Genomic DNA, 44863 nt, shown 5'->3' with positions numbered 1-44863 from the left:
AGATAAAATAAAAAACTAGAATTATTACTTGAATAACTTCTAGTTCTATAATACGAAAGCTGTAATTGAAAATATGTTAGTATCATAATCAAACTTCAAAATAGACCTTTTCAAGGTGCTTAAAAGTTCAGTTTTACCTTTGGCTGTAATAGTGTAAATAGTTTTATCTGGCATATTACCCTCTTTCTCGATTGTTCCGGAAATAAAATCTCTTTTTTCTAATGTTTTGATTGTCGCATAAACAGTAGAATCAGCTATATTGAACCACCACTTTACATTCATATAATTTAATTCTTTTATAATTTCATAGGCATTAACTGGTTTCTGATTAATCAAACCGAGAAGCATTGTTGCAGTTTTTGATAACATTATTTTCACTCTCCTTGATTATTTGATTTATTTATGATACTCTATATATAGAGCAGTCTATATAAACACTACTTCTAATTCAGATTATAACACATGCTAAAATTAAAAGAAAGGAGAAATTGTCAGTAAGTAGTTTCTTTTGCATAACCTTTTGCATAATAGAAACAAATAAAATTTTAGAAGAAAGTAAAAAGAGAGGTTAATATGACAGACTATAAAAATTTATCAAAATCTGCTTTTAATGTTCAAGCAAACACATATGATGTAGATAAAAACGGGAAACACGCAAGAGGGCAATATAAATATGTTCTAAATGAATTACAGCAGTTAGATTTTCAAAAAATCTTAGATGTTGGATGTGGTACAGGGGAAATATTAAAAAGCATTACAGAAAGATATTCTTTTGCGCAACTTTATGGACTTGATATTTCGGAAGAAATGTTAAAACAAGCAAATGATAAATTAAAAGGAACTGCTACATTGATACTTGGAGATGCGGAAAATATAACCCTTGAAACGAATAGTTTTGATTTGCTTTTATGTACAGATTCTTTTCATCATTATCCAAATCCTCAGCAGGCAATCAGTGAGTTTTATAGAGTTCTAAAGCATGGAAAATTTTTGTTGATAGCGGACTACTGGAAACCTTTTCCCATTCGACAAATAATGAATCTTTTTATTTCTTACAGTAATGAGGGAGATGTAAAGATATATTCTAAAAAAGAAATTATAGAATTTTTAAAGCGAGGTGGATTTCAAGAAATCACTTACAAAAAAATTCAAAACTCTGGTTATTTGGTTATAGCAAAGAAAGCATGAATAATTATGTTTTTTTCAAAGGCACGTGATATTATGGGAAAATAATAGTTATTTCACTTTCAGAAAATGAAGAACAAATTCTTACTCAAACAGTCAGATGGTTGTCGGATAAATTTAATTGCTCTGCGGTTGTTCTCGAACCACAACAACAAGAATTTTCCATTGACCCTTGACCGCTATGCCGGATATATTGCCCATATGGAGACGAATAATATTGATTCACACAGAAACAGCTATCAAGTTAATTTTTTATTCCCATAAATGCAAAATAATCAAAAGTTTTGGGATTACAATCCAAAACTTTTTCTTTTGCAAAAGAGGAAAAATATAGTGAATCCCGAAGTTATACAGTATGTCATGTGTTATTCAGATGCACAGATCACAATGAATGTCTACAATCATATTGCAGAAAAGTCTTATGTGGAGAATGAAATGTCTAAAATGAACTTGCAAGAAACCGTGCCTGCTGCAGTATAAAACATAGGTCGCTATCGTAAAAATGTGATCAAATCAAGAAAACGAAATAATTAGCACACACCTCTTGTTATTGTGACGTTGGTTTTGTCTAGTTTCATATAGTCCCGTAACGCCCTATTTACAAGGACTTCACGGATTTTGAAAATTTGTAGCTGTTCATCAAAAATCGTCATTTTTCAGAAATTTGGGGTCAAAATTGGCGTCAGATAGCACACCAGAGAGAAAAATTAAATATTTTATAGACTATGGAACGTACACTTTTGGCGTTCCTTTTCTATTTCCAGTCGTTCAGAAATGGACGGCTTTTTTCATACCCAAAATCGAAAGGAGAAAGAGAAAATATGAATAAGCTAGTAAAGCGATTGCTGACAGGAACACTTGCTTTTGCAACCATTCTCACGGCATTACCAGTGACGGCGGTTCATGCTTCCGGCAATCAATATTGGACAGAATCATCAGAACGTGTCGGCTACATTGAACACGTTATGAATGATGGTTCTATCAAATCTACATTCAATGAGGGACACATGAAAGTTGAGGGCGAAACTGCCTACTGCGTGGACATCAATACCAGTTTCAAGAATGGATATAAAACACGTTCTGACGCAAGCTCCCGTATGAGTAGCGATCAGATTGCGGACGTTGCTCTATCCTTAGAGTACGTCAAGCAATATACCGCTTCTCATACGAACTTGAATTACAAACAGGGATACTTGCTGGAACAGTGTGTTGTCTGGCAGAGGTTGAGTGAACAGCTCGGCTGGCAGTGCGATAACGTCAGAGCTTCCTATAATGAAATCTCACAGGCAGTACAGAATGAAGTTTACGCTGGTGCGAAAGCATTTGTGAAAGCAAATAAGGGACGCTATGAATGTGGCGGTTACATTTATACTGGCGAAGGACAGGACATCGGTCAGTTCTGGGCGAAGTTAAATGTAGGAAATGCAAAGGTCAAAAAAACTTCTTCCAATCCAACGGTCACAGATGGCAATGCCAACTATTCCTTTGAGGGTGCGACATTTGGTGTCTATTCTGATAAGGGCTGTAACAGCCAGCTTGCCACACTTACTGCCGATGGAAACGGCGATACCAAAGAAGTTGAGGTAAAAGCCGGAACAGTTTACATCAAAGAACTTTCCGCACCAAAAGGTTACAAGCTGGATTCTACTGTCCATGCCTTAAATGTGGAAGTTGGAAAAACAGCGACATTAACTGTTGCTGACACTCCAAAGGTCACAGAGACTTTGATTGATTTATTCAAAATTGACATGGAAACAGGAAAATCTACTCCACAGGGAACTGCTTCTTTAGAGGGTGCAGAGTTCACATGGAGCTATTATGACGGATACTACAATGCAGATAATCTACCTGCAAAAGCTACCCGTACATGGACAACCAAAACCGTTGCCGAAAAAGACAGTGACGGAACTATCCATTATGTATCTAGACTTGCCGACAGCTACAAAGTATCCGGCGACAGCTTCTATACACAGGACGGTAAAAATGTATTGCCACTTGGTACACTCACTGTCACAGAAACAAAAGCACCAAACGGCTACTTATTAGATGGTGCATATATGCAGGCTGACGGAAGTTCCGAACAGATTAAGGGAACGTACCTTACACAGATTTCCGAAGATGGCGAACTTGCCGTACTTTCTGGAAGCAACCAGTATTCCGTATCTGACAAGGTTATCCGTGGCGGTGTAAAAATCCAGAAACGTGACCTTGAAACAAAGGATACCAAAGCACAGGGAAGTGCGACCTTACAGTACACAGAGTTTAACATCATTTCCTTAAATGATAATCCTGTACTGGTTGAGGGGAAATTATATAACAAGAATGAAACCGTAAAGAAAATTCAGACAGGCATTGACGGAATTGCTTCTACTTCTGCTGATTTACTCCCTTACGGAAATTACAGATTAGAAGAAAGCAAAGCACCAGAGGGCTATTTGACAGACGGTGCAAAAGCAATCGACTTTTCTATCACAAAAGATGGAAAAATCGTGGACTTGACCGATAAATCCCACTCTGTCTACAACCAGATTAAGCGTGGCGATATTGAGGGTGTAAAAATCGGTGCAGGTACACACAAACGTCTTGCAGGTGTTCCGTTTAGAATTATAAGCAAGACAACGGGAGAATCCCATATTGTAGTTACTGACAAAAACGGTCAGTTCTCCACTGCTTCAAGCTGGGCTTCCCACAAGGTCAATACCAATGCCGGAAAATCCAGTGAGGACGGTGTATGGTTTGGAACTTCTGAACCAGACGACAGCAAAGGTGCATTACTTTATGATACTTATGTGATTGAGGAATTAAAGTGTGATTCCAACGCCGGATTTAAGTTGATTCCAGCTTTTGAGATAGTCGTATCCAGAAATAAAGTGACCATTGATTTAGGTACGCTTACCGATGAATACGAAAAAGAAATCACAATCCATACCACAGCTACCGACAAGAAAACAGGCGAAAAGATGATTGTTGCCGGAAAAGACATCAAGATCGTGGACGAAGTCACACTTGATGGATTGGAAACAGGCAGAAAATATAAACTTTCCGGCTGGCAGATGGTAAAGGAAGAAAACGCCGAACTTCTGATTGACGGGAAACGTGTAGACAGTGATTACACTTTCACTGCTGACAGCGAAAAAATGACTGTTGAGATTACTTACAGTTTTGATGGTTCAGCTCTTGGCGGTCAGAACCTTGTTACCTTTGAGGAATTGTACGATATGAGCAATCCAAAAGAGCCTGTCAAGGTTGCCGAACATAAAGACATCAACGATGATGGACAGACTGTTCTTATCACAGAACGTATCATCAAAATCCATACGACCGCTACGGACAAGAACGGCAAGAAAGAAATCGAAGCCGGAAAAGATGTAACGATTGTGGATAAAGTCACATTAGATGGGCTGGAAGTTGGAACAAAATATAAACTTTCCGGCTGGCAGATGTTAAAGGAAGAAAGCGCCGAACTTCTGATTGATGGAAAGAAAGTATCCAATGATTATGAGTTTACAGCCGACAATGAAAAAATGACGGTTGAGATTGCATTTACCTTTGATGGTTCTTCTCTTGGTGGAAAGAGCCTTGTTACATTTGAGGAATTATACGATATGACTAATCCAGACGAACCAAAGAAAGTGACAGAACATAAGGACATCACAGACGATGGACAGACTGTGACAATCAAGGAAGTGCCGGAAGTCCCAGACACACCAAAGGATACTGACACGCCGGATACACCATCTACGGTTAAGACAAGTGACAGCCCAAAAACAGGCGACAATACCAATATCTATGCTTACCTTGCCATGCTCGGTCTTTCCTGCGTAGGGCTTGGCGGTATGCTTTACTTCAAACGCCGTAGAAAGAAATCATAAGGTGGTAATGTAGCGGTTGGTAGAGTGTTCAAGGTCGCCACCCTTTTTGCAACTTCACGCTCCCGTGAAGCTCTGATTTACGGGAGCGTGAAGTCCACTAGGGGCGTGGGGAGTGTAGCTCCCCACAAAGTACAGCAGGAAAGAAAATAAAACAGAAAGAAAAGAGGTCAATCATTTATGGAATTAAGATTTGTCGTACCAAACATGGAAAAGACATTCGGGAACTTGGAGTTTGCCGGAGAAAATACTACGGAACAACAGAGAATCAACGGGCGTATGGCTGTTATTACCAGAAGCTACAACCTGTATTCCGATGTGCAGAGAGCCGATGATGTAGTTGTGACACTTCCTGCCAAAGCTGGCGAAAAGCATTTCTCGCCAGAGCAGAAAGTAAAACTTATCAACCCACGAATCACTACTGATGGCTATAAAATCGGAGAACGTGGATTTGTCAATTACATCTTACTTGCAGACGATATGTTACCAGCAGAAAATAAATGAGGGGGTATTCAGATTATGAGATTAGCAAATGGAATTGTCATTGATAAAGAAAAGACTTTCGGAGTGTTGAAGTTCTCCGCATTACGCCGTGAAGTTCATGTGCAGAATGAAGATGGGACGGTCAGTGAAGAAATCAAGGAACGTACTTACGATTTAAAATGCAATACACAGGGACGCATGATACAGGTATCCGTTCCGGCGACTGTTCCATTAAAGGACTATGACTACAATGCCGAAGTGGAACTTATCAACCCTGTTGCGGATACGGTAGCCAATGCAAATTACCGTGGTGCAGATGTGGACTGGTATGTAAAAGCAGACGATATTGTTTTGAAGAACAAAGGCACTCATGCCGGAAATCCACAGAACAATGTTTCACAGCAACCGCCGAAGAAATAAGTTTGTAACTAATGGATTTTCATTGTATTGTTCAAATGGGGTTGATATAATATAAAAAAATCAAATCGGAATTTGAGGTGATGAAACTATGGCTGAAATACAAATTGCATGGTTAGAATTGATGACAGTTGGAGGTCTTGGTGTAATATTAGTTCTACTAGGAGTTACTTTCAATATCATTGTAAAAAGACAGAATAAATTGTGTACAAAAAAGACAGACGGTATTGTTAAACAATATGGGTTTCCTGGAAATGGAAGAGTGTACCCAATCGTTGAGTACTTTGTGAATGGAACTTGTTATAAAGCAAAGAAAAAATTTTGAGGAATTATAACAACGCAACTATCAGGAGTACCTGTACCGATGAAATCAGAAGTCTATGAAGATGAAAAAGGATGGCTACATGTAAAAACTGGAGCTATTGCAAATTTACGTCAATTTGCGGAGCAGTTGTGGCCTATCAACAGTAAGATGACAGTTTATTATAATCCAAACAATCCTAAAAAGTGTTATGTTGATAGACCAATTTCAAAAAGTTTTACTTCCATGATGTTTATCATAATGGGGACAGTAACAATACTCTCGAGTGTACTGGTATTCTTTTTGATGCAGTTATAAATTGCAAAAGATAATTGCTAATCAGACAACTTCAAGTTTTATAAGTTAGCTTATATGTTCCAAACAATTAAACCAACATTTAAGGAGATGGGAAAATGAATTTTACCGATGAAAAAGATTACATCATGCGAATGATAAAAGAAATGGTGAGAGTATTATTTTCATTAGCCTTTGGGAAAAAGTATGTTTCTGTTGAACTTGAAAAAGAAAACAAGTATGAAGTATCGGGAAAAAATTTGAAAATTTTTCTTAATATGATTGATTTAGGACAGATTAACGAAGCAGAGAACATACTTTTAGATAGCATTGACTATACAAACAAAAACGAAGTAATGGCAGTGGCTCTTTTTTATCAGTACCTTAGTGAAAAAGATAATCAGTTTTTGGAAAACAACAATTATACAAAAGAAGAAGTGCTTTCTGGTTTCAAACAATTACTTATGAAATCGGGATATAGCGATTTGCTTTATTTGCTCAAATATGATGAGTAACACAGAATTAAAAAATCAGCCTTTATAATTTTATATTTATATTCACAAAGCAGTTAGTCTACATGATTAACTGCTTTTCTTACGTCCAAAGAAAGGAGTTTATATGAAAGTATGGAAAAACTCTAAAGGTAACAGGATTCGTGCCAGTGACAAATCACTGGTCTATCATTTCTGTATCGGCTGGTTGTTGCTCCTGTTCGTTGCGGTATTCCTGCTACTGAACCTGCGACAGCTCCTTGTTACCAACTGGAAAGATTTTAACCTGCTCCATGCCGGAATCACATGGACTGCCTACAATTCCATTACGGTTCTGATAGCGACTGGTGTTTGTGCATTGGTCGTTTTTCTCTACTACCGTTACGGATATGACCGTATCAAGCGGTTGTTACACCGACAAAAGCTGGCTCGTATGGTGCTGGAAAATAAATGGTATGAAGCGGAAAACACCAAAGACAGCGGTTTTTTCACTGACCTGCAAAGCAGATCAAGAGAAAAAATCGTGTGGTTTCCGAAAGTCTATTATCAGATGGACAATGGATTGTTGCATATTTTGTGTGAAATCACAATGGGAAAATATCAAGAACAGCTCCTGTCCTTAGAGGATAAGCTGGAATCGGGGCTGTACTGTGAACTTACTGACAAAACACTGCATGACGGATACATCGAATACACCCTGCTCTATGATATGATAGCGAACCGTATTTCGATTGATGAAGTGATTGCCGAAAATGGTGGTCTGCGGTTAATGAAAAATTTGGTGTGGGAATATGATTCACTTCCCCATGCCCTTATTTGCGGTGGTACAGGTGGTGGAAAGACATATTTTCTATTGACCATCATTGAAGCCCTGCTTAGAACCAATGCGGATTTATACATTCTTGACCCGAAGAACGCTGACCTTGCAGACTTGGGAACGGTCATGGGAAATGTCTACCACACGAAAGACGATATGATTGACTGCGTCAATGCCTTTTATGAGAGCATGGTCACACGCTCGGAAGAAATGAAACTGCACCCGAACTACCGTACAGGGGAAAACTATGCCTATCTGGGGCTTGCTCCACAGTTCCTTATCTTTGATGAATATGTGGCGTTCTTGGAAATGCTCACGACAAAGGAAAGCACTGCCCTGTTAAGCCAGTTAAAGAAAATCGTCATGCTTGGCAGACAGGCTGGATACTTTCTGATTGTAGCTTGCCAGCGTCCAGACGCAAAGTATTTCGGGGACGGTATCAGAGATAACTTTAACTTCCGTGTGGGGCTTGGTCGCATGAGTGAACTCGGCTACGGTATGCTCTTTGGAAGTGATGTGAAAAAGCAGTTTTTCCAGAAGCAAATCAAAGGGCGTGGATACTGTGATGTGGGAACAAGCGTCATATCGGAATTTTACACTCCCCTTGTACCCAAAGGCTATGATTTCTTGGGTACGATTGGGGAACTTGCAGAAAGGAGAACAGAAAAAAAGGCTCTGGAACAATCCGAAGCCTTACTTTAATTTCAAGATGTCATTAGGTGTGCAGTCCAGATATTCACACAACTTTGCTAAGATGGAGAAGTCGATTCTGGTTACTTTATTTTTGCAGTAGTTGTTGAGCTGTGTCCTTTGTAAATTACAGGCTTCACAGACTTTGTTTTTACTGATATTCTTTTCTTTGAGAAGATTTTCTAAATCCATGTATACTGTCATTTTTGTTTACCTCGTCTTTTAATCAAATTATAAATATAGCTGTATTGAAAAATAAGCTGTTTTGCTCTACACTTGTACTGTAATACAGGTGTACGGAGGAAATTAAAATGATAAGAAAACGGACAATAATTATAGTAATCACTATACTTCTGCTCTTGGCAGGAAGCCTGTCTTACCTGCAATGGGGACGGCAGATGGACGTATCTTCTTCGTCCGGCTCTGGCTCTGATAACCATTATGAGCTACGGGCGTCGGTCATACTCAACACTCTGGTCGTGACCGATCAACAGAAATGTGCGGAACAAATATTTGAAAAATGCAGGGACAATTCTTTTCACAGTGTCCGTTTCAGTTATGATATTCAGATTCCCCACGCACTTTCTGTTACGGTCTACAAGAACCAGAAAGACGCTGAATCCGGCAACTCGGCATTTCGCTTTTCCTATCAGCAGGAGAACCAGATAGACGGTTCATACAATATTGTGGACAATCCAGAAAAATTTACTCTGGAAATGGAATAATTGCACACATAAGGCAGGACGGACAGGTGGCGTGCGGAGCGAAAGCCACAGGTACGGACTAGCCTTGCTGGTGTGGCGGTAGCCACGCCAGCATATATTAAGCCCCTCGGTATCTAACAGAGGGGCACAAATCACAAGGAAACATACACAAAAGTTACCGATTCTTGGCTGAAATCAAGCGTTTGGTAGCTTTTTTTACTGCTGTGACATCGGATAAAAAATGTCACAGTTTTTTCGTAAAGGGGGTATCGCACTGAATGATACAGAGTGGATACAGGATTTTGCAGACAGGCGTTTGCAGTACGGTGTATCCCAGACGAAACTTGCGGTCATGGCTGGAATCAGCCGTGAACATTTAAGCCGTATCGAATCCGGCAAGGTGGCGGTCACAGAAGAAATGAAAGTAAAACTTTTGGAAGCTCTGGAAAAATTCAATCCAGAAGCACCGCTTACCATGCTGTTTGATTATGTGAGGATACGGTTTCCGACACTGGATATTGGACACATCATTAAGGACATCTTACAGCTCAATATCCAGTACATGATACATGAGGACTTCGGGCATTACAGCTACACGGAACACTACTACATTGGAGATATTTTCGTATATACTTCCCCCGATGAAGAAAAAGGTGTCCTGCTGGAACTGAAAGGAAAAGGCTGTCGCCAGTTTGAAAGTTATCTGCTGGCACAGGAACGGAGCTGGTATGACTTCCTTATGGACGCTCTGGTGGACGGCGGTGTGATGAAACGTCTTGACCTTGCCATCAATGACCATACGGGAATGTTAGATATTCCAGAACTGACCGAAAAATGCCGGAATGAGGAATGTGTATCGGTGTTCCGTTCCTTTAAGTCCTATGCTTCCGGCGAACTGGTCAAGCATGAGGAACAGGACAAGGCTGGTATGGGGTATACGCTTTATATCGGCTCATTGAAAAGTGAGGTGTACTTCTGTGTTTATGAAAAAAGCTATGAGCAGTACATCAAACTTGGGATTCCCATTGAGGAAGCACCGATAAAAAACAGATTTGAAATACGGTTAAAAAATGAACGTGCTTATTATGCTGTCCGTGACCTGCTGACTTACTATGACGCTGAACGGACGGCATTTTCTATTATCAACCGTTATGTACGCTTTGTGGATAAGGAAGCAGACAAGAAACGGAGCGACTGGAAATTATCTGTCCGCTGGGCGTGGTTCATCGGGGAAAACAGAGAGCCGTTAAAGCTCACGACCAAACCCGAACCCTACACACTGGACAGAACCCTACGCTGGATTCAACGGCAGGTTGACCCGACACTCAAAATGCTGGAAACAATCACAGCGAAAACAGGGATTGATTATCTGAAAGAAATCCGTAAATCCACGAAACTGACGGAAAAGCACTACAAGATAATCGAACAACAGACCACATCAACCGAAGATGTAATTTTAGAAAAGGAGAATTGAAAAATGCAACGATTATTATTTGACTTCCTGTTCTTCTCTTTAGGTGGAACAGTTGGCGTGATTGCCATGTGTATTTTACAGGCTGGCAGACAGTCTGACCGAAAAATGATGGAACTGAAAGGAGAAAAGAAAGCATGAATTTTGGACAGAACCTTTATAACTGGTTTTTAAGCAACGCACAGAGCCTTGTGCTGATGGCGATTGTTGTTATCGGAATCTACTTGGGATTCAAGCGTGAGTTTTCCAAACTTATCGGATTCTTGGTAGTTGCCTTAGTCGCCGTTGGTCTTGTATTCAATGCGTCCGGCGTAAAAGACGTATTGTTACAGTTATTTAATAAGATTATTGGAGCGTAAAATTAAGAATTCCACATTTTGAACACAAACTTGTGGTAATATACTAATATCATTAAAATGTTTAAAGGAGATTCTTATTATGGTTAGATACAGTATTGAAATCGGACAGCAAGAACAAGATATTTTAAAAGAAATCGTTTTAGCCAGTGATAAAAATGTAAAGAAACGTAAATTTGCAACAGGGTTATCGTCTGTGATGGCTGTCATAATGTTAATATATACGATTCTTTGTTTTATGAATAGTCGTATTGGGTATGGTATTATTGGATTATTATTTTCGGTTTTCTTTATCTGGATTATCATAAACGGAGCTAACACATTTCAGAAAAAAGTAATAAATATTGTTCATTCAAAGATGGATAATAAATTGACTTCGGGAAAACGTGAATATTGTTTTGATACCGATGGTATTACAGTTAGTTCTGATATCGGTAACGGGACTAATCATTGGAACGCCTTTAAATGTTGGGGGATTTTCAGAAATTACATATATATCAGAACAATAAAAAATGAAATGGTTCTTGTTAATCAAAATGATTTGTCTGAAAATGATGTAAAAGAGTTAAAATCCCTTTTGAGTCAGAATTTAAAAGAAGAAACGCTTTAATATTGTTTTAGAGTTAAGCAGTCTTTCAGTTATGATCGACTGCTTTTTTCATACTCAAAATTAGAAGAAAGGACTGAATTACGATGGAAGAATGTAGCGTATTGATTGAAACGACCAAATCAGCAGAGGATAAAACCTCTCGCTGGTTTGATTTACCCATTGATTATGAGCTGTTCCGTGACCTGCTCGGCGTGAAAGCTGACAGCAATGATTATCAGATTATAGATATGAAGCTCCCCTTTGCTGGCGACATTGTAAGGACAACTTCTGTCAGACGATTAAACAAGCTATACTTTGCTTACACGGATTTATCGCCAGAAGTTCAGCAGGCATACAAAGAGTTGATTCCGTATTGTGGCGGTGTAGAGGATTTATTGCAGAAATCAGAAGAATTTCTGTTTTATCCAGAGTGTCACAACATCATGGACGTTGCCCGCTACCGCTTGGAGCATAACATTGAATTTTCTGCTCTCTCCGAAAAGGGAAAGAAATATTTTAATCTGGAAGCCTACGCCCATGAACTGGACGAAAAAGGACGTTATGCTGTCTGCAATAATGGAATGTTTAAACTTTGACAGGTGGTATTGCTTATGGCAGAAATGAAAGTATTTGTTATCAATCTTGATGAACAGGAAAAAGATACAGGCTGTGCATGGTTTACACTTCCCTGCAACATAGAAGCATTAAAACAATCCATTGGCTTACCGCCGGACAGTGACCGTTATCTTATCAGTGATTATGATTTTCCTTTTGAAATCCTGCAAGATACAGACCTTGACCTGTTAAACAATGTCTGCCTTGCAATTTCGGAGAGTGAAATTCCACCCGAAGATATACCTGCAATTCAAAGAGAATGGTTTTCAAATCTGCAAGAGCTGGAAGCCGGACTTGGCAGTATTACATACCATCGGAACTGTTCAGATATGAAAAAAACATCAGAACATTTCTTATGTGTGCATGGCAGATTTTATGAATACAATGAGTGAAAGGAAGTGAACCGCTTATGATTGATGATATGCAAGTCTATATAGCCAATCTTGGCAAGTACAATGAGGGAGAACTGGTCGGGGACTGGTTCTCTTTTCCGTTGGACGAAGAAGTGATTGCAGAACGTATCGGCTTAAATGCAGAGTACGAAGAATACGCAATCCACGATACGGACAACTTCCCTATGGAGATTAGCGAATATACTTCCATCGAAGAACTGAACCGTATCTATGAGCAGTTGGAAGAATTACCAGACTACCTGCTGGACGACTTGGACAGTTTTGTATCCTATTATGGCAGTCTGGAAGAACTGGTGGAGCATAAAGACGACATCATTCTGTATTCCGGCTGTGAAACGATGACCGATTTAGCCTACTATCTGATTGATGAAGAACAGGTACTCGGAGAAATCCCGTCCTCTTTACAGAACTATATCGACTACGAAGCCTACGGGCGTGACCTCGATATAGAGGGGACATTTATTGCAACAAACGCTGGTATCTGTGAGGTACTGCGTTAAGGGCTGGCAGATCAGCACCGCCACTGGTGCTACTGTCAGCTTTTCTCTTGGGGGCAGTCTGGGAAATCCGGCTGTCCCTGTTGTTAGGAAAATGAAGAAAGGAGCATTTACAAGTGAAGAAAATCCGAAGTTATACAAGTATCTGGAACGTGGAAAAGGTACTGTATGCCATCAATGATGTAAACCTGCCATTCCCTGTAACCTTTACCCAGATTACATGGTTTGTGCTGACGGAATTTATTATCATTCTGTTTGCAGATGTACCGCCACTTTCCATGATAGAGGGTGCATTTTTAAAATATTTCGGGATTCCCGTTGCCCTCACATGGTTCATGTCACAGAAAACCTTTGACGGGAAAAAGCCATACAGTTACATCAAGACGATGGTTCTGTATGCCCTGCGTCCCAAAGTGACTTATGCCGGAAAAGCCGTGAACCTGCATAAGCAGAAATTTGAGGAAACTATCACGGCAGTAAGGAGTGTGACCTATGTTCCCGATTAAATATATCGACAACAACCTTGTCTGGAATAAGGACAATGAGGTGTTCGCCTACTATGAGCTGATACCGTACAATTATTCGTTCTTATCCCCAGAACAGAAATACCTTGTGCATGACAGTTTTCGTCAGCTTATCGCACAGTCCCGTGAGGGAAAGATTCATGCGTTACAGATTGCAACCGAAAGTTCAATCCGAAGCATACAGGAACAGTCAAAGAAACTGGTAACGGGAAAATTAAAGGAAATCGCCTATCAGAAAATAGACGACCAGACCGAAGCCCTTGTATCCATGATAGGCGACAATCAAGTGGATTACCGTTTCTTTCTGGGATTCAAGCTCATGGTCACAGAGGACAAAGTCAATCTGAAGAACATCAAAAAATCGGTATTTCTGACATTCCGTGAGTTTTTGAATGAGGTAAGGCACACGCTGATGAATGACTTTGTTTCCATGAGCAATGATGAAATCAACCGTTATGTGAAGATGGAAAAACTGCTGGAAAATAAAATCTCCCGTAGGTTCAAAATCCGCCGACTGGAAGCCAAAGACTTTGCGTATCTGATGGAACACCTCTACGGCAGGGACGGGATAGCCTATGAAGATTATGTGTATCCTCTACCCAAAAGAAAATTAAAAAGAGAAACTCTGATTAAGTATTATGACCTTATCCGTCCTACCCGTTGTGTGGTGGAAGAAAGCCAGCGATATTTGCGTCTGGAACATGAGGACAGCGAAAGCTATGTATCCTATTTTACAGTCAATGCCATTGTCGGAGAACTGGACTTCCCATCATCGGAAATCTTTTATTTCCAGCAACAGCAGTTCACATTCCCTGTGGATATGTCCATGAATGTTGAGATTGTCGGGAATAAGAAAGCCTTAACCACTGTCCGTAACAAGAAAAAGGAATTAAAGGACTTGGACAATCACGCCTATCAAGCCGGAAATGAAACAAGTTCAAATGTAGTGGAAGCCTTGGACAGTGTCGATGAACTGGAAACAGATTTAGACCAGAGCAAGGAAAGTATGTACAAGTTAAGTTACGTCATACGGGTGTCTGCACCCGATCTTGACGAACTGAAACGCCGTTGCGATGAAGTCAAGGACTTTTACGATGATTTGAATGTGAAGCTGGTTCGCCCTGCCGGAGATATGATGGGACTGCATGGAGAATTTCTTCCAGCCAGCAAGCGTTATATCAATGATTATATCCAGTATGTGAAATCCGACTTTTTAGCCGGACTTGGTTTCGGTGCTACTCAGATGTTGGGAGAAAACATAGGAATCTATATCGGCTATTCCGTGGATACGGGAAGAAATGTCTACCTGCAACCGTCCCTTGCCAGTCAAGGGGTAAAAGGTACGGTCACAAATGCGTTAGCTTCTGCCTTTGTGGGTTCGCTTGGCGGTGGAAAATCATTCTGTAATAACCTGCTGGTATATTATTCCGTCCTGTTCGGTGGACAGGCGGTTATCCTAGACCCGAAAAGTGAGCGTGGGAACTGGAAAGAAACTCTGTCGGAGATTGCAGAAGAAATCAACATTCTAAACATTACCAGTGATTCCAGCAATCAAGGACTGTTAGACCCGTATGTGATTATGAAAGATGTCAAGGACGCTGAAAGTCTTGCCATCGACATTCTTACATTCCTTACAGGAATTTCTTCAAGGGACGGCGAAAAGTTCCCTGTCCTTAGAAAAGCTGTCCGCACGGTATCCCAGAACACAAACCACGGGCTGTTGCAGGTCATTGAGGAACTGCGAAAAGAGGATACCGCCGTATCCCGTAACATTGCAGACCATATCGAAAGTTTTACGGACTATGATTTTGCACAGCTTTTGTTCTCGGACGGTTCGGTGGAAAATGCAATCAGTCTGGATAACCAGCTCAACATCATACAGGTTGCAGATTTGGTTCTGCCGGATAAGGATACTACCTTTGAGGAATACACGACCATTGAACTGTTGTCGGTATCCATCTTAATTGTTATCAGTACCTTTGCCCTTGACTTTATTCACAGTGACCGAAGCATTTTTAAAATCGTGGACTTGGACGAAGCATGGGCGTTCTTAAATGTGGCACAGGGCGAAACCCTCTCAAACAAGCTGGTGCGTGCTGGTAGAGCCATGAACGCCGGAGTATATTTCGTGACACAATCCTCTGGGGACGTATCGAAAGAAAGTCTGAAAAATAACATCGGCTTAAAGTTTGCGTTCCGCTCCACAGATACCAATGAAATCAAGCAGACCTTAGAGTTTTTTGGGCTGGACAGCGAAGATGAAAACAACCAGAAACGGTTGAGGGACTTGGAGAACGGACAATGTTTAATGCAGGATTTATATGGGCGTGTCGGTGTAGTACAGATACACCCTGTCTTTGTAGAACTGCTCCATGCTTTTGATACCAGACCGCCGATAAAAAGTGAGGTGGATTTGGAATGATGAAATCTGTCACAAAAGAAAAGGTATTCCATGTGCTGAAAATGATTCTGCTTGCCATAACGGTAACGCTGGTACTGCTGTCCCTGCTTGGGACGGTGGCTCATGCGTCTGGACTGGTCGATGATACAGTCAATGCAGACAATCTTTATTCCAAATATCCGCTTTCCAATTACCAGCTTGATTTCTATGTGGATAATAGCTGGTCTTGGCTTCCGTGGAACTGGCTGGACGGCATTGGAAAATCCGTACAGTATGGTCTTTACTGTATCACGAACTTTGTCTGGACAATCAGCCTGTATCTTAGCAATGCCACAGGATATGTGGTGCAACAGGCGTATAAGCTGGACTTTATCAATGACATGGCAGACAGTATCGGGAAAAGTATCCAGACACTTGCCGGAGTGAGCGAAAACGGATTTTCCAGCAGTGGATTCTATGTGGGATTCCTGCTCATCATCATTCTGATTGTTGGAGTTTATACCGCCTATACAGGACTTCTCAAACGGGAAACCAGCAAGGCACTTCATGCTGTTATCAATTTTGTGGTGGTATTTATCGTATCCGCTTCCTTTATCGCTTATGCTCCTAATTATATACAGAAAATCAATGATTTCAGTTCGGACATCAGCACCGCTTCTCTGGACTTGGGGACAAAAATCATGCTCCCCGATTCACAAAGCAAAGGCAAGGACAGCGTAGACCTTATCCGTGACAGCCTGTTTGCGATACAGGTACAGAAACCGTGGCTGTTATTGCAGTTCGGAAACAGTGATACCGAAGAAATTGGAGCTGACCGTGTGGAAGCTCTGGTATCTGCCAGCCCATCAGACGAAGATGGAGAAACAAGGGAAAATGTTGTAAAAACAGAGATTGAGGATAACGACAATGACAATCTAACGATTCCGCAGGTCGTCAACCGTCTTGGCATGGTGTTCTTCCTGCTCATCTTCAATCTTGGCATTACTATTTTTATCTTTCTGCTTACCGGCATGATGTTGTTTTCCCAGATACTATTTATCATATATGCCATGTTTTTACCTATCAGTTTTTTACTGTCCATGATACCGACCTATGAGAACATGGCGAAACAGGCAGTTGTCCGTGTGTTCAATGCCATTATGACAAGAGCTGGAATTACATTGGTTGTGACGGTGGCATTTTCGATTTCCAGTATGTTCTACAACATTTCCACAGACTATCCGTTCTTCATGGTGGCGTTTTTGCAGATAATCTGTTTTGCCGGAATCTACATGAAGCTCGGAGAGCTAATGAGTATGTTCAGCCTTAATGCCAATGACAGCCAGCAGATAGGTCGCCGGATTTTCCGTAGACCGATGGTGTTCATGCGACACAGGGTAAGACGTATGGAACGCCGAATTGCAAGGGCTGTCGGTGCTGGAAGTGTTGCAGGTGCGGTGGCTGGTGCTGGTGCAGTTGCTGATTCTGCTTATAATCACGCTCGTACTACATCTAAAACTACGCCTGCCAGACCACAAAGGAACAATGATGTTTCAATGGGAAGCCGTGTTGGTTCTGCGGTAGGTGCTGTGATGGATACGAAAAATAAAGTCCGTGACGGTGCGTCCACTCTGAAAGAAAATGTGAAAGACTTGCCGACACAGGCTGGTTATGCTGTCCACTCTGCAAAGCAGAAAGCAAAGGACAATGTATCAGACTTTAAGCGTGGCGTTGTAGAAGAACGGGAAAACCGACAGGAACAGCGTACACAGAAACGCAACCTGCACAGGGAAAATATCTCACAGAAAAAACAGGAATTACAGAAAGCACAGGAAGCAAGACAGACAGTTCATGCGAATGGATCAGCGACAGCCGGAGCTACCAGATGCCATGAACGCCCTGTTGCCACACCTGTTCCAAAACCCGCACAGACCGATACGGTAACGAAGCCGGATATGAAACGTCCTGCTACTTCTCCTGTGATAAAAAATGCAGAAGTCAAGGCTGGAAAAGAAACTGTCCGAACCAATATCAGACAGGAACAGCAGGTTAAATCTGTTGCCAGAACAAACCAGCCAAACGTAGCGGAATCCAGAAGTAATCGAAAGAAAACAACCGTACAGAAACAGGTCAACCAAAAACAAAATCGTAAGACTGTTACGAAGCAACCAGAGAAAGGACGGAAGAAATGAGATTAAAGCGTATCCTTATCATAGGTACGATATTTCCTGTCCTTTTCTCCATTGTCCTCTTTTTCGGGATATTGATTTCCGGCGAAGATGACGACAGTTCAAACAGCCATTCGCCTGTCTATTCCGGCATGAACCTGTCAGCCGATGTCCTCAAACATCAGCCGATGGTAGAAAAATACGCCAGAGAAAACGGTATCTCGGAGTATGTGAACGTCCTGCTTGCCATCATACAGGTGGAAAGTGGCGGTACGGCTACCGATGTCATGCAGTCCAGTGAAAGTTTGGGACTACCGCCAAACTCATTAAGTACAGAAGAATCCATTAAGCAGGGGTGTAAATATTTTGCGTCCCTGCTTTCTTCCAGTAAAGCCAAAGGTATGAATGACATTAACGTGGTCATTCAATCTTATAACTATGGTGGTGGCTATGCAGACTATGTGGCGAAGAACGGGAAAAAGCACAGCTTCAACCTTGCAGAGAATTTCGCAAAGAATAAATCCGGCGGTGCAAAAGTAACTTATACGAACCCAATATCGGTCAGTAAAAATGGTGGCTGGCGTTATAACTACGGGAATATGTTCTATGTGGAGCTGGTCAACCAATATCTGAATATAAAACAGTTCAGTAACGAAACGGTACAGGCGGTTATGAATGAAGCGTTGAAGTATCAAGGCTGGAAATATGTCTATGGTGGCAGTAACCCAAACACCTCTTTTGACTGTTCTGGTCTTACCCAGTGGTGCTACGGAAAAGCCGGAATCAGCCTGCCACGAACCGCACAGGCACAGTATGACGCAACCCAGCATATCCCGTTGTCACAGGCACAGGCTGGCGATTTGGTCTTTTTCCATTCCACCTACAATACCAGCGACTATGTAACCCATGTAGGAATCTATGTGGGAAACAATCAGATGTATCATGCCGGAAATCCAATCGGCTATACCGATTTGACCTCTGCCTACTGGCAACAGCACATCATTTGTGCCGGAAGAATCAAACAATAGAAAGGACTTGAAATATGTTTAAGAAGAAAGAAAAAACAGAGAAAGCACCTAAGAATAAGAAAGTGCGTACCATGAAAGTCGGGACACATAAGAAATCTGTCCTGCTGTTGTGGGCGGTGCTTTTGGCAAGCACCAGTTTTGGTGTGTATAAGAACTTTACCGCCATTGACACCCACACGATACATGAAAAAGAAATCATTCAGCTAAGATTGAACGATACTAATGGTATTGAGAATTTCGTCAAGAACTTTGCGAAAGCCTACTATACATGGGATACCAGCAAGGAAGCCATTGAAGCAAGGACAACGGAAATCAGTAAATACCTTACAAAAGAATTACAGGACTTGAACGCCGATACCATCCGAACCGATATACCAACCAGTGCCACTGTTACAAATGTGCTGGTCTGGAATGTAGAACAGTCTGGAACGGACAATTTTACCGTTGCCTACGAAGTAGATCAGCAGGTAAAAGAGGGAGAACAGACACAGGCAGTCACAGAAAACTACACCGTGACCGTTCATGTGGATAAGGATGGTGCAATGGTCATTACCCAGAATCCTACCCTTGCTCCGGCAGTACAGAAATCAGAGTATGAACCGAAAGTACAGGAAGCCGATGTCAGTGTTAGCTCTGACACAGTCAAGGACGCTACCGCTTTCTTGGAAACATTCTTCAAACTGTACCCAACAGCTACAGAGAAAGAACTTGCCTACTATGTCAAAGACGGTGTGCTTGCTCCTGTATCCGGCGATTATGTATTTTCAGAACTGGTAAATCTTGTCTTTACCAAAGATGGCGATAACCTCAAGGTCAGTGTGTCTGTGAAATATCTGGATAACAAATCGAAAATGACACAAATTTCGCAGTATGAGCTTGTGCTTCATAAGGACGATAACTGGAAGATTGTAGAATAAGTTTGTAAAAAATGCTAAAAGAATATCATGGTAAATAATTTATAAAAAGTTATTTACCATGACATTTATTTTTGAATCAAATATTGTTCTCCCCAATTACATAGTTCATCAAGAATGGGTGTCAGTGTTTCCCCGAATTTTGTTAAAGAATACTCTGTTTTTGGAGGAACAACTGGATAAACCTTACGGTTAATAAGTCCATCTTTTTCAAGCTCTCGAAGCTGTTGAGCTAGCATTTTATCAGTCGCTTTCGGAATTAGTTTATGAATTTCATTGTACCGTAACGTTTTGTTCATTAAATGCCATAAAATAACAGCTTTATATTTTCCACCAATAAGTCGAATGGTTGCCTCAACTGGACAGCTAAAACCACAACAATTATTTCCCATAATATCTTCACTTCCTTTTTGGATAGTATATTACAAAATAGTGCATTCTTGTATAAAAATACTATTTCAGATAGAATTATAGTACAGGTTGACCTAATATACAAGAATTAAGGAGATTTTAATATGTCATTATTAGATATTGCTAAGAAAAGATATTCTGTTAGAAAATATGAAGATAAACCAGTTGAAAAAGAAAAGTTAGAAAAAATACTTGCTTGTGCTCATGTTGCACCAACTGCGGCGAATTTACAGCCGGTTAAATTGTTAGTGGTACAGGACAAAGAGCGATTAAAAAGCATTGCTAAAGCTGGAAATATTTACAATGCTCCACTGGCAATTATCGTTTGTGCAGACCATTCAAAGGCATGGACAAGACCTTTCGATAATAAACAGACGACAGATATAGATGCTTCTATCTTAACAGATCATATGATGTTGCAGGCGACAGAATTAGGATTAGGAACTGTATGGGTATGCTTTTTTAAACCAGATGTAATCAAGAAAGAATTTCAGTTACCGGATAATTTAGAGCCTATCAATATTTTGGCTATCGGTTATGGAAAAGGTATTGCAGAAGATTCAGAACGTCATTCAGAAACACGTATTCCTATGGAAGAATTAGTTTCTTATGATTATTTATAAATTTGGACAGAGATTATAGGTTGGGACAAAAGGCTTGCGTCATACTCTATATAGTATGCTCCGCAAGCCTTATTTCCATATATTCTATTTTGTTGTAGCTTTAAAAAGTCGTTCTGTACCGCTAATTTCAGCTAAGACAATATCCGTCATACGTTGTAGATTGGCAACATGATATGGATTAACTTGTTTTTCCCATTCTTCTGTATGTTGTTTTTGAATACCAGCAAGATATTCTTGTAAAACGGTCATACGCTGTTCTAACAGCGTCTTTTGTTCTTTTTCTGGTAAACAATCAAGGAAAAATGCTGTGATAGAAAAAATATTCGTATCATAATCGAACTTCAAAAAAGAAGTTCGCAAAGTCTCCAAAAATACTGCTTTTCCTTGTTCCGTGATTGAATAAACAGTTTTATCGGGCATATTACCGTCCTTCTGTATTTCACCAACGAGATATTGCTTTTTCTCTAGAGTTTTAATTGTGGCATATACAGTAGACGTTCCAATATTGAACCAATACTTGATATTCATGTAGTCTAAAGTTTTAACAATTTCATAGGCATTAAGTGGTTGATGAGTAATAAGCCCTAAAAGCATAGTAGCTGATTTTGATAACATATATTTCACACTCCTTGACAAATACAATGATTTAAGATACTCTATATATAGAGTAGTATTATATTATATTACTCTAGTTTGATTATAACACGAATATCTGGAAAATGAAAGAGAAAGGAGATGTGCTTATGCCACAATTAAATAAAGGCGGAAAATTCGTATTTGGACTATCTTTGATACATGATGATTTAACCGTTCAATTTCCAACGCAAGCACTTGAAGAATATCAAGTGCTAAATGATGATAAAATCATTATCTTTACAGGAAGTAAGGTTACGGGTGGGTTTTGCGTAACGACATATCCTCTATTATCTAAGTCAAAATTAAGTCATATTTTACATGAGTGTCCACAGTTAGAAAAACAGTCTATTCCACGAGGAACATTGGTTACATATAAAGGACGGAAATATGCATGGCTTCCTCTAAAGGAAAATGGTAGTATTCAGTTTACATCACAGCTATTAAAACAGTTAAATCTTGATATAGGAAATGAATTGTTGTGTATTAGAAGTAGCGATATTGCATTTACAATGGGGGCAAAAGGTCCACTTCTTGAAAAAGCTCATAACTATAATGGAAATATTGAACGATATTAGCGGGAAGGGATTTACTTATGACAGATTATAAAAAGTTATACAGTATCGAAAAATAAATCCAGTTATTTAGTGATGGCTAGAAAATAAGATTACATGGGGGTATTATTTCTTGTCTGGTCTGTGTTAAACCTTACCCTAACCACAGATTATTGGCAGAACTTAACAATGAAGAAAATCTAATTGTTTCAAGAAAATATATTCCTATTCTAAGAGATAAGATAAGGAGTGGCTATTATGAATAAATTTTTAAGGACATATCTTCCTGCATTTTCTATGGCGTTTACATTTATTATTTTGTATGCAACGATAAGCAATATTATAGCAGGATATTCTAAAGACAGATTTTGTTTTTTTATTTTGCAGGTGTCTGTTTATCTTATGGTGTCAGTGATTGTCGATTGGCTTCTATCATTTATAGATTTTAGCAAATATATATATCACTTTATTGCTGAAATGATTATATTATATCCAATAACCATTGGTGTGGCATTTATAGGTAAATGGTTTGCGTTTAGTGCAATTAACATTACATGGTATTCATGTGTCTATATTTTAATTATGATAGCTATTCATTGCTATTTTTATCATATTTCCAAAAGACAAGCTGATGAAATAAACAATTTTTTAAAATTAAGGAATAAGAGGTAATAGTAATGGGCGATATGACAAAATTTAATAGTGCTATTGAATATTATATATTTAATGTGTTGCTAATGTGTTTACTTATTTCCGAAATATTTATTTTCTTTTATACACGTTCAAAGCAAAATAGAACTGAAAAAATTGACACTAGAGATTTAGGAACGAAATGGTTGTTATATTTAAATTTTGTATTTTGTTTGATAATTAGTTTTCTATGTATCAGTCAAAAAGCTCCATTTTGCATAAGAGAATTGACGTTGCCTGCTTACTTTGCAAAAATTGGTATGTTAATTATAGCAGTCGGGATTTGTATTCGTATAAAAGCTGTTTTAACTTTAAAAAAGGCATTTACATTAAATGTTCAGATTAGTAAAGAACAACAGCTAATAACAAATGGTATGTATAAATTTGTCCGCCACCCTGCCTACACTGGAAGTATTCTGTCATTATTGGGCGTGAGTATTGCGTTAAAGAATATCCCTGCTATATTGATAGTTGCTATTTGTAGCTTTGTTTGCTATCAAATAAGAATAAATGTTGAAGAAGCAGTTTTACAAAAATATTTCAAAGAATATAACTTATATAAAGAAAAAACATATAAACTTTTTCCATATATATATTAAAATTGCTGATGTCTTGGGGATAACTTTAGTAATGGTATTGACTAGTTATTTTTTATGAAAAAATAAAATTTGTAGAATAAATTTGTAAGATTAAGCGAATATGAGAGGAGCTTTTATGAGTAATCAATCGTGGGTGTTTTGCCCTATTTGTAACAATAAGACACGAACCAAAATACGGAACGATACAGAATTGATAAATTTTCCGTTATTCTGTCCGAAGTGCAAGCGGGAAACATTGATTAAAGCAAAGTATCTGAAAGTAACAGTTATTGATAATCGAGATAAACTAAATATTGTATGAAACGGAGATGCTAATTTTGGATTATAAGGAAACGGATTTGAATTTTTTATATGATGATTTATCAAGAGAATACGGGAAAAAACAAGCTGAGTTGCTTTATTCTTTAATGTGTCAAAAATATACCGACCTATGTAAATATGAAATAAGATTTGAAAATGACGAGATGAACGAGCATATTTTTAACAGAATACTACCAACAATAGGTGTATATATAACCCTCATAGAAAACGGTTTTACCAAAGAAAAAGCACTTGCGGTTGCTCATGAAGAAATACAACGCAATGCTAACTATAAAGCAAAAGAAAATACCAAGCTTACAAAAATGCCTTTTACATATAGTTTGTTCAAGATGTTTGCTAAATCACACATGAAGAAAAAATATCCAATAGAAGGTTTTACGGTGAAATGGAGAAGATATGATTACAAAGAAATCCATTTTGACATAGTTCGCTGTATTTATAAAGAAATGTGTGAAAAATATTGTTGTCCCGAATTGTGCACGGTGTTTTGCCAGAGTGATGTAACTGCCTTTGCAGGATATAAACCCAAAATTAGATTTGAAAGGTTAGGAACAATCGGGGAAGGCGCTAATTGTTGCGATTTCCATTTTATTCGCGGAAAGTAAAAAAATACAAATCATCAAAGAGCCAGACGCAAAGACGCAGAGCCGATAATTTGTAAGTTATTGTAACTTATAGATTGTCGGCTCTTATTTGTTACCTGCGGAGCAGATCAACAAATAAATGTTGAAGAATCTGTATAGAAAAACAGAGAAAATAAGAAGTAAATCACTTCTTATCCTCTCTGCTGTTCAAGATACCGTCAATCGTACCTTGAATGATTTTTAATTCGTTATCAGTCAATAAATCAAGTGACGAATCTATCTGACGGCGGGCTGTATTTTTTTCAACATTCTTCGCTGGATAGAAATACTCGTCAACAGATATATTGAACATGGTAACTAAATCATGGAATAACTGAAAGCTAGGGTGTTTTCCGATATTTTCAATATCTGCGATATGACGTTCTCCGTAAAAGACTTTATCGCCTAAATCATTTCTGGAAAGCCCTGCTTTTTCTCTGGCTTCTCTGATTGCCAGTCCTAAAGGACGAAAATCAAAGCTGTGAGTATCTTTCTTTTTTCTCATTTTTAATCACCTAGCATGAGTTTATACTTCATGTTATGTGATTAGAATGTGTTAAAAACTCATATTATATGCACTGTAAATTCAAGTAAAAATATTACCTCGTTCGGTAAATAAAAAAAACCGTTCTGTGGGTAATCTCTTTTATAATGTCCAAAAATATAGGGACGGTTTTGGTATAACCAGAGCTGTCCTTTTTCTATTTTCACAGGCTTGCTCTGGTCAAGGAGCAATTTGTGATTCTAAGTAAAACAGGCAGTCTATACCGACAACCGAATTTATTTTCTCTTTTTCTTAGTATATCATCAGCCCTTGAACATGAATTAAAAACTCATATATCAGGTGTTTTAAAAACAGTCTATTTGTTATTGGTGCAAATAGGCTGTTTTCATATTTTCAAAAAGTTTTTCAATTCTGCAACAAATCACACCCTGCCGTACAGATATGGTGCGGAAAGAGGGATACATACTTTTCACTTCATAGCGAAAGGGGGTGTGATTTTGAAACCATCAGACTTCCAAAAAACAATACAGTGTCAGTTTGACTGTAAGCTCAAAAAGGTTGTGAAAGGCATTGTCCGTAACTACCGCAAGGAATTAGCTAGACGACAGGCAAAGGAAGTATCCTTTTGTGAGCTTCCAGAGATTGTTGTTGAGAAATTGATTGTATGGGACGATTACGAAAGTGAATATACAACATTCGATGTGTGCGGTACAGAAATCCGTGTACTTGATGAAGAACTTGCAGAAGCACTGAAACAGTTGCCGGAGCAGAGCCGAAACATTGTATTGATGTTTTTCTTCTTGGATATGAGCGATTCGGAGATAGGCGAAAAACTGAACATCAACCGAAGCACATCATACAGGCACAGAAGAAATTCACTTGAAGAAATCAGAAAGCAGTTAAAGGAGAAGAAAACAAATGAAGAATAAGCAACACAAACTTCCATCATTTTTTCTCATATCATCAGCCGTGGACGGTAACGAAAACGCCATAGAAAAGCTGTTGCTGTTCTATGAAGCCTACATATCAAAATGCTGTTTACGCCCGTTTTACGATGAATACGGCAACGTATACATTGTGGTTGATATGGAATTAAAGGGGCGTATCAGAGAAGCCCTTTTAAAAATGATATGTGAATTTGAAATAGACGAACATTAAGTAATATTTGAGCGGAGCATGATTTAATAAACTCCCCTCTTTCCTGTTCCGCTTTTTCTTATCATTCTGTATCAGTCCATTTGTAAAAATGAATTGATACAGGCTGACAAGAGCCTAACAGTTCTTTGACAAGTGAATAAAGCAGTCAGATACGTTTGTGCTTGCAGTGAGCCATCAGAGGTTGTACGCCGTGACTTTTCCAATCGGGAGATAGCGATTCATGCAATGATCTGGGAGCGACCGTTGGAAAAGTCGTTCTGCCATGACCTGCAACACAGGATAATGATACACCCGTATGACACGGTTCAGCCCACAGGAATGGGAATGGTTGAGATACCAGCGGAGCTTGCCGAAGCCGTCTGATTGCTTGTAAAAAGCACATGGTAAAGGAGAGTGATACTTTTACTGGTGTGCAGAAAATGACGATAATACAGGTCGGTAAAAGGAGGACTGACAGATGAACAAAACAAAAGAAAGACCAACCTCACAGCCGATAACGGTAAATATAGATAAATTATCTGCAATGTTATCTTGTGGTCATGCTACTGCAAGAAAGATTGGAGAACAGGCAGGAGCAAAAATTGTGATTGGACGTAGGGTTCTTTATTCGGTAGAAAAAGTTAAAAATTACCTCTCATATCTGGAAGAATAACACCCTTTTTCATTTATGTTTCTTGTGATATATGGTATAATATTTATAGACATAACCACGTCATGAGAACAAAAAAGGGGGCTATTACAGAAAGGAATGTTTCTCATGGCAAATAGCAGAAAAGACCATAAAGGAAGAAAATTAAGAGAGGGCGAAAGCTGGCGTAAAGATGGTAGATACAGTTACCGTTATACAGATATAAGAAGCGGAAAACGTCTGACAGTATATGCAAAGGATTTACCGGAATTAAGGGAAAAGGAAAAGCAGATTGCAAAAGACTTGGAAGATAACATTTTAACTGATGGAGCAATCAAAAAACTTACTCTTAATAAATTGTTTGAAAGATATATGTCCACTAGGGAGCTGAAAGAATCTACTAGAGCAAATTATCTGAAAACATGGGAGAATCGTGTCAAAGACGAAATTGGAAACATCAAGGTTGTTCAGATTTTACCATCACACATCAAATCGTTTTACTCAAAACTTTCTAAAGCAGGATACGCATATTCTACAATAAAATTTATTAACAATATGATTTATCCGGCACTGGAAATGGCTGTTGATGATGATATTATCCGCAAGAATCCGGCAAAGTTTTCTATCAGTGATTATGGTAGACAGGCAGAAGAACGTATTGCCTTAACAGTTTTACAACAGGAAAAAATGCTGGAATTTGTGAAAAATAATCAAGTATACAACACCTACTATCCAATGCTCAGAATCATGTTAGGAACTGGTGTAAGGTGCGGAGAACTGATTGGATTGACTTGGGAAGATGTAGATGTCAGAACAAAAGCGGTAAGTATTGACCATCAGTTGATTTATAAAGATTTAGGAGATGGCTATAAATTCCATATTTCCACGCCAAAGACGGATTCTGGAATCCGAACTATCCCTATGACATCAGATGTACAAAGAGCATTTGAAGAACAAAAGAAATTAAACTTTATGCTTCAAAAAGGAAAAGATGTTGAGATAGACGGTTATAAAGGATTCATTTTCATGGCAAAGTCCGGCAGACCACTCATGCCTAATGCGATAAACAATATCTTATATAATATTGTAGACGCATATAACAAAAAAGAAGTTCAAATTGCAAAAACTGAACATAGAAATGCTGAATTGTTACCAAAGGTATCTGCTCACATTATGCGACATACGGCTTGTACCAGAATGGCAGAAAAGAGAATAGACGTAAAAGTTCTTCAATATATTATGGGACACGCCCACATAGATGTAACAATGGACGTATATAACCATGTAAGTGAGATGTCCAGAATTGAGAGTGAAATCACAAGGCTAGAAAGCGTAGCAATTAGCTGACACCAAAAATAAAAAATTGGTGTCAAAATGGTGTCAAACCAAGAAAAAGTGATGATTATAAGGAAGAAAAAGTGTTGCAAACCTCGTAAAATCAAGGTTTGCAAAAAAAATCTCAAAAAATTAGCACTCACCTATTGACAGTGCTAATAAAAGTGATATACTAACATTAGCACAAGAGAAAGAAGAGTGCTAAAGGAGTGATTGCGATGAATGGTGAAAAATGGACAGAAGCAATGCAGGAAGCATTTGGACGTGCAGCTCAGAATGCGTTAGCTCTTAATCAACAGATTGTTGATGTTGAACATCTCATGTATGCATTATTAGAAGATAGTTCTGGTATTTTCTATAGAGTACTAACAAAACTTAATATCTCTATCCCAGAAGTACAGGATTTATTAAATGCGGAGATCAATAAGAAGCCAAGCGTTGGGCAGGTGACTCAGGATCAGCTTCGCTTAAGCTATGATCTCAATAGCTGGATTGCGAATGCTGAAAGAATTAAGACAGAATATAAAGATGACTATATGAGTGTAGAACATCTTATTATTGCATTATTTAATACGCAAAGCACCTTTATTAAAAACTTTGTATCTCGTTATAATTTAAATAAAAAAGAAGTTGAAAAAGTAATTAAGGAAATGAGAGGAGGACATAAAGTGGATACTCCAAACCCAGAAAATAATTATGAAGTATTAGAAAAGTATGGACGTGATCTTGTCAAGGATGTAAAAGATGGCAAGATTGATCCAGTTATTGGTCGTGATGAAGAAATTAGACGTGTTATTCAGATCTTATCACGTAAAACAAAGAATAACCCAATTTTGATTGGTGAACCAGGTGTAGGTAAAACAGCGATTGTAGAAGGACTTGCTTGGCGTATAGTTAAGAACGATGTGCCTGAAACATTAAAAGATAAAACTTTATTTGAACTTGATTTAGGTTCACTTGTGGCAGGTGCTAAATATCGTGGTGAATTTGAAGAAAGATTAAAAGCTGTCTTAAATGAAATTAAGAAGTCTGAAGGACAAATCATTATGTTTATTGATGAAATCCATCAGTTAGTAGGTGCAGGCAAGACAGATGGTGCTATGGATGCGGCCAACTTATTAAAACCAATGTTAGCACGTGGTGAATTACATTGTATTGGTGCAACAACATTGGATGAATATCGTCAGTATATTGAAAAGGATGCAGCCTTAGAAAGACGTTTCCAGAAGGTATTGGTACAAGAACCTGATATTGATGATACAATTGCGATTCTAAGAGGTTTAAAGGAACCATTTGAATCTCATCATGGTGTTCAGATCCAAGATAGTGCAATTATCGCAGCGGCTCATATGAGTGATCGTTATATTACAGATCGTTTCTTACCAGATAAGGCAATTGACCTCATTGATGAAGCATGTGCTTCAGTACGTATGGAAATTGATTCTATGCCTGAAGAACTAGATACAATTACTCGTGATAAGAATCGTCTAGAAATGGAAAGAATCTCTATTGAAAAAGAAGATTCAACTGAAGATAACGAAAAAAGACTAGAAGAAATCAAAGAAAAAATTGCTTCTTTAAATGAAAAAATCGCTGGATTAACTGAACAATGGAAATCAGAAAAGTCTCAGGTGGATCATATCAAGGATTTAAAGAACCAAAAAGTACGTTTAGAAACACAGATGGCACAGTTTGAATCTCAGGGTAACCTAGAAGAAGCCTCTAAAATTAAATACCAGACTATTCCTGCTATTAATAAAGAAATAGAAGAATATCAGGCTAAAGAAAATGATGATGCTTTATTACAGGAAAAGGTCACTGTAGATACTATTTCTGAAGTTATCTCTAGATGGACTAATATTCCAGTTTCTAAGCTAATAGAATCAGAAAAAGAAAAACTATTACATCTAGAAGATATTATGAAGAAGAGAGTTATTGGTCAGGATGAAGCAATTACTAAGGTCACTGATGCAATACTAAGAAGCCGTGCTGGTATCAATGATGAGAATAGACCTATTGGTTCATTCTTGTTCCTAGGTCCTACTGGTGTAGGTAAGACAGAAGTGGCTAAGACACTTGCTGAACAGCTCTTTGATAGTGAAAAGAATATCGTACGTATCGATATGAGTGAATATATGGAGAAATATAGTGTCTCTCGTTTATTAGGTGCTCCTCCAGGATATGTAGGCTATGAAGAAGGTGGACAGTTAACTGAAGCTGTGAGACGTGCTCCATATAGTATTGTTTTATTAGATGAAATTGAAAAAGCTCATCCAGATGTCTTCAATATCTTATTACAGATCCTAGATGATGGTCGTTTAACAGATTCTAAGGGTAATGTAGTCAGCTTCAAGAATACAATTATCATTATGACTTCTAATATTGGTTCTCAGTACTTGTTACAGGGTAACAATGAAGAAACACGTAAAGAAGTAGATAATGAATTAAAGATGCACTTCAAACCTGAATTCTTAAACCGTATTGATGAAATCGTTATGTTCAACTCACTTGATTCAAGTGTTGTTTATAAGATTATTGACAAGTTTATTCATGAACTTGAAGGTCGTCTAGAAGAGAAGAAGATTACTCTAGAAGTTACTGATGCAGCTGAAAACAGAATTGCACAAGATGCGTTTGATGCCACATTTGGTGCACGTCCAATCAAGCGTTATATTCAGTCACATATTGAAACAATGCTTGCAAGAGAAATAATCAAAGGTACAATTCATGCCAACAGTCATGTAGTCATTGACTATGATAATGGATTTATAGCTAGAGAAGCATAAGTTGTTTGAAAGAAGATAGAACCCCCTCTATCTTCTTTTTCTTTTCATTGTTTCATAAAAATGTTAGAATGCTAGAGGAGAGAGATGATTATGCAGAGATATTTTATTAAAAATAATTATAGACAAAATGACATCATTATCACTGATGATTCTATGTATAAGCATATTACTAAAGTAATGCGTATGGAAAAGGGTGAACATGTCATTTGTATTGATGAAGACAAGCATGTTTACTTATGTGAAATCATCGATACAAAGCAGGGTTTACTACAAATTAAAGAAGAACTTCAGGAAGATAATGAATTAGATGTTGAAGTAACACTTGTTTATGGTTTACCAAAGAGTGATAAATTTGAATTTGTGATTCAAAAAGCAACAGAACTAGGTGTGACACGTATAGTTCCTTTGCGTGCTTCTAGAAGTATAGTGAAAATGGATGAAGGACGTTTCAACAAGAAGAAGGAACGTTTTGTACGTATCGCTCAGGAAGCAAGTGAACAATGTCATAGACAGATTGTTCCTGAGATTACACCTCCTATTCAATTATCACAATTAAAGGATTATTTATCTGAAGTGAATGTTGTGGCATATGAGGAAGAAAGTAAGAATGGAGAACATCATGCTTTCACAAAAGCACTCAATGGCCTTCATACATCTATTACTATTATAGTAGGACCAGAGGGTGGTTTTGATCTTCAGGAAGTAGAAAAGATGCAGTCAATGGGTGTTGTGCCATGCTCTATTGGTAATCGTATTTTAAGAAGTGAGACAGCACCCTTATATATGCTTAGTGTTATAGGGTATAGAAGAGAATTGGGGGATTAATATGAACTTTATTGCAGTCATTAATAAATACAGCAGGGATATAAAATACAATAAAACAAACTTATATCATTATTGTGAAGAACATAAAAAAGAATTAGAAGACTTGAATATTCGTTTTAAAGTTAAATCAGAAATTGAATTATTCAATATGGAAATCCTTTTGCGTGCACTAGATGTAAAAGAAGCAATTGAAGGTTCCTATAATCTTTTTGCGTCAGGTCATTATGATATGTTTGAATATATTACCTATGAAGAAAAAAGAAAAATGTTTAATAATGATTTAAAGAATGTATTAGAAACACTCCCTCATTTTTATGATGAAGAAAGTTCAAGAGATATTTATATTCCTATCTATTCTCCTGATATCAATAATTGGTATATCAATGATTATCAGATTCTCTTATTAAAGCAACATGCAGAATATGTGAAGAATCAGCCAATTACACTAGATACTGCTTTTAGATATTATGGACCAGTTGTATTTGATACACCTTTTTCCAGTTTAGAAAAAGTATATGAAAATGAATCCCATATTGCCTATTATTATGAAGAATTGGGCACTATCTATTTGTTTGTGAAAGAAGACTATTCACTGATTTGTCGTATTGTGATTGGTGATGATAATCGTCATTCTAACAGGGTATCTATTGAAGATGCAAAAGAATTAGTAGTTTATTATGAACATGGTGAATATACACAGTTCATAGAATACATGTATAATCATCAATTAATTAGTGATCGTACATATAAGAAATTAATAAAGAAAGTGAAGTGAGACAATGGCAACAGTTGCTTTTCATACTTTAGGCTGTAAAGTAAACAGCTACGAATCAGAAGCGATGTTAGAAATATTCAAGAAAAGAGGGTATGACAATATCGACTTTGAATCTCCTGCAGATGTATATGTTATTAATACATGTACTGTCACAAATACAGGGGACTCTAAATCAAGACAGATGATCCGTAAGGCACATCGTACTAATCCTGATGCAGTCATCTGTGTAGTGGGATGCTATTCACAGGTAGCAAGTGAAGAAATCACAGAAATAGAAGGTGTTTCTGTAGTACTTGGGACACAACATCGTGCTTCTATTGTAGACTTTGTAGAAGAATATAAGATGACACATAAACAAATTGTGAAAATAGAAAATGTTATGAAGGTCTCTCGTTTTGAAGACTTAAGTATTCATGCATTTGAAAATAAAACAAGAGCTTTCCTAAAAATCCAGGATGGATGTAATAATTTCTGTACATATTGTATTATCCCTTATGCACGTGGTGGAGTTCGTTCTCGTCCTAAAGAAGATGTTTTAAGACAGGCTCAGGAACTTGTAGATAGAGGGTTTGTAGAAATCGTCTTAACTGGTATTCATACAGCAGGTTATGGTGTGGATTTAGACAATTATTCTTTCTATGATCTATTAGTAGACTTAACAACTAAAATTAAGGGATTAAAGAGATTACGTATTTCTTCTATTGAAATGAGTCAGGTGAGTGATGAAATCATTGAACTTATTGGTAGAAGTCCTATTATCGTAGATCATTTACATATTCCTATTCAGTCTGGGACAGATTCTATTCTAAGAAGAATGGCAAGACATTATAATACAGCTGAATTTGAAAAGAAATATTTTGAACTTAAAGAAGCGTTACCAGGTATCTCTATTACTACAGATGTCATTGTAGGATTCCCTGGAGAAACAGAAGAAGACTTCGTTGATACATATAACTGGATTAAGAAACTTCATTTCAATCAATTGCATGTTTTCCCTTATTCAAGAAGAAAGGGAACACCAGCAGATAGAATGCCTAGTCAGGTGCCAGGAGATGTCAAAAAAGACCGTGTTAGAAGACTATTGCAGCTTTCTGATGAATTAAAAACTGAATTCGCATTATCTGAAATGAATAAGGAACTCGAAGTACTTATTGAAGAAGAAAAGGATGGCCACATGGTTGGACATGCCTCTAATTACTTAAAGGTTCTTGTTGCAGATGATTCTCTAAAAGAAGGACATATTTATAAAGTAAAGGTAACAGATCATCGAGGTTATGATTTAATCGGGGTGGTTTCTAGTGAAGAAGCTTAATGAGCTTTTTAAAGTTGAAAGTGATATAAAGATTGAATCTATTCATAGCGATTCCCGTTATGTAAGAAAGGATTCTATCTTCTTTTGTATTGAAGGTCTTGTGACAGATGGTCATAAATATGTCGATGATGCCATCTTCCAAGGTGCTAAATGTATTGTTCATTCTAAGCCGTTACGTCGTTATTATCAGGGCATTGTTTATATTCAGGTATCAGATGTCTTAGATGAACTCAATCGTGTGGCAGATCTCTTCTATGATCATCCTTCCTATAAGATGACAGGAATAGGTGTTACAGGAACAAGTGGTAAAACAGTCGTAGCTCGTGTTGTCGCAAGACTACTAGGACGTTATTTAAAGATGGGCTATGTAGGTAACAACGGAATAGAATATGGACCTACAATGATGCAGATGACTGGCACTACACCAGATCCTATCTGTTTACATCGTAACTTCTATAACATGGTTAAAGAGAATGTGAAGGGCTTTACTCTAGAAGTCTCTTCTCATGGCTTAGCTTTAAAGCGTGTTGATTCAGTTAATTTCAGTATTGCGGTATTTACAAATGCCTATGAAGAACATATGGACTTTCATGGAACTGTAGATAACCTGATGACATCTTATGTTAAACTCTTTAGATTGCTTAAAGAAGGTGGTTATGCCATTCTTAATGCAGATGAAGTACGTTTTAATCATTATCTAACTACTAACTATAAGGATATGGCGGATCATGCTAAAATATTAACCTATGGTATTCATCATAAAGCAGATATTATGGCACGTGAGATTGAATATTATATAGATCATTCAGCATTTAATATCTATATTAAAAATCATTACTATCATGTAGAAGTTCCTATTATTGCACCATTTAATATATCTAACACTCTTGCAATATTGACAACTCTTTATGCCTTAGAAATGACACCGGATGAAATCGTGAATGCGATTAAATATATTCAGCCGGTAGAAGGTAGAATGGAAGTAGTCCCTGTTAAACAGCCTTTCCATATTATTGTTGACTATTGTCAGCATGCACATAACTTTGAAGAAGTATTCAAGTTTGTCCATAGTGTTAAAGGAAATGGTCATTTAATTGCGGTATTTGGTGCACCAGGACGTAAAGATATCCATAAAAGAAGTAAGATAGGTGCACTTGCTAATAAGTATTGTGATTATGTCATATTGACAGAACAGGATGAAAGAGACGATGATATCGAAGGCATCTGTTCACAGATTCAAGAACAGATTGTTGATCCTATTTCAGTGATTATTACTGATCGTCGTTATGCCATCCAGCAGGCAATAGATGCAGCCTGTCCAGGTGATGTTATTTTGATTTTAGGAAAAGGTCATGAACAGTTTATGACATCACTAGTGGGTAATACACCTTATCCTGGAGATAAATTCATTGCTCAGGAATATGCGAAAAAACTTTATAATGAACAATTAGAAGATGATATGTAAAACTTGAAAAATAAAAGTTAAAAAAGGCTTGCATTATTAAAAATCATTGTGTATAATCATATTCGAATTTAGCGGTAAAGGGGGGAAAGTTCAATGGCAAAGACAGTAGTAAGAGAAAATGAATCTTTAGATGATGCTTTACGTCGTTTTAAGAGACAAGTTTCTAGAACAGGAACCCTTGCTGAAGCTCGTAAAAGAGAATTCTATGTTAAACCTGGTTTAAAGAGAAAAATGAAATCAGAAGCAGCTAGAAAGAACCAGAAGAAACGTCGTAGATAAGATTTATTTTTAGAAGAGTCATCTGACTCTTCTTTTTTTCAATGAAAGGATGATTTTATGGAAAAAGTGATTCAGTTAAGTGATTATAGCTTAGATGCCATTCAATTGTTGTGTGGCCCAAGTGATGAAAATATCGCTTTATTGGAAGATGAATTTGAGAATGCAATCAATGTCCGTGGTACAGATATTTATTTAGATCATAGTGATTCTGTATTAGAAAAGGTGATTCAGGTACTTGCTAAACTTACTAAAAAGGATGTACGTATTTCTAAAAGAGATGTGGTGTATGCAATCAAGTTAGGACGTAATGGTAAGCTTGATGAAATGGATTCTCTATTTGATATTCATATTGCCCGTACAAGTCATGGCAAGATCATATATCCTAAGACAATGGGACAGCTAGAATACTATCATTCTTTAAAAGATCATGATGTGGTATTTGCGATTGGTCCAGCGGGTACAGGTAAAACATACTTATCTGTAGTGTTTGCTGTACAGGCATTAAAGAATCATGAAGTACAAAAAATCATTCTCACTAGACCGGCTGTAGAAGCAGGAGAAAACTTAGGGTTCCTTCCTGGAGACCTTAAAGAAAAGATTGACCCTTACTTAAGACCTCTTTATGATGCACTCTATGATATGTTAGGTGCAGAAAATACAGAGAAATTAATTGAGAAGGGCATTATTGAAATAGCACCACTTGCTTATATGCGTGGGCGTACACTAGAAGATGCTTATGTTATTTTAGATGAAGCACAAAATACAACAGACAATCAGATGAAAATGTTCCTTACACGTTTAGGTTTTAACTCTAAGATGTGTATTACAGGGGATATTACTCAGATTGACTTACCTAAACAGACAACAAATGGTCTTAAACATGCTATGAAGATCTTAGATGGTGTCAAAGGTATTTCCTTTGTTTACTTAACAGCACTTGATGTAGTACGTCATCCAGTTGTTGCTAGAATCATTGAAAAATATGACATGAACAAATAAGACTGATTATTTCTAATCAGCCTTCATAATATTTCAATATCTTTTTATGGGCAGTAGGAATAGTTAATTCCTCCTGCTTATTTTTTGTATAGAAGTCAATAGAACGAATATCAGCTTTAAATACATATACATGCATATACCATGTACGATGAGTAAATACATGCTTAAAATCCTTTAAATGCGATAATACCTCTAAGTATATCCCATAATCTTCTTTAAATGCTTCTATAAAGGAATAAGGACTCTCTACTTCATATTGAGGAAGTAAATACATATTTTCTAGCAGCCCATTTTTATTTTTAATAAGCATCACTTCATCATCATATACTACAATACCTGTAATATAAGATAAGCTTTTCTTATTTACTTTTTTTATATTAATAGGTAGTACGTCTTGCTTATTTGTCAAATAGGCTCTGCATTCCTTTTGGAGTGGACATTCATTACAATGAGGGTGAACAGGTAAACATACCGCATTCGCAAAATCCATAATCCCTTGATTGATCTTTGCTGAATCATAACCAATAACTAGTTGATTACCTATATTTGTAATTGTCTTCACAGTCTTATTTAACGCAATATTCTCTTCTATCGCATATAATCTACTCAATACTCTTAAGGCATTCCCATCTACCGCAATATAAGGCTTATGATACGCAAAACTCATAATAGCACTTGCAGTATAGGGTCCTACACCAATAAGCGCGAGAATGTCTTTATACTCCGTAGGGAATGTATCTTTCATCAGATTAGCACTCTTATGAAGATGCAATGCACGACGATAATAACCTAACCCTTCCCAATACTTATAGACTTCTTTTATTGTTGCATTCGCAAGTGTTTCTATATCCGGAAATCTCTCAATAAAACGTTTATAATAGGGAATCACTGCAGTGACAGTCGTCTGTTGCAGCATAATCTCACTTACCCATATCTTATAAGGGTCTTTAATATCTCTAAAAGGAAGATTACGTTTATTAACTTCATACCACTTTATTAACTTTTCTTGTATACTCATATAAATCACCATGAGCCATTATATAATATGTGTGTATTTTTGTCTTTGAATATGCTAGAATATATGTACAAACTAATTCGTATTAGGAGGTCAATAGTATGAAACTGATAATTGCGATTGTGAATAATGATGACAGTTCAACTGTCCAGAGCGCTTTAACTGAAGGTGGATTCTTTGTTACAAAGCTTGCTACTTCAGGAGGTTTCTTAAAGAAAGGGAATACTACATTCTTTGTAGGAACAAATGATGATAAGGTAGATAGCGCTATTGAAATCATTAAGGCCAATGCAAAGAAACGTGTAGAAAAGGAACCTACAGTACCACCTACTGAAATGGGTGAATTCTTTACACCAATCATGGTAGATGTACTTGTTGGTGGGGCAACAGTATTTGTAGTTGACGTTGATCGTTTTGAGAAAATCTAATAATTGAGAAAAAAAGGATGGTCAAACCATCCTTTTTACTTTAAGATATCAACAGGTGATATAAATGAATGAAAATTTTGAATATAAGATTGCAACAAAAGAAGATATAGACGCAATTGTTCAGTTTCTTGCGAAAGATTATTATGAAACATCAAGAGCTTTAAAAGATCCCTGCAAGATGATCTTTTTAGCCTACAGTGGAGAAGTGATTATAGGAATATTAGAACTCTTAGATCTTTCTAATATATCTTTTGTTTATGTATCAGAAGATTATCAGGATACTCTTGTACAAGAAGAACTACTTGAACTTGCTGAAAGATTTGTTACAAAAGAATTAACTGCTTATACAGATGAAGAACATGTATCTTTCTTTAAGCAGCATGATTATAGTGTAGATGTAGAATCGAATGGTCGTTATTTATTGAAGAAGACAATCCCTGTTCTTCCTCGTTTTAGAGATTATGATCAGGTTTTAGCGTTTATTGAAGCGCAAAAGGATCGAGTTTATTCTCTCACAAACTTTAAGAACTTTATGTATGATTTCTATGATCCTCAAACTAAATTAACATGTGTTCATATTGGCGGTACAAACGGGAAAGGTTCTACAACTAACTATACAAAAGAAGTATTAAAATGTGCAGGCTATAAGGTAGGTACATTTACTTCTCCTGCTTTAGTAAATCGTTTAGATATTATTCGTGTTAATGATAAACCAATTGATGAAGCGACTATTGTAAGATATGCGAATCGTTATATGGATGATTGGATGGCTTATGAACTTTCTAAGTTTGAAATAGAAGTATTTATCGCAGTCATGTATTTTATTGAACAGGGTGTAGATATTGCCTTATTTGAAGTAGGGCTTGGTGGGACACTGGATGCCACTAATATCATTTCACCAATACTTACAGTTAATACAAATATTGGTTTAGATCATATAAACTTCTTAGGAAATACATATGCGAGTATTGCGAGAAGTAAAGCAGGAATCATTAAACGTGGTATTCCTTATATGACGGCAGAAAGAAGACCAGAATGCTTAGATGTCTTCTATGAAGAAGCTCATAAGCATCATTCTTATGTTATAGAAATAAGAAAACCTAAACGTGTCTATTATGGTGCTTCTATTTCTTATGATTATCATGGATATCATATATCTTTATCTACTTCAGCGCATTATCAGGTTACTAACAGTGCACTTGCGATTAATATATTAGAATATATTAGAAAAGAATTCCCATTTAAGGATGCAGATCTAGAAAAAGGTATGCATGATGCAGTATGGGAAGGACGTTTTGAAACAATTCATCAAAATCCTTTAATCATCCTAGATGGTGCACATAATAGAGAAGGAATGGATGCCTTCTTTGAGAGTGCCCGTGATTTTAGTGATATTAAAATCATCTTTTCCGCACTAGGAGATAAGGATACTCATCATATGTTAGAAACATTATTATCTTTATCAAAGGATATTACTGTTACTCAGTTTGATCATCCTCGTCGTGCAACTGCCAAAGCTCTTGCAGAAGACTTCCCAGTGAAGATTGATGAAGACTGGAAGCATGCAGTAGATGAGGCTTATAGTCATAAAGGTGTTGTATTTATTACAGGTTCTCTCTATTTTATTTCTAAAGTGAGACAATATATCTTATCTAAATAATGAAGAAATTTATTAAATATAAATGGCCCGATGAGGTTATTCATGCATTAGGTGATATGGGAATGATTGCACCTGGAATAATCCAGAAGCAATCGTATAGACTTATTGAGAAGAGTCAATCATTTATCTTAAATGTTGACTCTTCCAAAGATCGTCTGTTATCCATTATTCCACCCTTACTTGCATCTATGATTCATGAAGAGAAAACACAGATTATCTTGCTTGGGCATAAAGAAGAGTTGTTATCATCTTCTTTTGACATGAAAGAATATAATAAATACACACAATATCGTTTTATTACATCTTATCCTGGTACCAATACATTTGAAGAATGCCAGACAATTTATAAGGGTATTGACATACTCTTTACTACGCCTTCTAAGCTATTAGAATATATGAGAAGACAAGTGATAGACACTAACTTCGTCTCATATCTCATTTATCAGGATTCTCATAGCTTTTCTAGTGAAGAAATAAGAGAAATAAAGGAAATCAAGAAACATCTTCCTTTAGACTGTTCAAGTATTCTTTATGGACTTCATCATCATGAGTTCTTAAAGAAAAATATTCATACTACATTGCATGTTGATTCTTCTAAGGTAGAATGTACACATTTCTTATGTCATGATGATTATTTCAATACAGAAAAGAAACAGGTTATATTTGTAGAAAGCTATGAAGATATTCTTTATTATGCTGAAAAACTGAATGTCAATCTTGTGATTCATCAATTTATGAATCATGCATCTCAGTATCGCATCATGCATGAGTTTAATAAAAAGGGTGGTCTTTTGATCGTATCTGATATAGCTTCACGCTATTTATCTTTGCATTGTGACACAGTGATTCATCTAGGCACTACTCATATAGACCAATACATGTCTCATTTATCCCGTGTTTTAGGTGTGAAGCATTCCTATATCTATGATACTCATATCACTAAGAAACAGCTTGAAGGAGTTGTTATTACTATTTCAAAAGAGGATTATGAGACAAAACATCATCTTCTTTATGAAACAATAACTAAAAATCCAGACATGCTTCAAACATTACAGACTGATCAATTAATCACGATTATCCATCATTTAGCCCTATAGGAGAAAAATGTTGTTATTTTTTTAACAATAATAATTCCCTTATATAGGGCTTTTTTTAAATGTGTAATCAATTACAGAAAAGAAAGCGTTTGCAAGTAAGCCCTTACAAGTGTATAATGAAATAAGTGAAAAGACATAAGGAGGATTTAGTAGTTATGAAAAAATATGTTTACTTATTTAGCGAAGGTAACAAGGATATGCGTAATCTCCTTGGTGGTAAAGGTGCCAACCTTGCTGAAATGACAGGTATCGGTTTACCTGTACCTCAGGGATTCACAGTGACTACAGAAGCTTGTACACAATATTATGAAGACGGAAAAATGATCTCAGTTGATATTAAAGGACAGATCGTTGAACACGTTAAAAAGCTTGAAGAAATCACTGGAAGAACTTTAGGTGATCCAAAGAACCCATTATTAGTATCTGTACGTTCTGGTGCAAGAATCTCAATGCCAGGTATGATGGATACAGTATTAAACTTAGGTTTAAATGATGAAGTAGCTAAGGAATTCGCTGCAACAACTGGAAATGAACGTTTCGTATATGATTCATATCGTCGTTTCATCCAGATGTTCGCTGACGTTGTAATGGGATTCCCAAAATCAGATTTCGAACATAAATTTGATGCAATTAAAGAAGAAAAAGGTGTTGAATTCGATACTGAACTTACTGCCGAAGACTTAAAAGAAGTTGTTGCAGTTTATAAAGAAGCTTATAAAGCACATGCAGGTGTTGATTTCCCTCAGGACCCAATCGAACAGTTATTAGCTGCAGTTGAAGCTGTATTTGGTTCTTGGAATAATGACCGTGCTATCACTTATCGTCGTTTAAATGATATCCCAGGTTCTTGGGGTACAGCTGTAAACGTTCAGCAGATGGTATATGGTAACAGAAGTGATAAGTCAGGTACTGGTGTTGCCTTCACTCGTAACCCAGCAACTGGTGAAAATAAATTATTCGGTGAATATTTAATGAACGCTCAGGGTGAAGACGTTGTTGCTGGTATCAGAACACCTCAGCCAATTGCTACATTAAATGAAGTTATGCCAGAATGTTATGAACAGTTCCAGAAGATCTGCCATATTCTTGAAGATCATTATAAAGATATGCAGGATATGGAATTCACAATTGAAGATGGTAAATTATTCATGTTACAGACTCGTAACGGTAAGAGAACAGCTCAGGCTGCTTTAAAGATTGCTGTTGACATGGTTGATGAAGGCATGATTAATGAACAAGAAGCATTATTAAAGGTTGAACCAAAACAGTTAGACCAGTTATTACATCCAAACTTCGATAAAGAAGACTACAAGGCTGCAAAGGCTGTTGCTACAGGTTTAGCTGCTTCTCCAGGTGCTGCTACTGGACATATCTACTTCACAGCTGAAGATGTTCAGGAAGCTCATGCTAATGGTGTACAGGATATGATCCTTGTACGTAATGAAACTTCTCCAGAAGATATCGAAGGTATGAACTTAGCTAAAGGTATCTTAACTGTACGTGGTGGTATGACATCTCATGCAGCAGTAGTTGCTCGTGGTATGGGTACTTGCTGTGTTGCTGGTTGTGGTGTATTAAGAGTTTCTGAAGATAAGAAGACATTAACATTACCAGATGGTACAGTATTAACTGAAGGTGATTATGTATCATTAAATGGTTCTACTGGTGAAGTATTTGCTCAGAAGATCAAGACTGTTCCTGCTGCAATTAGTGGTGATTTTGAAACATTCATGGCTTGGGCTGATAAAGAAAGAAAATTATTAGTAAGAACTAATGCGGATACTCCAAGAGATGCTAAACAGGCTGCTACATTTGGTGCTGAAGGTATCGGATTATGCCGTACTGAACATATGTTCTTCGAAGAAGAAAGAATCTTCAACTTCAGAAGAATGATTACTGCAGAAGATGTAGAAACTCGTAAGGAAGCATTAGAAAAGATTCTTCCATACCAGAGAGGAGACTTTGAAGAATTATTCAAAGCTATGGATGGATATAGTGTTAATATCCGTTTCTTAGATCCACCTCTACATGAATTCTTACCTCATACTGATGAAGAAATCAAACCATTAGCTGAAAGCTTAGGTATGACTTTCGAAGCATTAAAGGAAAGAGTAGAATCATTAAAAGAATTTAACCCAATGATGGGTCACAGAGGATGCCGTCTTGCTGTTACTTATCCAGAAATCGCTGAAATGCAGACAAGAGCTGTCATTGAAGCTGCAATCAACGTAACTAAGGAAACAGGACATACAGTTACTCCAGAAATCATGATCCCATTAGTTGGTGATGTAAAAGAATTAAAGTATGTTAAGAATGTAGTTGTTAAGACTGCTGATAAGTTAATTGCTGAAAGCGGATTAGATATGAAATATGAAGTTGGTACTATGATTGAAATTCCAAGAGCTGCAATCACAGCTGATAAGATTGCAACTGAAGCTGAATTCTTCTCATTTGGTACTAATGACTTAACTCAGATGACATTCGGTTTCTCAAGAGATGATGCTGCTAAGTTCTTAGGCGATTACTATTCTAAGAATATCTATGAACATGATCCATTCGCTACTGTTGACCAGGAAGGCGTTGGTGAATTAATGAAGATTGCATCTGAAAAGGGAAGATCAACTCGTCCTGATATCAGACTTGGTATCTGTGGTGAACATGGTGGTGATCCAAAGACAGTAGAATTCTGCCATAAGATTGGATTAACTTATGTATCTTGCTCACCTTACCGTGTACCAATCGCTAGACTTGCTGCTGCTCAGGCTGCTGTAAAAGAAAAAATGGGTATTTTGTAATAACTACTTATCCTTTCACTAGGCCGTTCTTATGAACGGCCACTTTTTTATACCAAAATTATATGATATAATGACATGTAAGAAGGAATATAAGAACATGAAATTACAACTAACATTAAACAGTCTTGCCTTAATATTATGCTGTGGTGATTTGATTCCAAGTTCCACGCAGCCTATAAGTACACAAGAGTGGCAGGAAATAGAGAAAAAATCAAAATCAGCCCATAAAGAACCAAGTATGATTACAGGGATGAGTATTGATACATTAACCCAGATTATAGGTTTAGATGAATTTACAGCTCATAAGATAGAAAAGAGACAAAAGCTCTTACCAGATCTTTTTTATGCACTGCAGAATCTAGAAAACCAGGATATTGGTGTCACAACTATCTACGAAGAAGATTATCCTGCAAGTCTAAGAGTATTAGGAACTAAGATGCCTTTAGTCATTAGCTATATAGGTGATTTATCTTTAAGTTATGGTGTTAATATATCAGTTGCTGGTCCACAGATGATGAACAAGACAATGCGTCATGTCACTAAAGAAATTATGAAAAAAATTTCAAAGGAAGGCTATACAGTAGTTGTTGGTGGTTCTAAGGGTGTAGAAGAGCTGGCCTTAAGAACACAGCTAACTAATAACGGGAATGCGGTATTATTTGTCGCAGATCATATGTTCGATAAGATTAGACTGTATTCTAAATATATTAAACAGAATAAATTAGTTATTATGACTGCCAATGATCCATATGCTTTATTTGATGTTACTCATGCATTAGATAAGAATCTTTATATTTGTGGTATGGTCTTTGCACAGATAGTAACAGGTACGCATATTGGTAGTGGCCCTGTCTGGTTTACTTCTATTCAGAATATCCATTCTCATTGGACAAGACAGCTTGTTTATGAAACATTGGATTATAGTGGTAATATTAGACTTATTGAAATGGGAGAAGCCCATTTTACTGATGAAGATTTAAAATCAGAAGTTACTTTAGCTGAAATATTAGATAATCATGAGACAGTTATTAAGAAGGATGATCCAAGTATTGATCAAATGACAATATTTGAATTCATAGAGGATAAGTGTGAAACAAAAATCAATCAAAACGTATAAAAAAAGACGAACTTAAAAACAAGT

General features: G+C 37.3%; 50 protein-coding genes. 44 read left to right on the top strand and 6 right to left on the bottom strand.

The annotated features are described in order from the left end of the window. Positions 1-45: 45 nt before the first annotated feature. Positions 46-369 (bottom strand): PadR family transcriptional regulator, encoded by a 324-nt coding sequence (locus DW269_RS04240; protein ID WP_117458687.1) that lies wholly within the window; start codon positions 367-369, stop codon positions 46-48. Between the two features lie 204 nt (positions 370-573). On the opposite strand from DW269_RS04240, the gene DW269_RS04235 reads away from it, so the two are divergent. The 9 genes from DW269_RS04235 (at position 574) to DW269_RS04195 (ending at position 8559) form a co-directional block, all read left to right on the top strand. Further along, entirely contained in the window at positions 574-1188 is a 615-nt protein-coding gene (locus tag DW269_RS04235) for a class I SAM-dependent methyltransferase (protein ID WP_117458686.1), read from the top strand. A 330-nt stretch (positions 1189-1518) separates the two neighbouring features. Continuing rightward, positions 1519-1665: a hypothetical protein gene (locus DW269_RS04225; protein ID WP_199409908.1), complete on the top strand. Its 147-nt coding sequence runs from the start codon at positions 1519-1521 to the stop codon at positions 1663-1665. A 341-nt stretch (positions 1666-2006) separates the two neighbouring features. Then, positions 2007-5057 carry a VaFE repeat-containing surface-anchored protein gene (locus DW269_RS04220; protein WP_117458685.1) on the top strand — a complete coding sequence of 1017 codons (3051 nt, stop codon included), beginning with the start codon at positions 2007-2009 and terminating at the stop codon, positions 5055-5057. Positions 5058-5234: 177 nt separating this feature from the next. Further along, positions 5235-5558 (top strand): YdcP family protein, encoded by a 324-nt coding sequence (locus DW269_RS04215; protein ID WP_005334875.1) that lies wholly within the window; start codon positions 5235-5237, stop codon positions 5556-5558. A 15-nt stretch (positions 5559-5573) separates the two neighbouring features. Then, complete coding sequence (locus DW269_RS04210) at positions 5574-5957, top strand: YdcP family protein (protein WP_117458684.1); 384 nt, start codon at positions 5574-5576, stop codon at positions 5955-5957. Between the two features lie 88 nt (positions 5958-6045). Beyond that, complete coding sequence (locus DW269_RS12735) at positions 6046-6279, top strand: hypothetical protein (RefSeq protein WP_199409909.1); 234 nt, start codon at positions 6046-6048, stop codon at positions 6277-6279. A gap of 39 nt (positions 6280-6318) precedes the next feature. After that, on the top strand, positions 6319-6573 hold the full coding sequence (locus DW269_RS12730) for a hypothetical protein (protein ID WP_199409911.1): 255 nt from the start codon (positions 6319-6321) through the stop codon (positions 6571-6573). Positions 6574-6668: 95 nt separating this feature from the next. Further along, positions 6669-7064, top strand: coding sequence for a DUF6483 family protein (locus tag DW269_RS12725; protein ID WP_008704173.1), 396 nt, complete (start codon positions 6669-6671; stop codon positions 7062-7064). Between the two features lie 103 nt (positions 7065-7167). Further along, positions 7168-8559, top strand: coding sequence for an FtsK/SpoIIIE domain-containing protein (locus DW269_RS04195; RefSeq protein ID WP_117458683.1), 1392 nt, complete (start codon positions 7168-7170; stop codon positions 8557-8559). Here DW269_RS04195 and DW269_RS04190 read toward each other — a convergent pair. Continuing rightward, the gene (locus DW269_RS04190; protein WP_226814521.1) at positions 8551-8739 is read right to left on the bottom strand and encodes a helix-turn-helix transcriptional regulator; all 189 of its coding nucleotides are present in this window, start codon (positions 8737-8739) and stop codon (positions 8551-8553) included. The two genes, DW269_RS04195 and DW269_RS04190, sit on opposite strands and share 9 nt — an antisense overlap. Before the next feature lie 206 nt (positions 8740-8945). Between DW269_RS04190 and DW269_RS04185 the strand changes: the two genes are divergently transcribed. The 13 genes from DW269_RS04185 to DW269_RS04120 all read left to right on the top strand — a co-directional run bounded on the left by DW269_RS04185 (position 8946) and on the right by DW269_RS04120 (position 20209). Further along, on the top strand, positions 8946-9272 hold the full coding sequence (locus DW269_RS04185; RefSeq protein WP_233503269.1) for a hypothetical protein: 327 nt from the start codon (positions 8946-8948) through the stop codon (positions 9270-9272). A 220-nt stretch (positions 9273-9492) separates the two neighbouring features. Beyond that, on the top strand, positions 9493-10725 hold the full coding sequence (gene mobT / locus DW269_RS04180) for a MobT family relaxase (RefSeq protein WP_005423183.1): 1233 nt from the start codon (positions 9493-9495) through the stop codon (positions 10723-10725). A 3-nt stretch (positions 10726-10728) separates the two neighbouring features. Then, the gene (locus DW269_RS04175; RefSeq protein ID WP_005611092.1) at positions 10729-10863 is read left to right on the top strand and encodes a DUF3789 domain-containing protein; all 135 of its coding nucleotides are present in this window, start codon (positions 10729-10731) and stop codon (positions 10861-10863) included. Beyond that, positions 10860-11081, top strand: coding sequence for a hypothetical protein (locus DW269_RS04170; RefSeq protein WP_004844214.1), 222 nt, complete (start codon positions 10860-10862; stop codon positions 11079-11081). Before DW269_RS04175 ends, DW269_RS04170 begins: the two co-directional genes overlap by 4 nt. Before the next feature lie 79 nt (positions 11082-11160). Then, positions 11161-11688: a YcxB family protein gene (locus DW269_RS04165; RefSeq protein ID WP_005334889.1), complete on the top strand. Its 528-nt coding sequence runs from the start codon at positions 11161-11163 to the stop codon at positions 11686-11688. Positions 11689-11771: 83 nt separating this feature from the next. Further along, positions 11772-12263 (top strand): antirestriction protein ArdA, encoded by a 492-nt coding sequence (locus DW269_RS04160; protein WP_117458681.1) that lies wholly within the window; start codon positions 11772-11774, stop codon positions 12261-12263. A gap of 15 nt (positions 12264-12278) precedes the next feature. Then, positions 12279-12674 (top strand): hypothetical protein, encoded by a 396-nt coding sequence (locus tag DW269_RS04155; RefSeq protein WP_117458680.1) that lies wholly within the window; start codon positions 12279-12281, stop codon positions 12672-12674. A gap of 20 nt (positions 12675-12694) precedes the next feature. Next, positions 12695-13195 (top strand): antirestriction protein ArdA, encoded by a 501-nt coding sequence (locus DW269_RS04150; protein ID WP_199409913.1) that lies wholly within the window; start codon positions 12695-12697, stop codon positions 13193-13195. Between the two features lie 113 nt (positions 13196-13308). Next, complete coding sequence (locus tag DW269_RS04140; protein ID WP_005611098.1) at positions 13309-13698, top strand: conjugal transfer protein; 390 nt, start codon at positions 13309-13311, stop codon at positions 13696-13698. Continuing rightward, the gene (locus tag DW269_RS04135) at positions 13685-16138 is read left to right on the top strand and encodes an ATP-binding protein (RefSeq protein ID WP_117458678.1); all 2454 of its coding nucleotides are present in this window, start codon (positions 13685-13687) and stop codon (positions 16136-16138) included. Before DW269_RS04140 ends, DW269_RS04135 begins: the two co-directional genes overlap by 14 nt. Before the next feature lie 41 nt (positions 16139-16179). Continuing rightward, on the top strand, positions 16180-18288 hold the full coding sequence (locus DW269_RS04130; RefSeq protein ID WP_370446082.1) for a CD3337/EF1877 family mobilome membrane protein: 2109 nt from the start codon (positions 16180-16182) through the stop codon (positions 18286-18288). Then, positions 18285-19292, top strand: coding sequence for a lysozyme family protein (locus DW269_RS04125; protein WP_117458676.1), 1008 nt, complete (start codon positions 18285-18287; stop codon positions 19290-19292). The genes DW269_RS04130 and DW269_RS04125 overlap by 4 nt, the downstream gene beginning before the upstream one ends. A gap of 14 nt (positions 19293-19306) precedes the next feature. Then, positions 19307-20209: a conjugal transfer protein gene (locus tag DW269_RS04120; RefSeq protein ID WP_117458675.1), complete on the top strand. Its 903-nt coding sequence runs from the start codon at positions 19307-19309 to the stop codon at positions 20207-20209. A 65-nt stretch (positions 20210-20274) separates the two neighbouring features. On the opposite strand, the gene DW269_RS04115 is transcribed toward DW269_RS04120, so the two are convergent. Beyond that, entirely contained in the window at positions 20275-20598 is a 324-nt protein-coding gene (locus DW269_RS04115; RefSeq protein ID WP_117458674.1) for a helix-turn-helix domain-containing protein, read from the bottom strand. Positions 20599-20721: 123 nt separating this feature from the next. Here DW269_RS04115 and DW269_RS04110 point away from each other — a divergent pair, with 123 nt between their 5' ends. Continuing rightward, positions 20722-21240 (top strand): nitroreductase family protein, encoded by a 519-nt coding sequence (locus DW269_RS04110; protein ID WP_025579184.1) that lies wholly within the window; start codon positions 20722-20724, stop codon positions 21238-21240. An 84-nt stretch (positions 21241-21324) separates the two neighbouring features. On the opposite strand, the gene DW269_RS04105 is transcribed toward DW269_RS04110, so the two are convergent. Further along, positions 21325-21855: a PadR family transcriptional regulator gene (locus DW269_RS04105; protein ID WP_055158612.1), complete on the bottom strand. Its 531-nt coding sequence runs from the start codon at positions 21853-21855 to the stop codon at positions 21325-21327. A gap of 128 nt (positions 21856-21983) precedes the next feature. Here DW269_RS04105 and DW269_RS04100 point away from each other — a divergent pair, with 128 nt between their 5' ends. The 5 genes from DW269_RS04100 (at position 21984) to DW269_RS04080 (ending at position 24642) form a co-directional block, all read left to right on the top strand. Further along, positions 21984-22451, top strand: coding sequence for a hypothetical protein (locus tag DW269_RS04100; protein WP_055158613.1), 468 nt, complete (start codon positions 21984-21986; stop codon positions 22449-22451). A 234-nt stretch (positions 22452-22685) separates the two neighbouring features. After that, entirely contained in the window at positions 22686-23099 is a 414-nt protein-coding gene (locus DW269_RS04095; protein WP_117458673.1) for a hypothetical protein, read from the top strand. Positions 23100-23104: 5 nt separating this feature from the next. Then, a complete protein-coding gene (locus DW269_RS04090) occupies positions 23105-23716 on the top strand; it encodes an isoprenylcysteine carboxylmethyltransferase family protein (protein WP_055158668.1) in 612 nt (203 codons plus the stop codon). A 115-nt stretch (positions 23717-23831) separates the two neighbouring features. After that, positions 23832-24017 (top strand): cysteine-rich KTR domain-containing protein, encoded by a 186-nt coding sequence (locus DW269_RS04085; protein WP_117458672.1) that lies wholly within the window; start codon positions 23832-23834, stop codon positions 24015-24017. Between the two features lie 16 nt (positions 24018-24033). Then, on the top strand, positions 24034-24642 hold the full coding sequence (locus DW269_RS04080; protein WP_158546304.1) for an L-2-amino-thiazoline-4-carboxylic acid hydrolase: 609 nt from the start codon (positions 24034-24036) through the stop codon (positions 24640-24642). Positions 24643-24805: 163 nt separating this feature from the next. Here DW269_RS04080 and DW269_RS04075 read toward each other — a convergent pair whose 3' ends face one another. After that, a complete protein-coding gene (locus DW269_RS04075) occupies positions 24806-25165 on the bottom strand; it encodes a helix-turn-helix transcriptional regulator (RefSeq protein ID WP_117458671.1) in 360 nt (119 codons plus the stop codon). Positions 25166-25662: 497 nt separating this feature from the next. Between DW269_RS04075 and DW269_RS04070 the strand changes: the two genes are divergently transcribed. The 11 genes from DW269_RS04070 to DW269_RS04015 all read left to right on the top strand — a co-directional run bounded on the left by DW269_RS04070 (position 25663) and on the right by DW269_RS04015 (position 36727). Then, a complete protein-coding gene (locus DW269_RS04070; protein ID WP_044925118.1) occupies positions 25663-26094 on the top strand; it encodes an RNA polymerase sigma factor in 432 nt (143 codons plus the stop codon). Beyond that, positions 26084-26323, top strand: a complete 240-nt coding sequence (locus DW269_RS04065; RefSeq protein ID WP_117458670.1) for a helix-turn-helix domain-containing protein — start codon at positions 26084-26086, stop codon at positions 26321-26323. Before DW269_RS04070 ends, DW269_RS04065 begins: the two co-directional genes overlap by 11 nt. 457 nt (positions 26324-26780) lie before the next feature. Continuing rightward, entirely contained in the window at positions 26781-26975 is a 195-nt protein-coding gene (locus DW269_RS04055) for a hypothetical protein (protein ID WP_005423220.1), read from the top strand. A 105-nt stretch (positions 26976-27080) separates the two neighbouring features. Further along, complete coding sequence (locus DW269_RS04050; protein ID WP_117458669.1) at positions 27081-28298, top strand: tyrosine-type recombinase/integrase; 1218 nt, start codon at positions 27081-27083, stop codon at positions 28296-28298. Between the two features lie 206 nt (positions 28299-28504). After that, positions 28505-31072, top strand: a complete 2568-nt coding sequence (gene clpB, locus DW269_RS04045; RefSeq protein ID WP_117458668.1) for an ATP-dependent chaperone ClpB — start codon at positions 28505-28507, stop codon at positions 31070-31072. Between the two features lie 90 nt (positions 31073-31162). Next, positions 31163-31897: a 16S rRNA (uracil(1498)-N(3))-methyltransferase gene (locus DW269_RS04040; protein ID WP_117458667.1), complete on the top strand. Its 735-nt coding sequence runs from the start codon at positions 31163-31165 to the stop codon at positions 31895-31897. Position 31898: 1 nt separating this feature from the next. Further along, the gene (locus tag DW269_RS04035; protein ID WP_117458666.1) at positions 31899-32672 is read left to right on the top strand and encodes a hypothetical protein; all 774 of its coding nucleotides are present in this window, start codon (positions 31899-31901) and stop codon (positions 32670-32672) included. Between the two features lie 4 nt (positions 32673-32676). Then, positions 32677-33984: a tRNA (N(6)-L-threonylcarbamoyladenosine(37)-C(2))-methylthiotransferase MtaB gene (mtaB, locus tag DW269_RS04030; protein WP_117458665.1), complete on the top strand. Its 1308-nt coding sequence runs from the start codon at positions 32677-32679 to the stop codon at positions 33982-33984. Further along, complete coding sequence (locus DW269_RS04025; protein ID WP_117458664.1) at positions 33971-35449, top strand: UDP-N-acetylmuramoyl-L-alanyl-D-glutamate--2,6-diaminopimelate ligase; 1479 nt, start codon at positions 33971-33973, stop codon at positions 35447-35449. Before mtaB ends, DW269_RS04025 begins: the two co-directional genes overlap by 14 nt. Positions 35450-35542: 93 nt before the next feature. Next, on the top strand, positions 35543-35728 hold the full coding sequence (gene rpsU / locus DW269_RS04020; RefSeq protein WP_006505139.1) for a 30S ribosomal protein S21: 186 nt from the start codon (positions 35543-35545) through the stop codon (positions 35726-35728). Between the two features lie 57 nt (positions 35729-35785). Beyond that, a complete protein-coding gene (locus tag DW269_RS04015; RefSeq protein WP_117458663.1) occupies positions 35786-36727 on the top strand; it encodes a PhoH family protein in 942 nt (313 codons plus the stop codon). 16 nt (positions 36728-36743) lie between these two features. On the opposite strand, the gene DW269_RS04010 is transcribed toward DW269_RS04015, so the two are convergent. Beyond that, on the bottom strand, positions 36744-37745 hold the full coding sequence (locus DW269_RS04010; protein WP_117458662.1) for an A/G-specific adenine glycosylase: 1002 nt from the start codon (positions 37743-37745) through the stop codon (positions 36744-36746). Between the two features lie 98 nt (positions 37746-37843). Here DW269_RS04010 and DW269_RS04005 point away from each other — a divergent pair, with 98 nt between their 5' ends. The 5 genes from DW269_RS04005 to DW269_RS03985 all read left to right on the top strand — a co-directional run bounded on the left by DW269_RS04005 (position 37844) and on the right by DW269_RS03985 (position 44839). Then, positions 37844-38170, top strand: a complete 327-nt coding sequence (locus tag DW269_RS04005) for a cyclic-di-AMP receptor (protein WP_117458661.1) — start codon at positions 37844-37846, stop codon at positions 38168-38170. Between the two features lie 64 nt (positions 38171-38234). After that, positions 38235-39830, top strand: coding sequence for a glutamate ligase domain-containing protein (locus tag DW269_RS04000; protein WP_117458660.1), 1596 nt, complete (start codon positions 38235-38237; stop codon positions 39828-39830). Further along, positions 39830-40927: a DEAD/DEAH box helicase gene (locus DW269_RS03995; RefSeq protein WP_117458659.1), complete on the top strand. Its 1098-nt coding sequence runs from the start codon at positions 39830-39832 to the stop codon at positions 40925-40927. The genes DW269_RS04000 and DW269_RS03995 overlap by 1 nt, the downstream gene beginning before the upstream one ends. 155 nt (positions 40928-41082) lie before the next feature. Further along, on the top strand, positions 41083-43722 hold the full coding sequence (gene ppdK, locus DW269_RS03990) for a pyruvate, phosphate dikinase (protein ID WP_117458658.1): 2640 nt from the start codon (positions 41083-41085) through the stop codon (positions 43720-43722). Between the two features lie 97 nt (positions 43723-43819). Continuing rightward, positions 43820-44839, top strand: a complete 1020-nt coding sequence (locus DW269_RS03985) for a DNA-processing protein DprA (protein ID WP_158546303.1) — start codon at positions 43820-43822, stop codon at positions 44837-44839. Positions 44840-44863 lie beyond the last annotated feature (24 nt).

It is taken from the genome of Catenibacterium sp. AM22-6LB (assembly GCF_003435615.1).
Classification (GTDB): Bacteria; Bacillota_I; Bacilli_A; order Erysipelotrichales; family Coprobacillaceae; genus Catenibacterium; species Catenibacterium mitsuoka_A.
Note: the sequence above shows the minus strand (reverse complement) of the source record. Positions and strands in the feature narration are given on the sequence as shown.

Excerpts from the sequence above, each read along its gene's own strand:
- DW269_RS04240 (WP_117458687.1), bottom strand. The coding sequence starts at position 369 with ATGTTATCAAAAACTGCAACAATGCTTCTCGGTTTGATTAATCAGAAA.
- DW269_RS04235 (WP_117458686.1), top strand. The coding sequence starts at position 574 with ATGACAGACTATAAAAATTTATCAAAATCTGCTTTTAATGTTCAAGCA.
- DW269_RS04220 (WP_117458685.1), top strand. The coding sequence starts at position 2,007 with ATGAATAAGCTAGTAAAGCGATTGCTGACAGGAACACTTGCTTTTGCA.
- DW269_RS04215 (WP_005334875.1), top strand. The coding sequence starts at position 5,235 with ATGGAATTAAGATTTGTCGTACCAAACATGGAAAAGACATTCGGGAAC.
- DW269_RS04210 (WP_117458684.1), top strand. The coding sequence starts at position 5,574 with ATGAGATTAGCAAATGGAATTGTCATTGATAAAGAAAAGACTTTCGGA.
- DW269_RS12735 (WP_199409909.1), top strand. The coding sequence starts at position 6,046 with ATGGCTGAAATACAAATTGCATGGTTAGAATTGATGACAGTTGGAGGT.
- DW269_RS12730 (WP_199409911.1), top strand. The coding sequence starts at position 6,319 with ATGAAATCAGAAGTCTATGAAGATGAAAAAGGATGGCTACATGTAAAA.
- DW269_RS12725 (WP_008704173.1), top strand. The coding sequence starts at position 6,669 with ATGAATTTTACCGATGAAAAAGATTACATCATGCGAATGATAAAAGAA.
- DW269_RS04195 (WP_117458683.1), top strand. The coding sequence starts at position 7,168 with ATGAAAGTATGGAAAAACTCTAAAGGTAACAGGATTCGTGCCAGTGAC.
- DW269_RS04190 (WP_226814521.1), bottom strand. The coding sequence starts at position 8,739 with ATGGATTTAGAAAATCTTCTCAAAGAAAAGAATATCAGTAAAAACAAA.
- DW269_RS04185 (WP_233503269.1), top strand. The coding sequence starts at position 8,946 with ATGGACGTATCTTCTTCGTCCGGCTCTGGCTCTGATAACCATTATGAG.
- mobT (WP_005423183.1), top strand. The coding sequence starts at position 9,493 with ATGTCACAGTTTTTTCGTAAAGGGGGTATCGCACTGAATGATACAGAG.
- DW269_RS04175 (WP_005611092.1), top strand. The coding sequence starts at position 10,729 with ATGCAACGATTATTATTTGACTTCCTGTTCTTCTCTTTAGGTGGAACA.
- DW269_RS04170 (WP_004844214.1), top strand. The coding sequence starts at position 10,860 with ATGAATTTTGGACAGAACCTTTATAACTGGTTTTTAAGCAACGCACAG.
- DW269_RS04165 (WP_005334889.1), top strand. The coding sequence starts at position 11,161 with ATGGTTAGATACAGTATTGAAATCGGACAGCAAGAACAAGATATTTTA.
- DW269_RS04160 (WP_117458681.1), top strand. The coding sequence starts at position 11,772 with ATGGAAGAATGTAGCGTATTGATTGAAACGACCAAATCAGCAGAGGAT.
- DW269_RS04155 (WP_117458680.1), top strand. The coding sequence starts at position 12,279 with ATGGCAGAAATGAAAGTATTTGTTATCAATCTTGATGAACAGGAAAAA.
- DW269_RS04135 (WP_117458678.1), top strand. The coding sequence starts at position 13,685 with ATGTTCCCGATTAAATATATCGACAACAACCTTGTCTGGAATAAGGAC.
- DW269_RS04130 (WP_370446082.1), top strand. The coding sequence starts at position 16,180 with ATGATTCTGCTTGCCATAACGGTAACGCTGGTACTGCTGTCCCTGCTT.
- DW269_RS04125 (WP_117458676.1), top strand. The coding sequence starts at position 18,285 with ATGAGATTAAAGCGTATCCTTATCATAGGTACGATATTTCCTGTCCTT.
- DW269_RS04120 (WP_117458675.1), top strand. The coding sequence starts at position 19,307 with ATGTTTAAGAAGAAAGAAAAAACAGAGAAAGCACCTAAGAATAAGAAA.
- DW269_RS04115 (WP_117458674.1), bottom strand. The coding sequence starts at position 20,598 with ATGGGAAATAATTGTTGTGGTTTTAGCTGTCCAGTTGAGGCAACCATT.
- DW269_RS04110 (WP_025579184.1), top strand. The coding sequence starts at position 20,722 with ATGTCATTATTAGATATTGCTAAGAAAAGATATTCTGTTAGAAAATAT.
- DW269_RS04105 (WP_055158612.1), bottom strand. The coding sequence starts at position 21,855 with ATGTTATCAAAATCAGCTACTATGCTTTTAGGGCTTATTACTCATCAA.
- DW269_RS04100 (WP_055158613.1), top strand. The coding sequence starts at position 21,984 with ATGCCACAATTAAATAAAGGCGGAAAATTCGTATTTGGACTATCTTTG.
- DW269_RS04095 (WP_117458673.1), top strand. The coding sequence starts at position 22,686 with ATGAATAAATTTTTAAGGACATATCTTCCTGCATTTTCTATGGCGTTT.
- DW269_RS04090 (WP_055158668.1), top strand. The coding sequence starts at position 23,105 with ATGGGCGATATGACAAAATTTAATAGTGCTATTGAATATTATATATTT.
- DW269_RS04085 (WP_117458672.1), top strand. The coding sequence starts at position 23,832 with ATGAGTAATCAATCGTGGGTGTTTTGCCCTATTTGTAACAATAAGACA.
- DW269_RS04075 (WP_117458671.1), bottom strand. The coding sequence starts at position 25,165 with ATGAGAAAAAAGAAAGATACTCACAGCTTTGATTTTCGTCCTTTAGGA.
- DW269_RS04065 (WP_117458670.1), top strand. The coding sequence starts at position 26,084 with ATGAAGAATAAGCAACACAAACTTCCATCATTTTTTCTCATATCATCA.
- DW269_RS04055 (WP_005423220.1), top strand. The coding sequence starts at position 26,781 with ATGAACAAAACAAAAGAAAGACCAACCTCACAGCCGATAACGGTAAAT.
- DW269_RS04050 (WP_117458669.1), top strand. The coding sequence starts at position 27,081 with ATGGCAAATAGCAGAAAAGACCATAAAGGAAGAAAATTAAGAGAGGGC.
- clpB (WP_117458668.1), top strand. The coding sequence starts at position 28,505 with ATGAATGGTGAAAAATGGACAGAAGCAATGCAGGAAGCATTTGGACGT.
- DW269_RS04040 (WP_117458667.1), top strand. The coding sequence starts at position 31,163 with ATGCAGAGATATTTTATTAAAAATAATTATAGACAAAATGACATCATT.
- DW269_RS04035 (WP_117458666.1), top strand. The coding sequence starts at position 31,899 with ATGAACTTTATTGCAGTCATTAATAAATACAGCAGGGATATAAAATAC.
- mtaB (WP_117458665.1), top strand. The coding sequence starts at position 32,677 with ATGGCAACAGTTGCTTTTCATACTTTAGGCTGTAAAGTAAACAGCTAC.
- rpsU (WP_006505139.1), top strand. The coding sequence starts at position 35,543 with ATGGCAAAGACAGTAGTAAGAGAAAATGAATCTTTAGATGATGCTTTA.
- DW269_RS04015 (WP_117458663.1), top strand. The coding sequence starts at position 35,786 with ATGGAAAAAGTGATTCAGTTAAGTGATTATAGCTTAGATGCCATTCAA.
- DW269_RS04010 (WP_117458662.1), bottom strand. The coding sequence starts at position 37,745 with ATGAGTATACAAGAAAAGTTAATAAAGTGGTATGAAGTTAATAAACGT.
- DW269_RS04005 (WP_117458661.1), top strand. The coding sequence starts at position 37,844 with ATGAAACTGATAATTGCGATTGTGAATAATGATGACAGTTCAACTGTC.
- DW269_RS04000 (WP_117458660.1), top strand. The coding sequence starts at position 38,235 with ATGAATGAAAATTTTGAATATAAGATTGCAACAAAAGAAGATATAGAC.
- DW269_RS03995 (WP_117458659.1), top strand. The coding sequence starts at position 39,830 with ATGAAGAAATTTATTAAATATAAATGGCCCGATGAGGTTATTCATGCA.
- ppdK (WP_117458658.1), top strand. The coding sequence starts at position 41,083 with ATGAAAAAATATGTTTACTTATTTAGCGAAGGTAACAAGGATATGCGT.
- DW269_RS03985 (WP_158546303.1), top strand. The coding sequence starts at position 43,820 with ATGAAATTACAACTAACATTAAACAGTCTTGCCTTAATATTATGCTGT.